Origin of the sequence: Shimia sediminis (assembly GCF_003990645.1) — a bacterium.
GTDB classification, from domain to species: Bacteria; Pseudomonadota; Alphaproteobacteria; order Rhodobacterales; family Rhodobacteraceae; genus Shimia; species Shimia sediminis.
The window spans coordinates 228001-283822 of record NZ_RYZK01000003.1 but is presented as its reverse complement, the minus strand read 5'-3'; the positions used below and the strand labels follow the sequence as shown (position 1 = coordinate 283822).

57 protein-coding genes and 1 pseudogene (1 of these 58 cut by a window edge) are annotated in these 55822 nt (G+C 58.6%); 9 read left to right on the top strand and 49 right to left on the bottom strand.

From position 1 onward, the window contains the following. Positions 1-161: 161 nt before the first annotated feature. Positions 162-917, bottom strand: coding sequence for a tRNA1(Val) (adenine(37)-N6)-methyltransferase (locus EK369_RS09350; protein ID WP_127113813.1), 756 nt, complete (start codon positions 915-917; stop codon positions 162-164). Continuing rightward, complete coding sequence (locus EK369_RS09345; protein ID WP_127113811.1) at positions 914-1129, bottom strand: putative signal transducing protein; 216 nt, start codon at positions 1127-1129, stop codon at positions 914-916. Before EK369_RS09345 ends, EK369_RS09350 begins: the two co-directional genes overlap by 4 nt. A 55-nt stretch (positions 1130-1184) precedes the next feature. Between EK369_RS09345 and EK369_RS09340 the strand changes: the two genes are divergently transcribed. Continuing rightward, a complete protein-coding gene (locus EK369_RS09340) occupies positions 1185-2186 on the top strand; it encodes a polyprenyl synthetase family protein (protein ID WP_127113809.1) in 1002 nt (333 codons plus the stop codon). A gap of 75 nt (positions 2187-2261) precedes the next feature. On the opposite strand, the gene EK369_RS09335 is transcribed toward EK369_RS09340, so the two are convergent. The 20 genes and pseudogenes from EK369_RS09335 to dctP form a co-directional block, all read right to left on the bottom strand. Continuing rightward, positions 2262-3104: a 4-(cytidine 5'-diphospho)-2-C-methyl-D-erythritol kinase gene (locus EK369_RS09335; protein WP_127113807.1), complete on the bottom strand. Its 843-nt coding sequence runs from the start codon at positions 3102-3104 to the stop codon at positions 2262-2264. Continuing rightward, positions 3094-4806 (bottom strand): tetratricopeptide repeat protein, encoded by a 1713-nt coding sequence (locus EK369_RS09330; RefSeq protein WP_127113805.1) that lies wholly within the window; start codon positions 4804-4806, stop codon positions 3094-3096. Before EK369_RS09330 ends, EK369_RS09335 begins: the two co-directional genes overlap by 11 nt. 420 nt (positions 4807-5226) lie before the next feature. After that, positions 5227-5544: pseudogene (locus tag EK369_RS09325) on the bottom strand (3-oxoadipyl-CoA thiolase); the annotation flags it as partial. Between the two features lie 28 nt (positions 5545-5572). Beyond that, on the bottom strand, positions 5573-6424 hold the full coding sequence (locus EK369_RS09320; protein WP_127113801.1) for a TniQ family protein: 852 nt from the start codon (positions 6422-6424) through the stop codon (positions 5573-5575). Continuing rightward, positions 6421-7302: a TniB family NTP-binding protein gene (locus tag EK369_RS09315; RefSeq protein WP_127113799.1), complete on the bottom strand. Its 882-nt coding sequence runs from the start codon at positions 7300-7302 to the stop codon at positions 6421-6423. Before EK369_RS09315 ends, EK369_RS09320 begins: the two co-directional genes overlap by 4 nt. 16 nt (positions 7303-7318) lie before the next feature. Next, positions 7319-8929, bottom strand: coding sequence for a TnsB C-terminal domain-containing protein (locus EK369_RS09310; protein ID WP_127113797.1), 1611 nt, complete (start codon positions 8927-8929; stop codon positions 7319-7321). Between the two features lie 372 nt (positions 8930-9301). Then, on the bottom strand, positions 9302-10987 hold the full coding sequence (gene ilvD / locus EK369_RS09305) for a dihydroxy-acid dehydratase (RefSeq protein ID WP_206198062.1): 1686 nt from the start codon (positions 10985-10987) through the stop codon (positions 9302-9304). Next, positions 10980-12377: an FAD-dependent oxidoreductase gene (locus EK369_RS09300; RefSeq protein WP_206198060.1), complete on the bottom strand. Its 1398-nt coding sequence runs from the start codon at positions 12375-12377 to the stop codon at positions 10980-10982. The genes ilvD and EK369_RS09300 overlap by 8 nt, the downstream gene beginning before the upstream one ends. A 55-nt stretch (positions 12378-12432) precedes the next feature. Next, the gene (locus EK369_RS09295) at positions 12433-13299 is read right to left on the bottom strand and encodes a fumarylacetoacetate hydrolase family protein (RefSeq protein ID WP_127113795.1); all 867 of its coding nucleotides are present in this window, start codon (positions 13297-13299) and stop codon (positions 12433-12435) included. Positions 13300-13310: 11 nt separating this feature from the next. Beyond that, complete coding sequence (locus EK369_RS09290) at positions 13311-14063, bottom strand: SDR family NAD(P)-dependent oxidoreductase (RefSeq protein WP_127113793.1); 753 nt, start codon at positions 14061-14063, stop codon at positions 13311-13313. A gap of 276 nt (positions 14064-14339) precedes the next feature. Then, positions 14340-14957: a 2-dehydro-3-deoxy-6-phosphogalactonate aldolase gene (locus tag EK369_RS09285; RefSeq protein ID WP_235871379.1), complete on the bottom strand. Its 618-nt coding sequence runs from the start codon at positions 14955-14957 to the stop codon at positions 14340-14342. Positions 14958-14961: 4 nt separating this feature from the next. Next, a complete protein-coding gene (locus EK369_RS09280; RefSeq protein WP_127113791.1) occupies positions 14962-15870 on the bottom strand; it encodes a 2-dehydro-3-deoxygalactonokinase in 909 nt (302 codons plus the stop codon). 14 nt (positions 15871-15884) lie between these two features. Then, the gene (locus EK369_RS09275; protein WP_127113789.1) at positions 15885-17093 is read right to left on the bottom strand and encodes a pyridoxal phosphate-dependent aminotransferase; all 1209 of its coding nucleotides are present in this window, start codon (positions 17091-17093) and stop codon (positions 15885-15887) included. A 56-nt stretch (positions 17094-17149) separates the two neighbouring features. After that, positions 17150-17716: a sarcosine oxidase subunit gamma gene (locus EK369_RS09270; protein ID WP_164726950.1), complete on the bottom strand. Its 567-nt coding sequence runs from the start codon at positions 17714-17716 to the stop codon at positions 17150-17152. Next, complete coding sequence (locus EK369_RS09265; protein ID WP_127113785.1) at positions 17709-20669, bottom strand: sarcosine oxidase subunit alpha family protein; 2961 nt, start codon at positions 20667-20669, stop codon at positions 17709-17711. The genes EK369_RS09270 and EK369_RS09265 overlap by 8 nt, the downstream gene beginning before the upstream one ends. Continuing rightward, the gene (locus EK369_RS09260; protein WP_127113784.1) at positions 20666-20953 is read right to left on the bottom strand and encodes a sarcosine oxidase subunit delta; all 288 of its coding nucleotides are present in this window, start codon (positions 20951-20953) and stop codon (positions 20666-20668) included. Before EK369_RS09260 ends, EK369_RS09265 begins: the two co-directional genes overlap by 4 nt. A gap of 12 nt (positions 20954-20965) precedes the next feature. Then, positions 20966-22216, bottom strand: coding sequence for a sarcosine oxidase subunit beta family protein (locus EK369_RS09255; protein WP_127113782.1), 1251 nt, complete (start codon positions 22214-22216; stop codon positions 20966-20968). Positions 22217-22700: 484 nt separating this feature from the next. Beyond that, on the bottom strand, positions 22701-23990 hold the full coding sequence (locus tag EK369_RS09250; protein WP_127113780.1) for a TRAP transporter large permease: 1290 nt from the start codon (positions 23988-23990) through the stop codon (positions 22701-22703). Positions 23991-24033: 43 nt separating this feature from the next. Continuing rightward, positions 24034-24594, bottom strand: coding sequence for a TRAP transporter small permease (locus EK369_RS09245; protein ID WP_127113778.1), 561 nt, complete (start codon positions 24592-24594; stop codon positions 24034-24036). A 66-nt stretch (positions 24595-24660) separates the two neighbouring features. Continuing rightward, positions 24661-25659, bottom strand: coding sequence for a TRAP transporter substrate-binding protein DctP (gene dctP / locus EK369_RS09240; RefSeq protein WP_127113776.1), 999 nt, complete (start codon positions 25657-25659; stop codon positions 24661-24663). Between the two features lie 200 nt (positions 25660-25859). Between dctP and EK369_RS09235 the strand changes: the two genes are divergently transcribed. Continuing rightward, entirely contained in the window at positions 25860-26915 is a 1056-nt protein-coding gene (locus EK369_RS09235) for a LacI family DNA-binding transcriptional regulator (protein ID WP_127113774.1), read from the top strand. A 225-nt stretch (positions 26916-27140) separates the two neighbouring features. Here the strand turns inward: EK369_RS09235 and EK369_RS09230 are convergent, their stop codons facing one another. After that, positions 27141-28787 (bottom strand): electron transfer flavoprotein-ubiquinone oxidoreductase, encoded by a 1647-nt coding sequence (locus EK369_RS09230; protein WP_127113772.1) that lies wholly within the window; start codon positions 28785-28787, stop codon positions 27141-27143. Positions 28788-29044: 257 nt separating this feature from the next. Here EK369_RS09230 and greA point away from each other — a divergent pair, with 257 nt between their 5' ends. Together greA and EK369_RS09220 are read left to right on the top strand one after the other, a co-directional pair. Then, entirely contained in the window at positions 29045-29515 is a 471-nt protein-coding gene (gene greA / locus EK369_RS09225) for a transcription elongation factor GreA (RefSeq protein ID WP_127113770.1), read from the top strand. Between the two features lie 36 nt (positions 29516-29551). Beyond that, positions 29552-30574, top strand: a complete 1023-nt coding sequence (locus tag EK369_RS09220) for a hypothetical protein (RefSeq protein WP_127113768.1) — start codon at positions 29552-29554, stop codon at positions 30572-30574. 147 nt (positions 30575-30721) lie between these two features. On the opposite strand, the gene EK369_RS09215 is transcribed toward EK369_RS09220, so the two are convergent. The 4 genes from EK369_RS09215 to EK369_RS09200 are packed head-to-tail and all read right to left on the bottom strand — an operon-like array spanning position 30722 to position 34026. Beyond that, the gene (locus tag EK369_RS09215; protein ID WP_127113766.1) at positions 30722-31981 is read right to left on the bottom strand and encodes a molybdenum cofactor synthesis domain-containing protein; all 1260 of its coding nucleotides are present in this window, start codon (positions 31979-31981) and stop codon (positions 30722-30724) included. Continuing rightward, positions 31978-32469 carry a molybdopterin-guanine dinucleotide biosynthesis protein B gene (mobB, locus tag EK369_RS09210; RefSeq protein ID WP_127113764.1) on the bottom strand — a complete coding sequence of 164 codons (492 nt, stop codon included), beginning with the start codon at positions 32467-32469 and terminating at the stop codon, positions 31978-31980. The genes EK369_RS09215 and mobB overlap by 4 nt, the downstream gene beginning before the upstream one ends. A gap of 3 nt (positions 32470-32472) precedes the next feature. Next, complete coding sequence (gene mobA, locus EK369_RS09205; RefSeq protein ID WP_127113762.1) at positions 32473-33090, bottom strand: molybdenum cofactor guanylyltransferase MobA; 618 nt, start codon at positions 33088-33090, stop codon at positions 32473-32475. Between the two features lie 48 nt (positions 33091-33138). Next, a complete protein-coding gene (locus EK369_RS09200) occupies positions 33139-34026 on the bottom strand; it encodes a formate dehydrogenase accessory sulfurtransferase FdhD (RefSeq protein ID WP_127113760.1) in 888 nt (295 codons plus the stop codon). Between the two features lie 53 nt (positions 34027-34079). Between EK369_RS09200 and EK369_RS09195 the strand changes: the two genes are divergently transcribed. Together EK369_RS09195 and EK369_RS09190 are read left to right on the top strand one after the other, a co-directional pair. Beyond that, positions 34080-34793: an AzlC family ABC transporter permease gene (locus tag EK369_RS09195; protein WP_127113758.1), complete on the top strand. Its 714-nt coding sequence runs from the start codon at positions 34080-34082 to the stop codon at positions 34791-34793. After that, positions 34790-35116 carry an AzlD domain-containing protein gene (locus tag EK369_RS09190; RefSeq protein ID WP_127113756.1) on the top strand — a complete coding sequence of 109 codons (327 nt, stop codon included), beginning with the start codon at positions 34790-34792 and terminating at the stop codon, positions 35114-35116. The genes EK369_RS09195 and EK369_RS09190 overlap by 4 nt, the downstream gene beginning before the upstream one ends. A gap of 3 nt (positions 35117-35119) precedes the next feature. On the opposite strand, the gene EK369_RS09185 is transcribed toward EK369_RS09190, so the two are convergent. The 5 genes from EK369_RS09185 to EK369_RS09165 form a co-directional block, all read right to left on the bottom strand. Further along, positions 35120-35764 (bottom strand): hypothetical protein, encoded by a 645-nt coding sequence (locus tag EK369_RS09185; protein WP_235871378.1) that lies wholly within the window; start codon positions 35762-35764, stop codon positions 35120-35122. Positions 35765-35795: 31 nt separating this feature from the next. Further along, positions 35796-35930 carry an aa3-type cytochrome c oxidase subunit IV gene (locus EK369_RS09180; RefSeq protein ID WP_127113754.1) on the bottom strand — a complete coding sequence of 45 codons (135 nt, stop codon included), beginning with the start codon at positions 35928-35930 and terminating at the stop codon, positions 35796-35798. An 87-nt stretch (positions 35931-36017) separates the two neighbouring features. Continuing rightward, positions 36018-36476 (bottom strand): DUF6173 family protein, encoded by a 459-nt coding sequence (locus EK369_RS09175; RefSeq protein ID WP_127113752.1) that lies wholly within the window; start codon positions 36474-36476, stop codon positions 36018-36020. A 6-nt stretch (positions 36477-36482) separates the two neighbouring features. After that, the gene (locus EK369_RS09170) at positions 36483-37526 is read right to left on the bottom strand and encodes an MBL fold metallo-hydrolase (RefSeq protein ID WP_127113750.1); all 1044 of its coding nucleotides are present in this window, start codon (positions 37524-37526) and stop codon (positions 36483-36485) included. Further along, a complete protein-coding gene (locus EK369_RS09165; protein ID WP_127113748.1) occupies positions 37523-39241 on the bottom strand; it encodes an acyl-CoA dehydrogenase in 1719 nt (572 codons plus the stop codon). The genes EK369_RS09170 and EK369_RS09165 overlap by 4 nt, the downstream gene beginning before the upstream one ends. A 134-nt stretch (positions 39242-39375) precedes the next feature. Between EK369_RS09165 and EK369_RS09160 the strand changes: the two genes are divergently transcribed. Continuing rightward, positions 39376-40305, top strand: coding sequence for an L-threonylcarbamoyladenylate synthase (locus tag EK369_RS09160; RefSeq protein WP_127114061.1), 930 nt, complete (start codon positions 39376-39378; stop codon positions 40303-40305). Positions 40306-40376: 71 nt separating this feature from the next. On the opposite strand, the gene EK369_RS09155 is transcribed toward EK369_RS09160, so the two are convergent. From EK369_RS09155 to EK369_RS09085, 15 genes are all read right to left on the bottom strand, one after another. Next, the gene (locus EK369_RS09155; protein WP_127113746.1) at positions 40377-41369 is read right to left on the bottom strand and encodes a D-cysteine desulfhydrase family protein; all 993 of its coding nucleotides are present in this window, start codon (positions 41367-41369) and stop codon (positions 40377-40379) included. Positions 41370-41410: 41 nt separating this feature from the next. Beyond that, a complete protein-coding gene (locus EK369_RS09150) occupies positions 41411-43048 on the bottom strand; it encodes an FAD-binding dehydrogenase (RefSeq protein ID WP_127113744.1) in 1638 nt (545 codons plus the stop codon). Between the two features lie 76 nt (positions 43049-43124). Then, complete coding sequence (locus EK369_RS09145; RefSeq protein WP_127113743.1) at positions 43125-43838, bottom strand: ZIP family metal transporter; 714 nt, start codon at positions 43836-43838, stop codon at positions 43125-43127. Between the two features lie 103 nt (positions 43839-43941). After that, positions 43942-44442 carry a sulfotransferase family protein gene (locus tag EK369_RS09140; protein WP_306461210.1) on the bottom strand — a complete coding sequence of 167 codons (501 nt, stop codon included), beginning with the start codon at positions 44440-44442 and terminating at the stop codon, positions 43942-43944. Positions 44443-44684: 242 nt separating this feature from the next. Next, positions 44685-45464, bottom strand: coding sequence for a succinate dehydrogenase iron-sulfur subunit (locus EK369_RS09135; RefSeq protein ID WP_127113739.1), 780 nt, complete (start codon positions 45462-45464; stop codon positions 44685-44687). A 120-nt stretch (positions 45465-45584) separates the two neighbouring features. Next, a complete protein-coding gene (locus EK369_RS09130; RefSeq protein WP_235871377.1) occupies positions 45585-46454 on the bottom strand; it encodes a hypothetical protein in 870 nt (289 codons plus the stop codon). A gap of 37 nt (positions 46455-46491) precedes the next feature. Then, positions 46492-47043, bottom strand: a complete 552-nt coding sequence (locus EK369_RS09125; RefSeq protein WP_127113735.1) for a hypothetical protein — start codon at positions 47041-47043, stop codon at positions 46492-46494. Then, positions 47043-48848, bottom strand: coding sequence for a succinate dehydrogenase flavoprotein subunit (gene sdhA, locus EK369_RS09120; RefSeq protein WP_127113733.1), 1806 nt, complete (start codon positions 48846-48848; stop codon positions 47043-47045). The genes EK369_RS09125 and sdhA overlap by 1 nt, the downstream gene beginning before the upstream one ends. Positions 48849-48864: 16 nt before the next feature. Then, entirely contained in the window at positions 48865-49236 is a 372-nt protein-coding gene (gene sdhD, locus EK369_RS09115) for a succinate dehydrogenase, hydrophobic membrane anchor protein (RefSeq protein WP_127113732.1), read from the bottom strand. Between the two features lie 13 nt (positions 49237-49249). After that, entirely contained in the window at positions 49250-49633 is a 384-nt protein-coding gene (gene sdhC / locus EK369_RS09110; protein WP_127113730.1) for a succinate dehydrogenase, cytochrome b556 subunit, read from the bottom strand. 260 nt (positions 49634-49893) lie between these two features. Then, positions 49894-50640 (bottom strand): DUF4344 domain-containing metallopeptidase, encoded by a 747-nt coding sequence (locus EK369_RS09105; RefSeq protein ID WP_127113728.1) that lies wholly within the window; start codon positions 50638-50640, stop codon positions 49894-49896. Between the two features lie 7 nt (positions 50641-50647). Next, positions 50648-51679, bottom strand: a complete 1032-nt coding sequence (locus tag EK369_RS09100; RefSeq protein WP_127113726.1) for a MaoC family dehydratase — start codon at positions 51677-51679, stop codon at positions 50648-50650. Beyond that, positions 51680-51883 (bottom strand): DUF1737 domain-containing protein, encoded by a 204-nt coding sequence (locus tag EK369_RS09095; protein ID WP_127113724.1) that lies wholly within the window; start codon positions 51881-51883, stop codon positions 51680-51682. A 4-nt stretch (positions 51884-51887) separates the two neighbouring features. After that, positions 51888-52436, bottom strand: a complete 549-nt coding sequence (locus tag EK369_RS09090; protein ID WP_127113722.1) for an NnrU family protein — start codon at positions 52434-52436, stop codon at positions 51888-51890. A 33-nt stretch (positions 52437-52469) separates the two neighbouring features. Continuing rightward, a complete protein-coding gene (locus EK369_RS09085; RefSeq protein ID WP_127113720.1) occupies positions 52470-53324 on the bottom strand; it encodes an HpcH/HpaI aldolase/citrate lyase family protein in 855 nt (284 codons plus the stop codon). Positions 53325-53509: 185 nt separating this feature from the next. On the opposite strand from EK369_RS09085, the gene EK369_RS09080 reads away from it, so the two are divergent. After that, positions 53510-53821, top strand: coding sequence for a hypothetical protein (locus EK369_RS09080; RefSeq protein WP_127113718.1), 312 nt, complete (start codon positions 53510-53512; stop codon positions 53819-53821). Positions 53822-53823: 2 nt separating this feature from the next. Here the strand turns inward: EK369_RS09080 and EK369_RS09075 are convergent, their stop codons facing one another. Together EK369_RS09075 and EK369_RS09070 are read right to left on the bottom strand one after the other, a co-directional pair. Next, positions 53824-54564: a sulfite exporter TauE/SafE family protein gene (locus EK369_RS09075; protein WP_127113716.1), complete on the bottom strand. Its 741-nt coding sequence runs from the start codon at positions 54562-54564 to the stop codon at positions 53824-53826. A gap of 49 nt (positions 54565-54613) precedes the next feature. Then, a complete protein-coding gene (locus EK369_RS09070; protein WP_127113714.1) occupies positions 54614-54820 on the bottom strand; it encodes an SHOCT domain-containing protein in 207 nt (68 codons plus the stop codon). A gap of 208 nt (positions 54821-55028) precedes the next feature. Between EK369_RS09070 and mdh the strand changes: the two genes are divergently transcribed. Further along, a protein-coding gene (gene mdh, locus EK369_RS09065; RefSeq protein WP_127113712.1) for a malate dehydrogenase crosses the window boundary here: on the top strand, positions 55029-55822 show its 5' portion. Its footprint extends 169 nt past the window's final position; only the first 794 of its 963 coding nucleotides appear in the window; its start codon is at positions 55029-55031; its stop codon lies off the right edge, out of view.

Genomic DNA, 55822 nt, shown 5'->3' with positions numbered 1-55822 from the left:
GCACAGACATAATTTTGGTCTGAATTTTCGCTTTTCCAGAGGCAATAGGTCAGGAACTGACCGGCTTCGGCAAAAACCCGCCGTCCAACCGTTTGAATGTTAAGGGTTTTCGCACGTGCAGCATGTCTAGGGTGCCGGGACATGCAGCCGCAGAAGGTCGGCTATTCGCCAAATGCAAGCGCGTCCCCATCCCGCAAAACGGCCCGAATCCGTGGCGTGTAGCTTTCAGCATCGCCCGCGTGACGGTCCCCGCTATGCATGGCCACCGGCGCGTGCAGCCGAAAGTCTGCCCGCCCCTCTTTGCGCGCCCTCACGAGGATCAACCCCGCCGGTTTCGTGGTGCGCGCCTGTAGTGGCAGCACCTCGATCGAACCCAAACGCCCCTGCATCGCGCTCAGAATGTCAGGCAGGCGTTCGGCCCGGTGGATAAAGCTGGCGTAACCACGGGGTTTCAACCGCCGCGCCGCGACATCGACCCAAACGGCAAGCGGCGTATCCTCTCCCATCGCGGTCTCGCGACCGGGGTCCTCGGCCGCCGTACTGGACCTGCGATCAAAATACGGGGGGTTGGCGATGACATGGTCAAATCGCTGTTGCTTTAGCACGTCGGGCAGTTTGGCCAGATCCCCTAGGTGAATCGCCATGTTCTGACCGTTTGCCTCGGCGTTCTCTTGTGCCAGCGCGGCATAGTCTGGCTGAAGCTCTACAGCCTCGAGCCGCAGACCGGTCACCCGATGCCCCAGGCACAGGCTCGCCGTTCCGACACCACAGCCCAGTTCCAACACGCTCTGCCCCGCACGCGCAGGCACCGACGCGGCCAGCAATACCGGGTCCACGCCCGCCCTGTACCCTTTTGCGGGTTGCCGAATGGTCACCCGACCATCCAGATAGGCGTTGCTCGTGGTCTCGCCGATCATCTGCCCAGGGCGATCTCGTTGTCCCGCATCACCCGTTCGGCGCGGATCAAATCGTCGCTCCGCACCATCAGACGACGGGGAAAAATTCCGATTGATCCTTCGAGAATGCTCATATTTACGTCCATTTCAAAGCAGTCTATACCCTCCCCTTGAAGTAGGGCTGAGGCAAAGGCGATGATCGTCGGGTCGTTGCTGCGCAGAAGCTCTTTCATGACCAAGTATTAAGGGCAGGTCCGAAGGGATGTCGAGACCTGCATCGGGGGAGACATGGTTCTGGACCACGCCGCTACCAAACCGCATGAAGCGCTGAGCGATGTTCTGGCTGATGAATTGCAGGCTGTGAACGCCCTGATTCAGGACCGCATGGCCAGCAAACACGCGCCGCGCATTCCCGAGGTGACCGCGCATCTGGTCAATGCCGGTGGCAAACGCCTGCGCCCGATGCTGACCCTCGCCGCAGCCCGCCTGTGCGGCTATGACGGCCCTTACCACGTGCACCTTGCCGCCACGGTCGAGTTCATTCACACCGCGACGCTGTTGCATGACGATGTGGTCGACGAAAGCGCCCAGCGGCGCGGACGCCCCACGGCGAACCTGTTGTGGGACAACAAATCCTCGGTGCTGGTGGGCGATTACCTGTTTTCGCGCTCGTTCCAATTGATGACCGAAACCGGCTCGATCGACGTGTTGCGCATCCTGTCGAATGCCTCGGCCACGATTGCCGAAGGTGAAGTGTTGCAGCTGACCGCCGCGCAGGACCTGCGCACGGATGAAGGCGTCTATCTGCAGGTGGTACGCGGCAAGACGGCAGCGCTGTTTTCCGCAGCGACCGAAGTAGGCGGTGTGATCGCAGATGCCGATCCGGCCCATGTGCAGGCGCTGTTTGACTATGGCGACGCGCTGGGGATTGCCTTTCAGATTGTTGATGACCTCTTGGATTATCAGGGGGACACCAACGCCACGGGCAAGAACGTCGGCGACGATTTCCGCGAGCGCAAGCTGACGCTGCCGGTGATCAAGGCGGTGGCCAAGGCGGATGAGGCCGAGCGCGCCTTTTGGGTCAAGACCATCGAAAAGGGCAAGCAGGACGAGGGTGATCTGGAGCACGCGCTGGAGCTGTTGAACAAACACGACACGCTGGAAGCCACCCGTCAGGATGCCTTGGCATGGGCGGACAAGGCCAAGACAGCGATTGCCAAGCTGCCCGAACATGAGATCAGGGACCTGTTGAGCGATATCGCCGATTACGTGGTGGCGCGGGTCAACTGAGGCACAGGGGGCCAGCCCCCTCTTGGCCTTTGGCCAATTCACCCCCGGGATATTTTCGGCCAAAAGAAGCAGGTTTCAGCGCGTTTCTGCGCCCGCTGTGGTCACTGGAACGACCCACCATTCAGGATGGCGCTGGCCCAGGCGGTGCACTGCCTGATCCCGCGCGGTGCCATCTGGGAAGACCCCGAAACAGGTGGCGCCTGACCCCGACATCCGTGCCAATTCGCAGCCTTCGCTGGCCTGTATCGCCTGCAGCACGTCGCCAATCACCGGTTGGGTCGCAACGGCCGGGGCTTCGAGATCGTTGCGTTGCCGGGACAACCAATCGACAAATGCACTGGCGTCGGGCCACGGCCCGCAATCAGCCATCGCGGCATTGTCACGCTGCCGGAGCGCGCGAAACACTTGCGGTGTGGGCACGTGGCACCCCGGATTCACCAGCATTAAATGCAAGCGCGGCACCGACCAAATGCGCGTCACCTGTTCACCAATGCCCTGCATCCGCTGCGGCCCCGTATAGAGGCATACCGGCACGTCGGCCCCCAGAGACAGGGTTTTCTGCAGACCGATGCCCCGCGCTGCACTATCCCCACTGAGCGCCCGCAGCACCGCGGCCGCATCCGACGATCCACCACCGATTCCGGCGCCATGCGGCAGGTTCTTTTGCAGGTGGATGGTTCCTGTCCAGCCCGCGGCCTGCGCAGCCCGCCAGACGAGGTTTGTTTGATCTTCGGGAACACCTTCTGCAAAGGGGCCAGAAACCTGCAGCCGCATCTCTGGCCCTGCAGACAGGCCAAGGTCATCACCGGCATCGCCGAACACCACCAGCGAATCCAGCAGATGGTAGCCATCGGCACGCTGGCCGGTGACATGCAGGGTCAGGTTGATCTTGGCCGGCGCAAAGGCCTTAACCTTCATTGGCGACCTTCAGGGGTTCTGCGCCTTCTTCCTCGAGCACCACGTCCAGCCCCACTTCGAGCTTGCGGCGAATGCGGTCTGGTTTGGCCTCTTCGGCTGTGTCCTCATCCACAAAGGACAGCGCACGTTTCCATTGGAACTCGGCCTCGATGTAGCGGCCCACGGCCCAGAACACATCGCCCAGATGGTCGTTCACCACCGGGTCAATCGGCATCAGTTCGGCGGCGCGTTCCATATGTTCGACGGCTTCGTCATAGCGGCCCAGCCGGTACAGAACCCAGCCTAGCGAGTCGACGATATAGCCACTGTCAGGTCGCGCGGCCACGGCGCGCTCGATCATGTTCAGCGCCTCGTCCAGCTTGATCTGTTTCTCGACCAGCGAATAGCCGAGATAGTTCAGCACCTGCGGCTGCTCGGGGTTCAGTGCCAGAGCAGCGCGGAAATCGGCCTCGGCGCGTTCCCAGTCTTCGAGACGTTCGTGGCAGATACCGCGTGCATAGAGCAGGAACCAGCGGCTGCGATCCTGTTCCGAGCCCAGGTCCAGCGCCCTGTCATAGGCTTTGACGCCCCCGGCAAAGTCCCGTTGCTGGCGCAGAAGATCCCCCAGCGAGGAATGCACGATCGACAGGTCACCGTGGCTGCGCGCCAGCTGTTCCAGCACTTCGATCGCGGCCTCGGGTTTGTCGGCCTTGCGCAGCGCCTCGGCACGGCCCAACTCTGCGGCATGGTATGACGGGTGATCGGCAGGCACCTGCTTGTAGGCCTTGGTGGACAGATCGAACTGCCCCAATTGCTCCAGCAACCCGGCAGACAGCAAAAGCGCCTCAAAGTGGTCGGGGCGCAGGTATTCCGCGATCCGCGTATAGAGCAGCACATAGTCCGGCGCGGCCTCGTTCTCGAGCGCGCGCGCCAGGGTATAGAACACCTCGGCCACCCCATCCGAAGCCCCCCGCACATGGGTAAAGGGCAGGCGTTCACCTGCCTCCAGGCTTTCGCGCGTGGCCAGAAGGTCCGGGTCCAGATCGCCCCGGAACATCTCGTCCATCACGGCGATTGCTTCGGGATTGCGGTCGAGCTGCGATAGAATTTCGATCAGCGCCAGGACACCGCGGCGCGTGTTGCCGATGGTGCCGTTGCCCTCACCGGAATAGATCGCGTCCGCGCCTTCGTAATCGCCGACCGAGGCCAGGGCCAGCGCCTTGTGATAGGCGCCAAACCCGGTAAAGCCCGGTTCCTTCGACACCTCGTCAAAGGCCTCAAGCGCGCGGGTGACATCGCCGCTGCCCATATAGGCCCATGCCGTAACCAGCCCGTCAACCAGATGACCAATACCCTTTTCTTCGCCGTCCAGCATCTCGAGCAGCGCGGCAAAGTCACCTTGTTTCACCTGACCAGCCGCCACCACCATATTGGCCAACTGGCTGTCGATGCCATCCGCCACAATCTTGCGCGCGACCGGCAGGGCGGTGTCGAGTTGCCCCATCGAGAGATAGGCCAGAACAGCGCTTTCCAAGAGGATCGGGTTCGACGGATCGCGGGTCAGCGCCTGCGTGTAATACAACGCCGCAGATTCATAGTCGCTGTTATAGGTCGCCTGCCGTGCGGCAAGGTAACTGCCCGACAGCCCGTCCGACAGCGCCGGCAATGCCGTGCCGCTCAAAAGCAATGAAAGGGTCAGTTTACGGATAAAAGACGTGGCCACGCGAGGCTCCCTGAAAAAGCGCTGTCAAAGAAAGGTAATGCGGGCGCAGGGAAACAGCAATGGCAGAAGGGAAACGGGGTGCGGGGACGCCTCACATTAAGGTGACTGGTGCAAAGCAGTGCAGGTCAGTGTGCCGGTACGTTGCACGCTTGCGACTGTGACAGGCACTGGCACCATGGATTCCTTTGCGAGGTTCCAGATTGCTGCCACTTGGCCCGCGTCCGCTATGCGGACGAAGCCGCCCTTCGTTTTTAGGGGTTGGCCGATGCAGCATTCGTTGGCAAGTGCGGCGCGAGTTTTGCGGCGACGTAGCGAAAATCACCGAACCGGTCGTTCGATGGCGACCTAGTGGATGGCGCCCACCGCCACTTCGCCTTCACCATTTGCACGGGAAACTGTGTTCAATACACCTTCACACCTTTACACCTTCCTTAATAGCAGAGCAGCACCCTGTCCCACACCAACGCACATTGTTGCAATCGCGTAGTCGCGATCTGAGTTTTGCAGATCGAGAGCGGCTGACCCTGCGATCCGAGCGCCCGACATGCCGAGCGGATGCCCAAGGGCAATTGCGCCGCCGTTTGGGTTCACGCGCGGATCGTCGGTTTTGATTTCCAGGCCCCGCAACACGGCCAAAGCCTGGCTTGCAAAGGCCTCGTTGAGTTCAATCACTCCAAGGTCGTCTTGTGACGTAGCAGTTAACTGTAAGACTGCGGCCGTTTTGCAGAATTGTGGCACTCAATGACGAGACTCATTTTCTCATTTTTCAAATCAACTGCATCTGTCGCGGTGGCCCCCATTCGACTGCCGGAGAGACCAAATGATCTGTCGTTTGGATGAACTTGTCCCTGTTTACTCCGAATGTATGCCCTTCGAGCATCTTCAGCATTTCCGGTCCAGTGCGTTCCAGAATGGCTACGCCCGCAAGGAGCGCTGGACGGATGTGGAGCGGCAGGATCGGATGTTTCGGCGAGTGGTGGAATGACGTCAGCCTGGCGAGAATGGCGTCGAACTCGGGAACAAGGACACCTAGAACACGAAAGCGCCAGAGATCGTTTTCACCTAGGAGCGGCCAGGGAATCCAACGCATCAGCAGTACCCGCGCAAGTGCCAACGGCGAGCCCCAAGTCTGTCTGCCGCGCTCGGCTTCGTCGTGCAGCAGTTTTTCGCCTTGAAGGGCGGTATCGCGATATGGCGCAAGGGCTTCGATGTGGTCAGTAACAATTTCGCTTTGGAGCCAGCCTCCGCAGATCGGGCAGGTGATCCGCCACCCTTGCAACTGGCTTCGCCGGATCGAAACCGGTCCGTGCGTGGATGCGGTGCATCTTGCGCAGCTCTGGATCGGGGCCTTGGCGATGAACCGTTGCATGGGTTTCGTGGCCTTTTCGAAGGTCATGGCCCGGACGGTCCTTGATTCCGTCGAGAACGTGTCCGCGATCCGGCGCGACTGGTCGATGGTCAAACACAGGTCGACGGAGCGGAGCGAGGCAGCTTCAGGCAGGCAATGGGTAAACATGGTCTGAGGTGTGACCCCGTAGAACGCCGCGTGCCGACTGATCCAGGATGACAGAAGTTCATCCGGGGCAGAGGGCAACGTGACGGGCAGCTTACTATTCATGCGATGGCAGCCTCGGTATCGAAGGTCGGCACCCAGGTTGCGACGGCATTGTCGGTGATCTTTTCGCTCCCGCTCTCGATGGCCTCGATCGCGAGACTGCCCAACATGTGGAAGATGTTGGCGGTGATGCCATCGGTGATCTGCAGAATGCGGCGCAGTGACTTCGGTGTCAGAACCGACGGTTGACGCAGCGGGGTATTGCGCAAGATCGATGCGACCAGTGTCTCGAACTGCTCATTGGCGGCCCACCGACTCAAGGTCAGCTGCTCGAACCGGCGTGCAAGTTGCACATCCCCGCCGATGGCCTCCCTGGCTTCGTTCACGCCAAAGCAAACAAGCGACATCTGAAGACGATTGCTCAGGAAGCGCAGGGTGTTCAGGACAATGCGTTGCTCGCGATAGGTTCCCGCTAGAATGTTGTGGACTTCGTCGATCACCAGGACCTGCAGACCGATGGCCCCCATGATCCGCAAGGCCGCCTGTTCCATCTGGGCAATATCGGCGCGTGGGGCCTGCGGTGCGCCAAGTTGGGTGAGCAGTTCGCCGTAGAACCGACGTTCACCCGGACGGCTGACCATCTCCATGGCCAGGACCGGTGTCTTCAGGACCCCCGACCGACGATCAAAGACTGGCGGGTGCTGGTCCCGGAACCGTTTCATGATCATGGTCTTGCCCATGCCGCTGTCACCGTAGATCGCGACCGATGGCATGCGCGTTCCCTTGGGATGCTCCAGGAGCGTCTCGAGACGGTCGAGAGCTTGCTTGGCGCGAGGGTAGAGAACCCATCGTCGCGACCGGATGGCGCGTATGCGCCCTTTATTTATTTCAGAAAGCAGTGCCGCCGCATCGGCGGTCAGGTGGGGAATCGTGTCGTTCATAGTCGCTCCAGCTCATTTATTCTTCCTCAACAAAGGGCACCGGTTTGCTGGAGTCGATGCCGCGGAGCGTGCCCAGTTCCCTGTCGTCCGTGGCTGGTCTCGCCGCCTTTTTTCCCCGACGCGCAGCGTTCGTCTTGGCGACTGCGTCTGCGATCAGCTTGCGTTGCTCAAGAGCGGTTCGAACAATGGCGCGGGAGTTGATTTCGCGCCGCCCTTGCTCCTTGAGCGTGCGCCGCGCGGTCAGGGCTTCATGCAGCGAGATAGGAGCTAGCGTCAGGTCCGCGTAGCGCGCCTCGACGAAGTTGCCGGACGGCCGTCGCACGAACACACGCGACATGTCGCGGGGATCGTATTTGACCAGCAGCCGCCGATTGGTCCGACCGACATCGGCACTGAGCGCCGCAGACCAGTAGCGCAGGTCAAAGAGATGAATGCCGGTTGGTCTCAAAGTCCGCTCCTGATCTGGCAGGAAGTTGACCCAAAACTGGAGCCGATCCTCAGGCAGCCTAAGGGGAATGTCCCCTTCATGCTCTTGCCAAACCGCCAGGGGTGGGCGGCTCAGCGAAGAGTGGATGGACTGGTGGTAGGTCCCGACAATGTCGAGGGCAATATACCTCTCCAGTTCGCGCAAACTCAGGGCTGCGTGCCGCTGGGGATCATACTCGCCGCGGTCCTGTTCGTTGCTGAATGTGGTGCCGGGCAGCAGGTGCAGCCGACCCATCTGCGTGCCGATCAGCCGTTCGATATGTCCGCCGAAACGCGGTGTGCTTGGCGGACGCCAGTCTATGGAAATGCCCGCGTTCTCGCATCCGCGCTTGAAGGCACGGCTTCGGAAGTCCGCGCCATTATCGACATGTATGCGTTCAGGCAGACCAGCGACAGGCCAGGGTTCCTCGATCTCGCGTTCCTTCAACCAGGCCGTTTTGTCATAGACCGAATGCAACAGGCACAGGCTGGTCGAAAGGCGCGACGGAGGGTCCATGGAGAGGTAGAACCCCGTCACCATCCGGGTGAAGACGTCCATGGCGAGCGTCAGGCAAGGGCGGCCAATCGTTTTGCGCGTCTCCTCATCGACGACAAAGATATCGGCCTTCGTATGATCAATCTGCACGATCTCAAGAGGACGCGACGCCGTCAGAGCGCCAGGCACCGCAGTCGCTGCCTTTTCAACCTTGAGTTCGCCACGCCGCTTGGCACGTTTGCGCAGATCCACGTCTTTAAGGCGTGCCTCGACTGTCCGCCGGTGCGGCGGCTTCAACCCAGCAACACGGCAGTCGGTTTCGATGTCACGCACAAGCTGCGCAACCGAGGGCCGGGTGGGCTTCAGATAATACGTCTTGATCGCAGTAATGATGATCCTCTCGCGCTCTGCATCCAGACCACGATGGCCGGTTCGCCGGCCGGGCTTGCGGTCCACCAGGGACATGACCGTCCCGCTTTCCCGAAACAGTCTGATCAGGCGGAAGACTGAGGCCCGGCTGAGGCCGAGTTCCTTCGAAAGGTCGGCAATCTCAGCCGCCGATGTCGGCTCACCGCCACCCTTCACGACCTTGCGGATTGCATCCGCCCGTCGGCGTGCCTCCTTCCAGAGCGCATCATCGATTTCTTCGGGTAAGGGATCGGACATGGCAATTCAGACTCGGACGAGAACAGGAGCCACAGTCTCAAATTAACTGCCAGATTTCAAGCCTAGTCTTATGATTAAGTGCTAAGTCTCATGATTAAGTGCACAGCCATCACACTGAAATCATTAAGGTCAGAGTCTTGGCGTTAAGTGCTACGTGACAGGAGGTGAGCGGCAAGACTTTCCAGAAGCGCTAAATCGCGTCTGGAAGACCAGAACCAAAGGCCGATCCGTTCTTCTTTTTGACCGCAGGCGGGGTCACCCGCCGTCTCTCGCAGCCGACTTTTTACCGCCGCTAGCTGGTTTCAGTTCCGCCGTTGCCACTTCGCGACATGTCAGGTTTGCCGCGTCTTACTGATTGCAGATTCAACGATGCTACGATTGTCGTTTGTCTCCCACAACCGCGCCTCGGGAAAGAGGGCCAACTGTATCGCGGTAGACCGAAAGCCATCCTCGCGGGGCAGGTGGCAGGATGACCGGTTCCCGGTTACGCCGTTCTTCCAATTCTCTAAATGGTACATCCAGATCCACGAGGCGCTCGGCGATGTTGATAAAAATGACATCTCCATTCCGAACGTATGCAAGCGGTCCGCCTTCGGCAGCCTCTGGCATAACCTGGCCGACTGTAATCCCGCTGTTGAGACCAGACAATTCTCCGTCGGTAACAACCGCCACTTCCGATCCCAGTCCAGCCCCAACCAACGCGGCCATGAAACTTGCGGCAAAGACGGTTCCGGGGCCACCTTTGGGTCCGAGCATGCGAAGTACAATGACATCGCCAGCACGGATCGAACCATCACCAAGCCCGGCAATCGCCTTTGCTTCATCTTCGAACACCCGTGCTCGACCGGAGAATTCCCGGATCTCCGGAGGAACCGCCGAAACCTTGACGATTGCGCCGCCGGGCGCGAGGCTGCCTCGCAGAACGGCAAGGCCAGGCTCGTCACGGAACGGGTCGTCTAAGGACCGGATCACTGTTTCGTCAGGCGGAGGGGTATCATTAATCACTTCGTTCAGCGGCTTGCCAATGGCTGTCATCGCCCTGGTGTTCAAGCGCTCACGCAATTGAAACATGGCCCCGGCGCAACCGCCCGCCCGGTCAAGCTCCTCAATGCGGTCGGGGCCGTTGGGCCGGATCTGGGTGATCTGCGGTAACTCCCGGCCCAGCCTGTCGAAGGCATCCAGAACATTGAAATCCACCCCGGCCTCGACGGTTGCAGCGATTAGATGGCGAACCACGTTGACCGAGCAGCCAAGTGCAATTGCAACAGTCACGGCGTTGTGAAAGGCGGCAGGTGTGAGGATCTGGCGTGCAGTCAGCTCTTCGTTTACCATCGAAACGATGCGGGCACCGGCTGAACGGGCATAGTCGTAAAGCCGTTCGCTACCAGCGCGAATGGGTGCGTTGCCCGGCATTGTCATTCCCAACGCCTCAGCCATTACATGCATCGAATTGGCGGTGGCCATTCCGGCACAAACACCGGGCCCTGTGATCGCCTGGCATGACATGGCTTTCAGATCCGACAGGTCGATTTTGCCGGCTTTTAGCGCACCTACTGAGTTATACAGTGTTTCGATATCCACGTGCCGGCCTGCGCAATCTCCACCCAATTGGTATCCGCAGGTCAGGATGATAGACGGAAGGTCAAGCCGCCCGGCAGCCATCAAGTGCGCCGGAGTGGTCTTGTCGCAGGAAGAAAGCAAAACCATGCCGTCAAGTACTGCGCCCTCCACCTGAACCTCTACGTCGTTCACCAGCAGATCACGGGTCGGCATCAGGTAACGGCCCTGCCTTCCCGCAGAAGTGATGAAATCCGAGGGCGCAACTGTTCGAATTTCGAAGGGGACGCCACCCGCAGCCCGGATTGCGCCCTGCACAGCCTCCGAAACGTCATCCAGATGCTGAAAGCAGACCGATAGCTTCGAAGAGGAATTGACCACCGCGATCTTGGGTTTCAGGAGATCCTCTTCGCTGAGCCCCATCGCCAGCCACTGAGCGCGCCGTACCGCCCAGCGAGTCGTGCCGGGCTCAAAGTTGCTCCTCAGTATCATCTCACCCATCCAGACGGGCTCCTTCTTCGTTAAGTATTTTTCTGATCCGCCGCCCATCAACCTGACGCGGCTCGATATCCTCGGTCACGCAAATTGCCGCCGCGTGGCCAATTGCGTGGCCATAGGAAAAACACTGCGCCGTTACGCGGGCCGAAGCGACAGCCTCGTGCTCAGCCGACAGACAACGGCCCGCGAAAAGAAGCCCCTCGCTGCGCTCTGGCACGAAACAACCGTAAGGGACTTCGTAGACGTCATTGAGCAACCAGTGCACTTTGGGCCGGGTTCCCGCATGAAGCTCAATCGGCCAAGGGGAGCGCGCGATCCCGTCTGCGAATTTGGTGCCGGAAGTTACGTCGTCGTTTTTCAGCACAGCCGCACCCCTAGCCTGCCGTGTCTGGCGGACGCCGACCTGCACGCCGGTATCGTTGACAAAGCTTGCCTCGCAACCCACCAGGTTCTCCCGGAAAAAGCGGGCGTATTCCCGCATCTGTCGCCGCCCTTCGATCTCAGCTTCAGTAAAGTCCCGGACGTAGAGGGTATTCAGTTCCCTCCCATCACTTCCCACGATGCGGGTGCAGTTGCAGAGAAGTTCGCCTGGCCTCGTGGTTGGGAAAAGCCAGACTTTTGAGCGCGGCAAAGTATAGTCGCTGCTGGCATCCTTCTCACGGATAAGTTCAGAAACTTCTGGCGGCATGATCGTGTCGGCGCCGTAACGGGCGTTAAAACAACCCACATCGACGCCCATGAGGCGAAATATCATTGTGGGGTTCTGCACCCGACCTTCGTCGCCAATGAAGCTCGGAAGCCCTGCCATCGCCACCACATCCGCATCGCCCGATGCATCAATGGTGACCCGGGCAGTGATCTCCAATGTTCCCTCTTTGGAATAGGCGGTGACACCCGCGACACGTTCACCTTCCATCAACACCGAGGTGACGGTCGTGTGGTAAAAAACCTCAACACCGGCGTTGGTCAGCATCGAATCCGCTGTCTCGCGCCAAATTATCGGGTCGTGGACACGGGTGAATGTTTTGCCGTAGCGCACCGGAGACGCAAGACCGCCTCGCCTTTCCATCTCGTCTATGAATTCGTCGAGAAAACCCCAGACCGCCTTCTTGGGAGGCGCTGAAGCGTCATCGCTGGCCTCGTAGATGCCGCAGATGGTTCCCGAAAGACCAGCAACAGCACCACCACCACAGAAGCCATATCGTTCAACAACCGCGACGCGTAGCCCTTCCCTGGCTGCGGTAATCGCAGCGGCCAATCCTGCGGCGCCACCCCCAACGACGAGTACGTCGAATTCACGGACGATGACACCGCGGGCATCGTGGAGCCTATTTGCTGCATTCATAGATCGCCTCCTGGGCTCTTCAAACTGATCGGGGTGTTCGATCTGCATTTCCCAACCCCACTACAGGTTTAGTGGGGTTGGAATTTGCAGCCACTGCCGTTGGTCAAGCACCGGCCTTGCTGTTATCTTCAAAGGCAACAAACCGCTGATTTTGCTCGCCGAGTTTATCGATCCCAACGCGCACTTTGTCCCCGGGCTTCAACCAGACTGGATCGGGTTTTATTCCGGCGCCGACACCGGCGGGTGTGCCAGTCATAATGACGTCTCCGGGATGCAGCACCATGAAGCGGCTGAGATAGCTTACGACATGGGCAACGCCGAAAATCTGATCCGCCGTGGAACCATCCTGAAACCGTTTCCCGTTAACCTCGAGCCAGATGCGTAGTGCCTGCGGGTCGCCCACTTCATCGGCCGTGACAAGCCAGGGGCCAAGTGGTGCGAAGCCCTCGCAGCTTTTGCCTTTGGTCCATTGCCCGCCGCGCTCGTGCTGGAAAGCACGCTCGGAAACGTCGTTTGCAACCGCATAGCCCGCTACGTATTCCAGCGCGTCAGCTTCGCGGACGTGTTGGGCTCGACGACCAATGATGACGGCCAGTTCGACTTCCCAGTCGGTTTTTGTCGCGCCCAGCGGGATTGTCACGTCGTCGTTCGCGCCTGTGGCGGCACAAGCTTTGACGAAGATCACGGGCTCTTCGGGTTCTGCCATGCCGCTTTCTTTGGCATGATCGGAATAATTGAGTCCGATGCACACAATGCGGCCGATATTGACGACACAGGGTCCGAGCCTCGGGCTCCCCGAAACTTGTGGCAATACCGCAGCATCGAGCGACCTCAGTGCTTCCTGCCCTTCGGGGCTTAGCGTGTGGCCCTCGATATCGGGCACAACGTTTGAAAGGTCGCGAATATTACCGTTCTCATCGATCAGGCCCGGTTTTTCTTCGCCAGGCTCCCCGTAACGTACAAGTTTCATTTTTCCGTCCTCTAGTAAGTGGCCCGTCCGCCTGAAATGTCGAAGACTGCACCGGTGGAATAGGAGCTGTCGCGGCTCGAGAGCCAAGCGACCAACGCAGCGACTTCATCGACTGTGCCCATGCGGCCCATAGGAATTTTCGCCAGCATATAGCTGAGTTGCTCAGGCGTGACTGCTGCGACCATGTCGGTTTCTATCACCGCAGGAGTGATGACGTTGGCGCGAATGCCGGTAGCCGCCAGTTCCTTACCGAGGCTTTTCGTCATCGCGATGACCGCTGCCTTCGAGACTGAATAGGCACTGGCGTTTGGGTTGCCCTCTTTACCGGCCATGGAGGAAACGTTCACGATCCGTCCGTAATCCTTCGCCTTCATCAACGGCACGATTGCCCGGCAAGTGTGAAACGAACCATTCACGTTGATACGCTGTACCCGGTCCCATTCTTCCAGAGGATAGTCGTCCAACGGCAAGTTAGCGCCGGCGATACCCGCCGCGTTCACGAGGATGTCTACACCACCGAATTTCGCCTTGACGGCCTCTGCCGCTGCTTGGACGGCAGCGAAGTCGGACACGTCGACAACCTGAATGTCTACGCAATCGTCAGAACTAAATGCGACAGCGGCTTCCTTCAGCGTGCCTTCCGAGACATCCCAGAGCGAGACTCTTGCTCCGCATTCCAGGAACAACCGGGCAATTCCAAGCCCCATTCCCCGTGCACCACCGGTTATAACGGCGCGCTGGTCCGTAAGATCGTATCGGTTCATTTTACCCTTCCTGTTTGTCTCTTCTTCGAAGCATTTGGCAATCGCAGCGCCTTGCATCCGACTTCATCCGCAATTGGGTCCTTCACAGACACCTCCCCTTGAAAAGAGGCATCCATCTTTTGGCCAGAGCTTGATACCAATTCGACCCCTCCAACATTTCGTGTGGACTCGAATCGGCCTCTCAGCTCACCGCTCCAGATGAAAGTTAATCGATTAACTTGAATTGTCAAACCCGTATGCTGCTATGTCTTTCGATCATTTGGCATATGGTGTGCCTCACATTGCCTTACGCAACTCCTTCGATTTCTGACAAATAGTCTTTAGGTCAAAACTCGTGTGATAAAGACTTGACCCGAACCCTGCTGCATCAGCTCCCGCCATCAGGTAGTCAGACAAGTTTGCTGACGAAACGCCACCCACAGCCAAAAGCAGCACCTCTTTTGGTAGAACGGCCCGCATGGCTTTGACGGCAGCAGGGCGTATCATCTCGCATGGGAACAGTTTCAACATATGTGCCCCCGCGCCAATTGCGGCAAACGCTTCTGTCGGCGTCGCAACACCGGGTACTGAAAACAGACCCTTTTGAACTGTCCGCTCAATAACATCCATCCGCATATTTGGTGAAAGAATGATCTGCCCTCCAGCGGCAACCACGTCGTCCACGGATTCGGGGGCCAACACAGTCCCCGCCCCGACCAGAGCGCGCGAACTAAACCTGTCCGCAAGAAGTGAGATAGACTCAAGCGGAGAAGGTGAGTTCAGCGGCACTTCGACAACCCTGAACCCGGCCTCAATGATGACCTCGGCAACTTCCAGAACATCTTGGGGTTCCACGCCCCGCAAGATTGCTATTCCCGGGCACTCATGCAGCGCAGCATTCAAATCGAGCATCATTTCCTCACACCAGGGTTAGTTGTCTGGCCACTGCCCAAAGCCCGGCCACAGTGACATTCTCGGACGACAGGGCCTCACACTCGACCCCAAAATAGGAACAGGCCGCGCGATAGTTGTCAGCCGTGCTGCCGGAAGCGATCAACCCAACGCGATCGACACCCTGTACCGTCGCGTGCTGGACCTCAGTACCGATCAATAGCCCGGAGAGAAAGCCCGGCAGACATTCGGGCGGAAAGGTTTCAAACAGCCAGGCGGTACGGACGCCAAAGACCTCATGCAGCAACGACCCGCCCTGCGCCGCCCGTTCCAACCCGGCCAGAAATGCAGCAGAGTCTATCGCGGCCGCTTCGGGCAAACCCTGGGAAATAACCGAATGCTTGCGTAGAATCTCGAACATCTCACCAGTCAGATAGGTGCTGAACGCCTCAATCCGCTCTCCAGATACATGACACCATTTGGAATGGGTTCCGGGGACGCAGATCAGCCCTTTGGAAATTGCATCCCCGGCGCTGGCGCCAAGGATTTGCGTTTCCTCGCCGCGGATGACATCAATCATACCCGATGACGCCTGATAGGACAGGCCTGGCACGATCGAAATCCGCGCCACTTCCGTGCGGACCCGAAGCACCCCATCAGCCAAAACATCCAGAGAGGTTGGGCAAGTAACATAGGGGGCTTCCTGCCAGCCCTGACGCGACCCGACCATCCCGCACATCAGCACGGGTGTATCCGGCGCCTCAGCGATGAGCGGCAGGCATTGCTCGGAAAACACCGTCTCATACCCGCCGGCAACCACACTGCGGATGCCCATGGGCGCACTGTGCCTTTTCAGCACAGCGCCGGTTTCATCCAAAAGATATGCGCGCAAACTGGAGGTGCCCCAGTCGACTGCCAAAAGAGAAGGATCGCGCATACAGTGCCCCTTTGTCAGCCGCTTTGCCTGATGGCCCCAAAACAGTCTTTCATCCGCACAATGGCCTCAACGAGGTCATCCCGCTGGACTGCAAAGCACAGCCGAAGTGCAGGAGATGCGCCGAAAGCTTCGCCCGGTGTTGCCGCCACGCCCGCCTCTTCGATCAACAAATCTGCCAACTCAAGATCAGATTTTGCTTGCCGACCACTGGGCTGATGGGTTCCTCCCATCAAACCCGATACGTCTACGTAGATGTAAAACGATCCGTCCGGACACGGAGCAGAAACACCCGGCATATCTGCCACAGCTTCAACGATGATATCGCGTAGCTCTTCATAATATTCCAGTTGTGCAGCCCGGAATTCCTGGGGTCCAGAGATTGCGGCTTCGGCTGCAACCTGGCTCACGCTACAGGGGCAGCTGGCAGCCTGGGACTGGTAAACACCCATGGCATCAATCAGCTCAGCCGGACCGGTTGCATAGCCAATGCGCCAACCCGTCATCCCATAGGCCTTGGAAACCCCGTTTATCGTGACCACGCGGTCGGCCAGATCCGGAGCAACTTGCGCCAGAGTCGCGAAGGTATTCCCGTCAAACCGGATGTATTCGTAGATATCATCGCTGATCACCATCACCTGCGGATGGCGGCGCAACACATCGGCCAATTCAAGCAACTCATCGGCAGTGTAGATTTTTCCAGTTGGGTTGTTTGGGGAGTTCAAAATCAACCATTTGGTGCGCATGGTAATCGCTGTTTCCAGGTCGTCTCCGCTCAACGCCTTTCCGGATGGCCAATTGCTGCTTACGACTTTGGGCACGCCTCGCGCCAGCAGTACCATATCTGGATACGACACCCAGTAAGGTGCTGGAATGATGACTTCGTCACCTTCTTCCAGTGAGACCGCCAACACATTGAAAATCGACTGTTTGGCTCCAGCCGATGTCATAACATTTTCAGCTGTGGCATTAAGCTGGTTATCCCGCTGGAATTTGTCAGCGATAGCTGCGCGTAAGGAATGTATTCCGCTCACAGTTGTGTAGCGGGTCTGACCGGAAGACATTGCCGTTTTTGCCGCCTCAATCACATGGTCGGGCGTACCGAAATACGGTTCACCGACGCCCAGATTGATGATGTTCTTACCTGCGGCTACAAGCGCTCCGACCCTTTTGTTGACACCATCGGTCGCCGAGAATTTGATTTGCTGCTGTCGTTTCGAAATCATGTAAGTTCGCTCCAAGTACAAGTGATGAGGCAGCTGTGTTGCATCCCTTTGGTGGTTCAGTTCACAGAGCCAGCGGCTGTCAGTAGGGCGTAGTGCAATGCTTCCGCCGTCGAGCGCGGACCCATAACCGCATATCGGCGTCCCTGTTCGAGGCAGATCACCAGGCAATTGAGATGATCCAGAAGGGTACGCTCAGCCGAACCAACGGCCATCCTTGCAATGTCAATTCGGCAGAGACGTTCGAAGACCTGGAGGCAGAACGTCCCCTCAAGGTCGAACCGGCACCAACCATCGGTTTGTTCGGTCACCGAAGCTCGGCCCGCAAGCGCATCCCTAAGACGATAGGGCATAAGCTCATGCCCGGTGATGTCAGCGCCGATCAGCCATTGATTGGGGCCGATCCAACTGGCGGAAAAAGAATCCGAGGCGGCATGCCCGCCAGGTGCGGGCAACTCCAACCCGAGAAACCTTTCGGCCGCATTCCGGCCTTCGGCCTCTTTGCCCCAACGTAGCGCCAGTGAGGCAAGTGCCCGATCTGACACTTCGCGGATGATGATTCCGTTAAGCTGGTCCACCCGTGGTACCAAGGCCCCCAACGGAGTGATTGTATGAAGGTCATGCACGAAGACGCCCCCCATCCGGATCAAAGAAATGCGTGGTGGTAACTTCGACTTTCACGTCGGTGTTTTGGGCCGGGCTGACAACGCGTACTACCTCGCCCATCCGGGCATCGCCGTTTTTCAACAGCGCCAGGCCAATGCAATGGCCGAGACTGGGCGAAAAACACGCCGAGGTCACACGGCCCTGATCGTTGTTGATAACAATTTCCGCACCGTCATTGACCAGATTGGTTCCGGCCGTAAACGTTTCACTCGTATTTACCGGTTTCAAGCCAACAAGGCGCAGGCCATCTGTGCGGATCATACCCTCGCGTTGATCAAGCACGCTGCCGATACTGTCTTTCTTGCGCGATACCATCCGCTCCATTCCCATGTTCAGGGCGGTAGTGGTTCCATCGAGTTCCCGTCCCGTGGGGTGACCCTTTTCAATCCGCATCACATCCAGCGCTTCAACCCCATAGGGGATCACATCCAGATCCTTGCCGAGCTCAAGCATGCGGCGCCACATTGCGGCGCCATAGCGGGCTGGTACCGCGATTTCATATGCCAGTTCGCCAGAGAATGAGATCCGGAAGAGACGGGCCCGAAGCCCATCGCAGACAGATAATTCTCCGCACGCCATAAACGGGAAAGTTTCGTTAGTGATGTCGAATTTTTCATCCACAACACGTTGCAATAGTTCGCGAGACTTGGGGCCTGCCACGGCAAACTGGGCCCATGCCTCGGTGGTCGAGATGAGCTGCACATCCATATCGGGCCACAGACATTGCCGCGCGAATTCCATGTTGCGCAAAACAAGCGCAGCGTTTGCGGTCGTGGTCGTAATCACGAAATGATCTTCGCCCAGACGCGCGGCAGTACCGTCATCATAAAGGATACCTTCTTCCCGCAACATCAGACCATAGCGCACCTTTCCAACTGCAAGTTTGGCAAAGCCATTTGCATAAACCTTGTTCAGGAAAGCTGCGGCATCCGCGCCCTGAACATCGATCTTGCCAAGGGTGCTCACATCGCAAATGCCGACTTTGCTACGTACGTGCATGACCTCACGGTCAACCGATTCACGCCAGTGGGTTTCACCTGACTTTGGAAACCAGCGGGCACGAAGCCAATTGCCAGCACGAACAAGGGGGGCACCATTCTCCTCGGCCCATTTGTGGCTCGGCGTCTTGCGGATCGGGCGATAGTGCGCGCCCACGCTCCGGCCACCAAAAGCACCCACTGTCACCGGCGTATACGGAGGGCGGAAGACAGTGGTGCCGGTTTCCGGGATGGATTTTCCGGTCAACTCGGCCATCACAGCCAAAGCACCCACATTCGAGGTCTTGCCTTGGTCCGTCGCCATGCCAAGTGTAGTGTAGCGCTTGAGATGCTCGACCGACCGGAAATTTTCCTGATGTGCGAGCTTCACGTCCTTGACGGTCACATCATTCTGCAAGTCGAGCCAGGCTCGACCTTTGCCATGGGTGACGTGATAGATCGGCTCATGTTCATAGGCCGCGTCATCGGCCTGTGGCAGTTCCGTGGCACCACCGGACGCAAAACCCAGGTCTGATAATATGGCACTGGCTTCCTCAGCCCCGTTGCGCAAGGCATCGGTAGTCGTGAACAACCCCTTAGCCGCGCCAGCAACCGACATTCCGGGCGGCAGATCTGCGCCCGGCACAAAAGCGGCAATGTCCTCATCCCAAACCGGGCGGCCATTCTGGTGGCAAGTCATGTGCACATTCGGGTTCCAGCCACCCGAAACGCCCAAAGCACCGCAAGATATAGTTTCCAGCCGGCCGTCACTGTGCCGCACCCGGATGCTTTTCAATCCCTGTCGACCCTTTGTGCCGATAACTTGAGCGCCAGCAATCAAACGCGCATCAGACAATTTCGCAGCTTTCTGGCGCACATCCACGACCGCCGCTACGTCGACGCCTCTGGCCATCAGGTCCGCTGCTGTGCGGTGCCCATCGTCATTGTTGGTGAACACCGCCACCCTGCTGGCGGGCGCCGTCGCCCAGCGGTTGGCATACGCGCGCAGAGATGCCGCCAGGGAGATGCCGGGGCGGTCGTTATTGGGAAAGGCAATCGGGCGCTCAGTGGCACCAGCGCAAAGGACCGCACGTTTCGAGTAGATCCGCCACAAAATCTGGCGAGGCTTACCGGAGACGGGTGTATGAATGTGATCCTGCACGCGCTCGACTGCGCCATAGGTGCCATGATCGTAAGCCCCGATAATCGAGGTTCTCGGCATGACGCGCACATTATCCATCGAATGCAGTTCAGAAACGACCGATGCAGCCCAATCATGGCCAGCCATGCCACCGACCTCCTGTCGCTCGGCATTAAGCCGACCGCCCATAAGGAAATCTTCATCTGCAACAATGACTCTGGCCCCTGCCCGCCCAGCAATCTGCGCGGCCATCAGGCCCGCCGGGCCGGCACCAATCACCAGCAAATCGCAATGCAGGAACCCTTTGTCATATTCATCCGGATCATCCTGCATCGACAGGCTACCCAGGCCAGCAGCCCGACGGATCGCAGGTTCATAGAGCTTCTCCCAAAAACTTTTCGGCCACATGAAGGTTTTGTAGTAGAAACCAGCGGTCAGAAAATTCGAGAATAGATCGTTGATTGCCAGCGGATCCCAACGAAGCGATGGCCCGCGGTTTTGTGACCTTGCATCCAACCCATCAAAAAGTTCAGCTACCGTCGCGCGTGTATTGGGTTCCTGCCGTGCATCGCTGCGCAATTCGACCAGTGCATTCGGCTCTTCCGAACCAGAAGTGAATACGCCGCGCGGACGGTGGTATTTGAACGACCGACCGATCAGGCGCACGCCATTTGCCATCAAGGCCGAGGCCAGCGTGTCACCCTCATATCCCTGAAAGGCCTGGCCGTCGAAAGTAAAATTCAACGCTTTTGTGCGATCGAGTCTGCCGCCGTCAAGGCGAAGTTTCTGTGTCATTTGCTGCGCCCTCTCGCACGGGCCGCCTCGGAGGCCAATTCAACATGAGTGATTTCATGGGTCACGGTATTTCGGGTCACAACCAGCCAGGAGCGGTCGCCATATTCATGAAACCAAAGCTCTTTGTGCTCACCAGCGGGATTGTCGCGAAGATACGTGTATTCAAAGAACTGTTCTTGAGCATCTGCGGCCTGCCAATCTGGCCGATCAATCAGGCGAGCGTCACCGAGATAGATGAACTCCTGCGCATCGCGCGGACCGAGTAGAGGGTGATTGATGAGCATCGCCAGCCTCTTTCAATGAAGATTTGGGGTTGGACCAACCCCGTTTTCGTCGATCACATAGCCGCGGCGAAACCGGTCAAGTCGGAAACCAGCAGCGTTTTCATGGGGCTGGTCTGTGCTCAGAAGGTGGGCAAAACACATGCCCGAAGCCGGGGTGGCCTTGAAGCCGCCGTAACACCATCCGCCATTGAAATAGAGCCCATCGATGTGGGTTTTGTCGATAATCGGAGAACCATCCATCGACATGTCCATTATTCCACCCCAGCTGCGCAGCAGCCGCGCGCGCGACATAATCGGAAGCAGCGACAGCCCGCCCTCCAGAACCGAATCCAAGACCGCGATGTTGCCGCGCTGCGCGTAGCTGTTGTAAGCATCCAAGTCGCCGCCGAAAACCAACCCGCCCTTGTCTGACTGGCTGATGTAGAAATGACCGGCGCCATAGGTGACAACGCCGGGGAGGAGCGGCTTCAAACCCTCGGTCACAAAAGCCTGCAGAACATGGCTTTCAATCGGCAGACGCAATCCAGCCTTCGCCATTAGCTGACTGGATCGGCCAGCTACGGCCACGCCTGTCTTTTTGCCGCCGATGAAGCCGCGCGTTGTTTCCACACCAATGCACTTGCCGTTTTCAATCCGAAATCCGGTGACTTCACAGTTCTGGATGATATCCACGCCTCGCCTGTCCGCTGCGCGGGCATATCCCCAGGTCACGGCATCGTGACGTGCCGTACCACCCCGACGGTGAATAAATCCGCCGGTTATGGGAAAGAGCGGGTTGTTGAAATCAAGGCCGGGATACAATTTACGGATTTGATCGACATCGAGCATCTCACCATCGCCGCCGGCCATGCGCATGGTATTTGCCAGACGAAGTTGTGCATCCCTGCCCCCATCGTCGTGATGCAGAGCCAGAATACCGCGCTGGCTCACCATCGCGTTATAGTTCAGGTCCTGCTCCAGATTTTCCCAGAGCTTCAGACTCATGCCGTAGAATTTCGTGTTCTCGGCCAACATGTAATTGGAGCGCACAAGTGTTGTGTTACGCCCGACATTGCCCGAGCCGATCCAGCTCTTTTCAAGAACCACAACACTGAGTTCCCTATACACGCTCGACAGGTAATGCGCCGTGGCCAGACCGTGGCCACCACCTCCAACGACAATTATGTCGTACTGGTCTTTCGGCTCAGGATCACGCCATGCCGGACCCCACCCTCTGTGGCCGGTCAAGGCCTCCCTGATGACTCTGAACCCCGAGTACTTCATCACATTCTCTTTCTGCCGGGATAAGACATCCCACTTGACGAACAGTTTTCGGTGCCAGGTCGCATCTTCTGCCTTTCGCGGGGCCCGATTCGGCCTTCAGGCTAGGTGTTTTAGAGGAACGTTAATCGATTAACTTAACAGCAGTCAAACACAAACTGTAAACACGGCACAGGCATGCGTAGTTTGCATGACAACAATGCAAAAGATCTAGTGCTACCGGCGCCTCAAGTTAGTTATTCGATTAAGCGATGACACTTGAGTCGTCTGCTTAACCTCCAAAGGAAGGGAACCCAACATGACTGCTAGTATCAAATCATGTGTCAACTATTTTATCGGCGTAGCTCTCGGACTGAGCGTTGTTGCTACACTGGTTATCAGCTTGAACGTATGACACTCGATGACGCATGCGCGAATAGTACCGCAACGCATGCAATCAACCTCTAGAAAGCCAGCGAGCTAAACCCGCCGGCTTTTTCCTTTCTGGTTAACCCAGCAACAATTTCGGCAGCCACATTGCCGTTTGCGGCAAAAACGTTGTGAGCACCAGCGTCGGCAGCCAGGCCAACACGATGAAGACCATCGTGGGCCCGAGAATCTTGTTGACCGGTACCTGTGTGACCCGCGCACCCAGATACAACAGGGGTGCAGTGGGCGGCGTGATATTTGCCATTCCCAGATTGACGCCCAACACAGCGGCAAAATGAACCGGGTCCATTCCAACGCTTTGTACGATGGGCAGCAACAGAGGCGCCGAGAGCAGAAGACCGGACACGTCATCCATCAGCATTCCGATCAAAATCATAACCAGATTCACCATCAGCAACACAACAATCGGATTGTCGGAAACTGAAAAGATGATGCCTTTGGCGAGCCCGGGAATGTCTTCGAAGATCAGGAACCGGCTCACGATCAGCACCATTGTCGCCATCACCATCACCACACCGATGGTCACGGCCGAGGTGCGAAGCGACTCTTTGAATGACTCCCAGGTCAAACCGCGATACACCCAGAAGCCGATCGGGATTGCGTAAACCACCGCAACACCGGCAGCTTCGGTTGGCGTCATGATCCCGCCATAAATCCCTCCAAGAATGATGACCGGCATCATCAGCGCCGGGATTGCCTTGAAAGAACGGCCCATCAATTCTTTGGGGAAACTTTCGACATCGCCGACCAAAAGGAGGTCGTTATTCTTGCGCAGCATGAAGAAATTCACAATGCACAGCAGCAGCACCAAGATCAGTCCGGGAATAACTGTCGAGAGAAAACAGCGCAGAACCGATTGCTGCGTGACCCAGGCATACAGGATCATCGTAGCGCTCGGTGGGATCAACAACCCCAGCGGACATGCAGCAACCAGCAACGCCGCAGACATGCCTTCAGGGTACTTCGCGGTGCGGAGATGCGGCATCATGATGCCACCGATACAGGTTAAAGTGGCCGCCGCACTGCCCGAAATCGAACCGAAGATGGCACTGGCAAACACCGACGCCGCCGTCAAGCCGCCCTTGATGTTCCCAACCAGAAGTTCAGCGAGCGCGACGAGGGGTTGGGCGATCCGCCCGCGCTCCATTAGAATCCCAGCTAGAATAAAAAGCGGGATCGCCAATAGTACAATGGTGTTTACCTTCCAATGCCCAGTGGGCATGAACGCCAATGTATCATGACCCCCGAACACCCCGATCAGGATAAGGACGCCCCCGAACGCAAGTGGAACACTAACACCGATAATCAGGAGGGTGCAGAGCACCACTAGGCTAAGTAGGATGAGCATTTGTTTGCCTCAAGCTGTTTTCCGACGCAATACATCTTGTTGATCAGGGAATTTCCGGAGGTTTTTCCGAAATAGGGGGATCCACGATGTGGCGCGTTTTGATTTCCACGTAGATGTGTAAAAGCGTGTAAAACGCCATGAACGCAAACCCGACGGGCATCGCCAAACGCGGCAGAATGAACGGAATACGTAGCGCGTTTGTCGCCTGCAGGTTGGGATAAAAGCTCAGCTCATCAAGGATCATCATGACTGACCAATACAAGAGCACCAGGGTCACGCCGAGTTCAATGATGTGAACCAACAGGGTTCGATAAAACGCGATCTTCGGGTTTTCGATTATGTGCGTCAGGAGATCGGCATTGATATGAACCTTCTCGTAAGTTCCGACAGCGCTCCCTAAAAAGTAGAGCCAGAAACATATGATCAGCAGCCACTCTTCGTAGGCGAACAAATCGGCTCTGAAGCCATAGCGAAACACCACGACAAAGAAAAATGTGACGCCCATAATCAGTGTGAAAATCGAGATCAGAAAGACCTGGATCTTCAGCGCGAATTTGACAAAGCCGGCCAAGCCTTTGGGTAAGTTTTCCAGAACCTCGTCCAATACATTTCCTCCCTCCTGGCGCAAAAGGCTGGATTCCGTTTTCGGAACCCAGCCCTTCACCATTCGTTAATTGGTCAGGCGATCCAGAACGTCCGCGCCAACAATATCGGCCGCCTGCGGCCAAACCGTTTCGCGAACTGTTGCGGCCAAGGCACCGCGCTCTTCGTCGGTAATGTCGAGAATTTCATAACCACTCTCCTGCAGTTTTTCGAGGAATTCGTCTTCCACCGAAAGAGCGTGGTCAGCGAAGTCATTAGCCGCCTTGGTGAACGCGGATTGAACCACGATCCTCTGCTCGTCACTCAGCTTGTTCCAGGTTTCACCACTGGCATAATATGCTGTCATTTCGACGGTCGCGTTGTAAGGAATGAAGTAGTCGCCTACATCACTTTGCGCAAATGCGGTATAAGCCTGCTCTGCTGTGCAGCAGATGGCGCCGTCAACCGCGCCGGACTGCAGCGCGGCGAACACTTCGCCCCAGTTCATAGTTGTCGCATTATAGCCGATGGTCTCAACCAGCGATTTTGCAATTTGCGAGCCCCAAACACGAATGTTGATGTTCTTGGCATCAGCCGTTGCGTGGTTGTCAGGCTTCTTCGTTGTGACGATGCCAATGAACCCTTCGGGGACTACGGCCATCAGGTTCAGCCCCAAACCATCAAAAGTTTCGTCGAGAATTTGGTTGAATTCGGAGTCGGAATCCCGATACACCGCATCGATTTCGGCCCGTGTCGACGCAAGGAACGGCAGGGACAGGATTTCCAAAGCCTTGGCACGGTTCGGATAAATGAAACCGTGTACCAGGTCGATGTTTCCGCGCATGGCATCGTCAAGAAGCTCTTCACCCGACCCGAGTTGGCCAGCGGGGAATACTTTGACTGTCAGGCCTACATCAGCAGCTTCGATGTCGGTTTTGATTTGCTCCAACATTGTGTTTGCGTAGTGGTTCACAGGATGAACCCCCGCGAATTTTAGCGTGATGTCCTCCGCCATGGCGCTCCCAGCGATGAGCGCAGCAGCAGTACCGGCGGCGACGGTTTGGGCAAGCGAGGAAATGAGTTTCATGATGTCTCCCTGTTAGCAGTTGTGTGTCCGCCCCTGATTGCGTCCACACGCATAGCTTCAGGAGCAGCCTCACGTTAATCGATTAACCACTCAACATCAATTTAAATCGTTTAACTTGTGCGGTTTTAGCGATAGCATTCAGGGAGCATTCACTATGATTGCGAGCCAACCTGCATTTAAACAACTGAAAAAACAAGAAAATGCCAAAACCGACTTTAAGCCAGATTGCCAAAGAACTGGGCGTATCGACGGCGACTGTCTCTCTCGCCATGAAGGAAAACAGCCGCATCTCGGACGCGACTCGGAGCAAAGTTCTCAAAGCAATGCGCGAATCCGGCTATGTTTACCAGCGCTCAGCGGCAGGTCTTCGAAAGGCAAAGACGGATACCGTTGGTATCATCCTTAACAACGTCTCCGATCCATTCTACAGCACATTGCTGGCAGAAATTGAACGCGCGCTGGCCGAAGAAGGGCGAACCGCGTTCTTGTGCAATACAAACGAAAGCCTCGATCGTCAGGCCGAGTTCATCCGCAAAATGTCCGAGTACAACGCTGACGGAATAATACTTGTTCCCGCAATTGGCACTGAACCAGTTCATCTCGAACAATTCAAAGAGATCGCGCCGCCGATTGTTTGCGCGACGCGGACGGTGGCTGGTTACCCGATCGATGCAGTAGTGCTTGATGATGCAGAAGGCGGCCGCATGGCGACACGTCATTTGGTGAACCTCGGGCACAGGCGCATCGCAATCGTCGGCGGAGTGGAAAGCATTTCATCCTTTCGAGATAGGTTGACCGGTCATCGAATGGCTCTCGACGAGTTGGGTTTGCCGTTCGAGGAGTCACTGGTTTTCGAAATGCGCCCTGTCAGAAAAAGCGGATTTGACATCGCGCCTGAGCTTGTCGAAAGCCCGGTCGCTGCCACGGCGGCAATTGGGTACAATGCGATAGTAACACTGGGTCTCAAGGCGGGGTTGCAGAAAGCAGGCGTCCTGCCAGGCCGGGACTTTGCGTTAATCGCCTCCGAAAACGTTGAAGAGCTTCAGTTGACGAGCCCCGCACTAAGCACCATTAGCCTGGACGACCGAAATATGGGTCGGTCTATCGTAAACCTTTTGATGGAGCGCATCCAGAACCCGGAAACTGAGCCTCAAACTTTGCTTTTGCCTCCTGAATTGCTGGTCCGCGAAAGCTGCAATCCCTGTCAGGAAAATAACACTCTCCCGAAGTCCGGAACCACGGTGCGCTTGGTCTGAATGGCCGCATTGTAATTTGCCGAGCGGCATGAGCTGTTTCGCCGATGCAGCGAAAGTGGCTCTGCGAGCGCACGCAGCGAGAATAACCAAGGTACAGGTTGGGCTCAACGCAGACATTCGCTGCGATGGCGAGGTAACGGCACCTCGTCTAACCTTTGAGATGTGAAACTCTCACCAAAAAGGGGCCGCCCGAAGGCAGCCCTGTGTCTTGTACCGTGAACCGGATCACATGTTGGGATAGTTTGGTCCGTCGCCGCCCTGCGGGGTGACCCAGGTGATGTTCTGGCTGGGGTCCTTGATGTCGCAGGTTTTGCAGTGCACGCAGTTCTGGAAGTTGACCACGAACTCGGGTTGACCGTCTTTTTCCACGATCTCGTACACGCCGGCCGGGCAATAGCGTTGCGCGGGCTCGGCGTATTTGGGCAGGTTGACGCCCACCGGAATGCTGTCGTCCTTGAGGCGCAGGTGGCAGGGCTGGCTTTCCTCGTGGTTGGTCATCGCAAAGCTGACGTTAGTCAGGCGGTCGAACGACAGCTTGCCGTCCGGTTTCGGATAGTCGATCGGCTTGTGCTTTGACGCCTCTTCGGTCGCATCCGCATCGTTCTTGCCATGGCCCAGCGTGCCGAACAGCGAGAAACCCAGCGTGTTGGTCCACATGTCCAGACCACCAAATGCCAGCGACGCCGTCAGGCCCCATTTGGACCAGATCGGCTTGACGTTGCGCACCTTTTTCAGGTCCTTGCCGATGGCGCCGGTGCGCACTTCGGTCTCGTAATCGGTCAGCTCGTCACCCGAACGGCCATCCTTGATCGCGGCAACCGCCGCCTCGGCCGCCGCCATGCCCGAGAGCATCGCGTTGTGGTTGCCCTTGATGCGCGGCACGTTGACCATGCCGACCGAGCACCCCAGGAGCGCAGCACCCGGCGCCACCATCTTGCACATCGACTGATAGCCGCCCTCGGAAATCGCCCGCGCGCCATAGGCCACGCGTTTACCGCCTTCGAGCAGCTCGGCAATCTTGGGGTGATGCTTCAGACGCTGGAATTCCATGTAGGGGAACAGGTGCGGGTTCTTGTAGTTCAGGTGCACCACGAAGCCGACGTAAACCTGGTTGTTTTCCAGGTGATAGATGAACGATCCACCCCCCGCATTCGAGCCCAGCGGCCAACCCATGGTGTGGGTGACTTCGCCTTCGTTGTGCTTGGCGGGATCGATCTCCCAGATCTCTTTCATGCCAATGCCGAATTTCTGCGGCTCTTTGCCTTTTTGCAGGTCGTATTTGCCGATGATCTCTTTCGCCAGCGAGCCGCGCACGCCCTCGGAGATAAAGACATACTTGCCGTGCAGTTCCATGCCCGGCTCGGTGTTCTCACCATAAGAGCCGTCTTGTTCCAGACCAAAGACACCGGCCACCACGCCTTTGACTTCGCCGTTGTCACCATAGACCAGCTCGGAACAGGCCATGCCGGGGAAAATCTCGACGCCCAGTTCCTCGGCCTGCTCGGCCATCCAACGGCAGACGTTGGCCATCGACACGATATAATTGCCGTGGTTGTTCATCAGCGGCGGCATGGGAAAGTTCGGAATACGCACCTCGCCCGCTTCACCCAGCATGTAAAAGTTGTCTTCCTTGACCGGCGTGTTCAGCGGTGCTCCCTTGGCCTTCCAGTCCGGGATCAGCTTGTCCAGACCACAAGGGTCCAGCACCGCACCCGACAGGATATGGGCCCCGACTTCGGACCCTTTTTCCAGCACAACGACGTCCAGATCGGCGTCCAGTTGCTTCAGACGGATCGCCGCTGACAGGCCCGCAGGACCTGCTCCAACGATGACCACGTCATATTCCATTGCTTCGCGTTCAATCTCGGACATTGGAGCTTCCTTCCTTCCGGTGGCTGGCGGAAATATTCTTTCGCGTGTGCTACCGCGTCTTGCAACAAAACGTCAATTGGAACCCGACGACAAAATGCTGCAAAACGCCATATTTTGCGGCGATATCGCATATTTGCGCTTGCATTAGGATTGGTCCCTTGCTTTTGAAAGCACGCTCAGGGCAGTCTCAGAGCAACCAAAGGAAAAAACTTGGGCCACGCCGGATGGTGTAACCCACACAACACGGGACCAAACCCATGGATAAACTCCCTATGACCCGCGCGGGTTACACCGCGCTGGAGGCAGAATTGAAGCAGCTCAAATCCGTTGAGCGCCCCGCCATCATCGAGGCCATCGCCTCGGCCCGTGAGTTGGGCGATCTGAAGGAAAACGCCGAATACCACTCGGCCCGCGAAAAGCAGGGCTTTATCGAGGGCCGCATCAAGGAGCTCGAAGGCGCGATTTCGCTGGCGGATGTCATCGACCCCACCACCATGTCCGGCACCATCAAGTTCGGCGCCACCGTGACGCTGGTCGACGAAGACACCGACGAGGAAAAGACCTGGCAGATCGTTGGAGAACACGAGGCCAACGTTGAAAAGGGTCTCTTGAACATCAAATCTCCCCTCGCCCGCGCCCTGATCGGCAAGGACGAAGGCGACAGCGTCGAGGTGCGCACACCCGGCGGTGAGAAAAGCTATGAAGTGTTGAGCATCGCGTTTGTCTGACCACAGGCACCCCTCGGGATTGGTACAGGACCAGCCATGAGTGACAACAAGGAAAGCCGCCCGACGCCGCTCGGGATTTACGAGAAGCCCTCGCGCCCCACGGTAACCGGGGTCGAGCTGATTGCTATTGCCCTGTCAGTTCTCTGGCTCGGGGGAACGGCGGTGTTTTTCCTCGTGCTCGGTGGCTCGACAGGCGAGATCGATTCCCTGCGGTTCATCATGACCATGCTGGCCATCTTTATGCCGGTGGCGATGATCTGGGTTGCCGCCACCGCAGCGCGGTCCAGTCGCATCATGCGCGAGGAAAGCGCCCGTCTGCAGGCCGCCATCGACGCCATGCGCCGCACCTATGTCGCTCAGGCGCAGGGGGTTGTGTCCGCCAATACCGGATCGGAACCGTCCGTGGCCCGCAAGCTGGACGAGATCGCCGCCGCCCAGCGCAAGACCGAGTCCGCGCTTGCCACCTTTACCACCTCGCGGGACCGCAGCTCAGGCATCCGCAAGCAGCCGGAACCGGTTGTGGCACAGGTCGACGAAGAGGATCAGGGGCTTTTGGCGCTTGGCACTCCCGCCGAAGACCTGTCACCTCCGCTGGACCGCGAGGTCTTTATCAGCGCCCTGAACTTCCCGGAAAATGCCGAGGACAAGGCCGGCTTTGCCGCCCTGCGCAAGGCGCTCAAGGATCGGCAAGCCTCGCAGTTGATCCAGGCCGCACAGGACGTGCTGACCCTGCTCAGTCAGGATGGCATCTACATGGATGACCTGCGCCCCGATCTGGCCCGCCCGGAAATCTGGCGCCACTTTGCAGCCGGAGAGCGAGGCCGTCAGGTTGCACAGCTGGGGGGTATTCGCGACCGCACCTCGCTGGCGCTGGCTGCCGGTCGGATGAAACAGGATACGATCTTCCGGGACGCCGCGCATCACTTCCTGCGCCGCTTTGACAAGACCTTTATTGAATTCGAAGAGACCGCCTCGGACGCCGAGATCGCCGCGCTGTCCGACACCCGCACCGCCCGCGCCTTTATGCTGCTTGGCCGTGTTGCCGGAATCTTTGATTGAGTGGCCGTAGGTCGGACAAATTTGTCCGACCTACCCGAAACCCTTAACACGCTGATTTCAAACATATACCGACGTGATACCGACGTCATACCGACGCGATACAGACAGGCATTTCCGGAGATTGCGGGGCGCGTTAACGATTGCCCATCAAAGGCCGAACGCGCTGTAGGGGTAGTAGGTCACCAGCGTTCCTTCGGTCACGTCCATCGCCCCATCCGGCAACTCTACAAGCCCCTCAGCCCAGCTCAACCCGCTGATCCGCCCAGAGCCTTCGGACTGGAAAACTTCGGCTTTTCCATGCCTTAGGCGCGCCCTGAGATATTCGCGCCGCCCCGGTTTCTTGGACTTGGCAAAGGCGGCGGGCACGGTCAGCGCCTGCGGCTCTTTCCACCCTTCTCCGGCCATGGCCCCCATGGCGGGGCAGGCAAAGATCAGCGTGCACACCATCGCCGCCACCGGATTGCCCGGCAATCCAAACACCGGCGTCCCGTCCCAAACCCCCAACGCCAAAGGCCGCCCCGGCTTCAGCGCCATCCGCCACAATGTCATGGATCCGGTTTCGGTCAGGATCGCGGCCATGTGGTCCTCATCGCCCGCCGACGCACCGCCCGACGTCAGGATCAGATCCGCGCGCTCCGCCGCCGCATCCAGAAACTCTTTGAGCTCCAGCCGGTTGTCCGGGGCACGCCCCATGTCCACAGGCACAAATCCCAGCCGTTTTATCAGCCCCAAAAGCATCGGGCGGTTGGCGTCATATATCTGATCTGCCCGCGCATCTTGTCCGGGTTCGGCCAATTCATCCCCGGTCGAAATCACCGCCACGCGCAGGGGTTCGCGCACCTCGACCTGGGCCACGCCGGTGGCAGCCAACAGCGCCAGATCAGCCGGTGTCAGACGGCGACCGGCTGGCAGCACAACCTGCCCCGCCTTTACATCTTCGCCCGCTTTCCGCGTGTTCGCGCCATGTTTCAACGGCCCATGAAAGGCGATCTCGGCACCATCCGTGGTGACATCCTCTTGCAGGATCACCGTGTCCACGTCCCGGGGCAGGGTTGCGCCCGTCAGAATGCGCACGGCGTACCCGGGGGGCAGAAGCCCTTCAAACGGCTGACCTGCTGCCGAGCGGCCCTCAACCAGCGGCAGGGTTTGCGGTCCGTTCACGACATCCGCATGCCGCATCCCATAGCCATCCACGGCCGAATTCGGCAATGGGGGATTGGACCGCGCCGCTTTGACGTCCCTCGCCAGAACACGATCCAAAGCGTCGCCCAGAGCAACGGTATCAACCCCAGTGACCGGACGCAGCCGCTCTCGCAGAACTGCCAGTGCCTCGTCCACTGGCGTCCAGTCAGTGCCTGCAGGCAGGGCGAAACAATCGTCTTTCAGGGGGGGAGGCTTTAACGTCACGAAGCTGTCTCTTTCAGAATAAAGTCCGCGATCCCGGCAACGTCGTTCAGGTCAAACGTCGGGCGATCCGCGTCCAGCGGACTGTCCGTGGCAATCGCGCGAATGGTTGCATTGCCCGGTGCGATGAGGTCTTGCCCAGCAGCCTGTCGGTAGGTCTCTACCTTGGGGTGCCCTGCCCGTTTGAAGCCCTCGACCAAAACGATGTCCACCGGATCGAGGCGCGACAGCAGCTCGTCCAGATCAGGTTCCGGCGCGCCGCGCAGCTCATGCATCAGGGCCCAGCGATTGGCCGAGGCCAACAGCACCTGTGACGCCCCGGCATCGCGATGACGAAAACTGTCGGTGCCGGGCTGGTCCACATCAACCGCATGATGGGCATGCTTCACGGTTGATACTGTGAACCCTCGGCGCGTGAATTCTTTCACCAGCCGCTCGGTCAGGGTGGTTTTGCCGGTGTTTTTCCAGCCGGTGATGCCAAAGACTCGCATGGGCTATTGATTGGCCATCGCGCGGGCCTGCGCAAGGTCCCCAGGGGTATTTACGTTGAAAAACGGATCGATCCCGGTGACAGGAAATTCGGCCAGCCGACCATCATGGCGATCGGTCCACATCACCACCTTGCGCAGACCGTCCTGTAGCGCGGCCCGAAGGTCATCGCGCAAGCTGACGGGCCACAGGCCAAATGTGGGTTGGCGCCACAGCTTGCCGCTGTCCGGATCCCGACTGGCCGCCAGCACCAGCGGATGCGCCATGCCATCGGCCTTGGACGTGAGGCGCGAGACCAAGTCGCTTGGGAAGAATGGCGTGTCGGCGGCGGCAGTGACGATTGTCTCCGCGCCCTGCTCCGCGGCCCAGTCAAGCCCGGCAAGAACGCCTGCCAAAGGTCCGGGAAACTCGGCAATGCTGTCAGACAGAACCGGCAACCCGGTTTCGGCAAACCGCGTAGTATCCCCGTTGGCATTGAGCGCCAACCCCGCCACCTGTGGTGCAAGCCGGTCCATCACATGTGACAGAATTGATTTGCCATCGAGGTCCAGCAGCCCCTTGTCACCACCACCCATGCGGGTCGCGCGGCCACCTGCGAGAATCACGCCAAGGGGTTGCTTCATGATTTTGTGCCTCCGGCGGGAGTATTTTGGGCAAGATGAAGCATGGGATCAGCCCCCTGATTTCCGGCGGTGTTTCTTGTCTTCCTCGGGCACAGTGGCCGGGTCGACGTCGCGCAGCAGCCGCTCTTCTCCGGCAAGGCAGACAAAGCGCTGCCCGCGCATGCGGCCGATCAGGGTGAGGCCGACCTGTTTGGCGATCTCGACCCCCCAGGCGGTAAACCCCGAGCGCGAGGCCAGAACCGGGATACCCATCAGCGCGGTCTTGATGACCATTTCAGAGGTCAGGCGGCCCGTGGTGTACAAGATCTTGTCGGCGGCCGAGACCTGTTCGTCGAACATCCAGCCCGCAATCTTGTCGACCGCATTGTGACGGCCCACGTCCTCCATGTAGACCAGCGGGCGATTGCCCTGACATAGCACTGTGCCGTGGATGGCGCCTGCTTCGAGGTAGAGTGACGGGGTGCGGTTGATCTGATGCGCCAGCGCGTAGAGGTCTGACGTCAGCACGCGCCCCTCTGGCAGGGTCACATCCTCTAACCCCTCCATCATGTCTCCAAAAACGGTGCCCACGGCACAACCGGACGTACGGGTCTTTTTCTTGAGCTTTTCCTCGTGGCTGGTTTCCACAGCGGTGCGCACCACAACCGTTTCCAGTTCCTCGTCGAACGCCACGCCCGTGACCTGATCGCCATCCACCAACATGCCCTGATTGCGCAGGAATCCCAGCGCCAGATATTCCGGGTAATCTCCAATCGTCATAGCCGTGACGATTTCTTGACTGTTCAGGAAAATCGTCAGCGGGCGCTCTTCGACCACCGAAATCGTCATGGGCTGGCCCAGATGGTCCGTTCCGGTAACCGCACGGGTCAGCCCCCCCCGCCCTGGGTCCGGTGCGATCAGGTAGTCGCCGTTTTCGGGTCTCGTCTCCAATTGCATCTCCGATCATGGACAGGTAGGGCGGATGTATGCACCCAATCTAGGATCTGCCCATGGCTTCCTCCAGCATCAAATCCGCCTATTGGAGAGGATTTCGCGACGCGACACCCTTTGTCTTTGTTGTCGCCCCTTTTTCGCTGTTGTTCGGAGTGATCGCAACCGAGGCTGGTTTGTCGGTGTTCGAGACCATGTCCATGTCCGTCGTGGTGATCGCCGGGGCCGCGCAATTCACGGCGTTGCAGCTGATGAACGAAAACGCGCCGACCATCGTGGTTCTGGCCTCGTCCCTTGCGGTGAACCTGCGCATGGCGATGTATTCGGCCTCGCTCACGCCGTTCCTTGGGGCGGCGCCGACGTGGCAGCGCGCCATCATGGCGTATTTCACGGTGGACCAGTCCTATGCTCTGAGCGTGTTGAAGTTCGAAACCGAACCCAAGATGACTCTGCCGGAGAGGGTTGCCTATTTCATGGGGACGGTGTCACCCGTCTGTCCGAACTGGTACCTGTTTACCTTGGTCGGGGCATTGGTGGGGCAGGCCATTCCACCCTGGCTGGCGCTGGATTTTGCCGTGCCGATCACCTTTCTGGCAATGATTGGTCCGATGTTACGCACGGGCGCGCACGTTGTCGCCGCGGGCGTGTCTGTGACGCTGGCGCTGTGTTTTGCGTGGGTGCCCTATAATCTCGGGCTGATGATTGCCGGATTGGGGGGCATGATGGCCGGTGCCCAAACTGAGACAGTGCTGGCCAAGAGGGCTGCGCCATGACCGACCTCTCGAACCTCTGGATCATCATTTTCGGCCTCGGAATCGGCAGCTTTTTCATGCGCTTCCTGTTCCTTGGGCTGGTGGGGGACCGTCCCCTGCCCGACTGGCTCTTGCGACATCTGCGCTATACGGCGGTGGCCATTCTGCCCGGGTTGGTGGCACCGCTGGTGGCATGGCCTGCCGCCACAGGTGGTCAGCCTGATCCCGCACGTATTGCGGCGGCTTTGGCCACGTTTGGGGTGGGATATGTCACCAAGAACGTTCTGTTGGCGATCCTGTCGGGGGCCGCAGTCCTGTTTGGTGGCCTGTTTCTGTTGAGCTAGGCGCTAGTTGGCTGCTGCACGCGCAGCGCGCTGTTGCGCCACCAGTTGTTCGTTGTACTCGGCCAGAACTTTTGTTTTGTCGTCGGCATCGTACTCGAACAATTCCCGCTCGGTCGGACCGTACGCCCTGAAGGCCTCGTAAAGCTTGTTGGGATAGTAGGTCGAGGGGATACCCTCGAACCCCGGCAGGCTGCGCAGGATGGCCGAGGTGCTGAGCGCACAGGTCGCCTGGGGGACAGCCCCATTGGACATCGCCTTGCGCAGGGCCATTTCGGCAATCTCGGCGCTGACAGGCAGTTCCTGAATGATGACGTGATACGTCTCGCGCGCATGGAAGCGGGTGTAGAGATCAACCATCTGAGGCGTCATGCCATAGACCACATCACCGCTTGCGACGATGCTTTCAGCACGGAAGCTGCCCGCAGGATCCCAAACCACGCGTTGGGATGCGTTGATCAGAAGCGAGGTATGGGCACCCGCGCCGGTGTCGTTGCTGACCATGGTGTAGAGAGTCAGCGAGGGTTGGCCGCCATGCACATAGGCGGCGGCCTGAATCTCTTCGGCTGTTCTGGTTTCTTTACTGACTTCGCAGCCCGCCAGCACAAAGGCTGCCAGCAGGACCGCGGCAATACGGAAAAAGGAGCCCATGGAACGCACCAGCACGAATTCGAGACCGGGATCAGCTGTTGAAGATCGCCAGGAAGATCAGGATGCCAATTGAGACCCCTGCAACCCAGGTCGAGGCCTTTACAAAGCCAGCAAAGGTTTTTTCCTGAACGTCGGTATTCATCGAACCGTGTTTGTGATCAGCCATGTCGCGTGTTCCTTAAAGTCGTGTTTGTTGCTGATTACCGGATTCGGGCAGGCCTGTCACCACGTCAATCGCGCGCAGGCCCAGCCGCTATTCACCAGTCTTTGCCAGATCGGCCGCCAGCCGAAAGCCGATGCGCGTTGGCGGAGCCTCTTCGGTGGGTTTCGGAAGGGCCCGCAGCATCACCGAAAGCTGGCTCACATGCTGCACCAACTGGGTTTTTACCCCCATAGAGTCCGATCCGTAAAAGGTGATCATGTCCGGATCGAAAAAACCCATGCCTTCGATCCGCATCACGCCTGTGTCGCCACCGGCATATCCCATGGCAATCTCGTGTTCGTTGTCGAGTTGCTGTTCAAAGTTCTGGATGTAGAGGATCAGCCGTTCATAGGCCCATTCCGCCGGGCTTTTCTGCGCGACCGGTTTCTGCCCGACGGTGTCCGGGATGTCCTTACAGGGCTCGACATCCGGATCGGCGTGCACTTCGTGGCGACGTGGCAGGGCAGCGGCCTCGGCGGCCTCTGCGCTGGTTTCGATCTTTTCACCCATGATGACTTACCCTTTACGTTGCCAGAGCCACGCACCGTCCTCGCGTTTGGTGCGGGTTACCTTACCAACATGGTACAGATGATTGAGATGGGCAATCGCTTCGACCAGGGCCAGCCCATAGGCCGAACCGCCGATATGGCGTTTGAAGATCGGCAGGAAGCATTCCCCTCCGGTCCTGGGTTCGTCCAGATGCTCAAGCAAACGGTCCAGCGCGCCATGGTGATTTTCAACCAACTGGCGCATACGCATCTTGAGCCCTGTAAACGGCAGTTTATGCCCGCCCAGAACCAAATGCTCGGGGCGCCCGAACTGGGCCAGCCGCTCGCAGCTTTCCAGCCAGTCACCCACCGGATCGGCGTCTGGTTCGGTGGCATAGACCCCGATGTTTGAGCTGATAGAAGGCAGAATCTGGTCGCCAGACATCACAAGATTGTCATCCCGACTCCAGAAAGTCGCGTGTTCCGGCGCATGACCATTGCCGATGCGGACGTCCCAGTCGCGCCCGCCGATTCGGATCACATCACCTTCCTTGATGCGTTTGTAACCGACCGGCATCGAGTCAACGACGTCGGAAAAGTTGAAGGGCCGTTCGCTGGCACGTTGGTTAAAGACCTCTTCGTCCATGCCGCAGGCCTTGTAAAAGGCCATCGTTTCCTGGGTCGGAACGGCCTGTTCATCCAGCTGCAACATCCGCGCCATCAGCCAGGACGTGCGCGTGGTCCACAGTTCGGCTCCGAACTCGGTCTGGAACCACCCGGCGAGCCCCACGTGGTCGGGGTGGTGGTGCGTGACGATCACGCGGGTGACGGGCTTGCCCTTCATGGGGCCGTCCATCAGCGACTGCCAGATCTTCTTGCCCCGCTTTGACGAGAACCCTGTGTCGATGATGGTCCAGCCATCACCATCGTCCAGAGCATAGACGTTGACATGGTCCAATTGCATTGGCAGCGGCAGTCGCATCCAGAGGACACCCTTGGCCACTTCAATCGCTTCTCCCTGAGCCGGGGGCTCATCCCAAGGGTATCGAATCCCCGTCAGGTCATCACTCATGCGCCAAGATCTTCCACGCTGATTGCATACAGGTCCTCGGCCCCGCGCACGGCTTGCGACAAGAGGCCCGAGTGTTCGGGAAGCATACGGGTGATGTAGAACCGCGCAAGCTTGGTCCGGGGGCCTTTGTCTTCTTCGCCCATGGCGGCCCTGAGGTGGTAGTGCGCGCCCAGGATTCGGGCAAAACCCTTGAGGAACGGCACCGATCCGGCGAAGCGGTTGTTCATGTCCGTTTGCGCGACAAGCCACTCAGTTGTCTCGCGCAGGGTTTCGGTGGCCTCCCAGACAGGTTCGGCCAGCTCGGGCAAAGTGGCGCGCGCCTCTTCGGCGTGAGCCTCGATCTCGTCCAGCAAACGATAGGCGGCTTCACCCCCATCCATCAGCTTGCGGCCTACCAGGTCCATGGACTGAATGCCGTTGGTCCCCTCGTAGATCGAGGTGATCCGCACATCCCGGGCATATTGTGCCGCGCCGGTTTCTTCGATGAAGCCCATGCCGCCATGCACCTGAACGCCCATTTCCGCCACGGCGATACCTGTGTCGGTGCCAAAAGCCTTGGCAATCGGCGTCAAAAAGGCGGCGCGGGCTTTCCATTCGGCGTCGCCGGTTGCCGTGCTCATATCGATTGCGACCGCACAGGCCATGGCAATCGCGCGCGCGGCAAACAAGTCTGCCCTCATCGTCGCCAGCATCCGGCGAACGTCGGCATGGTCCACGATGGTGCCGGTGCCGCCCTCGACCGGGGTGCGGCCCTGTTTGCGTTCCAGCGCATAGGCCAGCGCATGCTGATAGGCGCCCTCGCCAACGCCAATACCCTGACACCCAACGCCCAGGCGCGCGTTGTTCATCATGGTGAACATGGCGCGCATCCCGTCATGCGGCTCTCCTATCAACCAGCCGGTGGCCCCATCATATTGCATGACCGCCGTTGGCGAACCGTGGATGCCCAGTTTGTGTTCAAGGCTCACAACCTTGAGGCTGTTGGCCACACCAGGTTCGCCACTTGCATCGGGGATGTTGCGGGGCACGATAAACAGGCTGATGCCCTTGGTGCCCGGCGCGCCATCGGGCAAACGTGCCAACACCAGATGGCAGACGTTGCCGGTAAAGTCGTTGTCACCCCAGGTGATAAAGATTTTCTGCCCGGTGATCGCATAAGACCCGTCGCCATTCGGTTCGGCCTTGGAATTCAGAGCACCCACGTCTGATCCGGCCTGCGGCTCGGTCAGGTTCATGGTTCCGGCCCACTCACCCGTGACGAGTTTGGGCAGGTAGGTCGCCTTGATTTCATCGCTGGCGTGATGTTCCAAGGCTTCGATCTGGCCCTGGGTCATCAGCGGGTTCAACTGTAGCGACAGGCAGGCACCGCTCATCATCTCGTTCACAGCGGTGGTGATCGAATGCGGCAGGCCCATGCCGCCGAATTCAGGATCAGCACTGGTCGAGATCCAGCCGCCTTCGGCAATCTGGCCATAAGCTTCGGCAAACCCCTTAGGCGTGCGCACAACGCCGTTTTCCAGCACGGAGCCTGTCAGGTCACCAACCCGCTGCAGCGGGTACATCACCTCTTCGCACATACGGCCAGCTTCGGTCAGGATTGCGTCTGTCACGTCCTTGTCAGCATCGGAAAATCGCTCGGTTGCGGTCACGGTGGCGAGGTCGACAACATGGTCGAACAGGAATTGATAGTCGGTGACGGGGGCGCGATAGGGCATGGCACTCTCTTCCGGTTACGGCTTGGCAATGGTTGCAGGCGCTTGTATTGAGCTTTGCGCCCTAAGGTAAGGGGCGGGTTGCCGCGGACATAGTGGAACGCAGCGTCACAGGAGAATGCGACGTGAAGACACAAATGCTGACGCCGGATGCGACGGGCTATACGCGTGCCGCCGCCCTCTTGGGCGAGGGTCAGCTGGTCGCCTTCCCGACCGAAACCGTCTATGGGCTGGGCGGGGACGCGCGCAATGACATGGCCGTGGCCCGCATTTTCGAAGCCAAGGGCCGCCCGCGGTTCAATCCGCTGATTGTGCATGTACCGTCGGCCAAGGTTGCCCGGACTTACGTAGACTGGACGGATGAGGCGGATCGGTTGGCCAGCGCCTTTTGGCCTGGCCCAATGACCCTGGTCCTGCCATTGAAACCCGACAGCGACCTGTCACCGCTGGTCACCGCTGACCTGCCGACACTGGCTATCCGGGTGCCGGAACATCCGGTCGCGAAATCATTGTTAGAAGCCTTTGGCGGTCCGGTCGCCGCACCTTCGGCCAATCCTTCGGGAAAAATCAGCCCAACCAGCGCAGCGCATGTCAGCGCTGGCCTGTCTGGGCGCATTGCCGGCATTCTGGATGGCGGCACCTGTGGTGTCGGCCTTGAATCCACGATCCTCGGGCTCGTGGACGGGCCCACGCTGCTGCGCCCCGGCGGCTTGCCACAAGAGGCCGTCGAAGCAGCCCTTGGTGCGCCAATTGCCCACCACCAAAGCGGCGATCCTCTGACCGCGCCTGGTCAGATGACCTCGCACTATGCCCCCGGCGCGCCCATGCGGCTGAATGTTACCAAAATACGCGCAGGTGAAAGTCTGCTCGGTTTCGGCCCGGTCGAGGCCCGTTTGAACCTCTCACGCGCCGGAGACCTGACGGAGGCCGCTGCAAATCTCTTTGGCCACCTGCACGCCATGGATGCACTGAAACCCGAGGTCATTGCCGTCTCTCCGATTCCGGATCATGGGCTGGGTCGCGCAATAAATGACCGACTGCGCCGCGCAGCCGCGCCGCGCACCTAATCTTTCTTTTGCCAAAAACAAACTAGGGTGAATTGGCCTTTCGGAGCCGAAAGGGGCAAAGCCCCAAGTCATCAAAGCTGATCGCCATAACCAAACAACGCAGGCTGACCGCCCGTGTGCCAGAACAGAACGCGTTTACCCCGCAGACGTTCGGTCTCGGCCATCAAGGCCGCCATGACCTTGCCAGTGTAGACCGGGTCAAGAAACACTCCCTCGGTCTGCGCCGCGACACGAATCGCATCGCGCACTTGGGGATTGAGACGCCCATAGCCCGGCAAAAGGGCCTGATCATCGATGCGGGTGTCTGCAAAGCTCACTGGATTTTCCATCCCCAACAGGCCTGCCAGATCATCCAGCCGTTGCTGTACGCGGGCTGTCTGCGCGCCAGCCCCTCTGCGCACGCATACGCCTGTCACCGGCGTATCACAGCCCAGGGCCCGCAGGCCGAACAGTAGGCCGCAGAGGGACAAGGCTGACCCTGTTGCAATGAATATCTCGTCAAACACCCCCTGTTGGACCATCAACTCACCTGCCGCATCCACGTATCCCAGCGCCCCGGTTGGAGGCTGATCCGCAGCCAGAGGAACAATAAAAGGCACCTCTCCTCGCGCATGCAAGTCTTCGGCAATCCCTGCCAGCGCAGCATCCGCTCCCGCTTCGTCCTCGCCTTCGGGGTAGGCGTGAAGAGTTGCGCCCAGAAGGTGATCCAACAAGACGTTTCCGTTGGTTCTGTAGAGCGCAGAGACATCCGGCACGCGTTCTTCCAACTGTATGTGGCAGCCGATACCCAACCGCGCCGCCATCGCGGCAGCAACGCGCACAAAGTTTGATTGCACCGCTCCGGTGATCAGCACTTGCGTCGCGCCCAGCGCCTGTGCCCTGCCCAGATAAAACTCCAACTGGCGCACTTTGTTGCCACCAAAGCCGACTCCGGTGCAATCGTCACGCTTGACCCACAGGTCGCACCCCAGACGTCGGCCGAGGTTATTCATGGGTTCCAGGGGTGTGGGCAGGTGTCCCATGCGCACCCGAGGAAACCCCGCCAGTAAGTCCAAAACGCTCATGAGCCGATTGCGCCCGTGATTGCTGACAAAGTCAATCCGGCTTAGACGCTACGCCCGGTTGCGCGGCCCGAGAAGATGCAACCGCCAAGGAAGGTACCCTCGAGTGCGTTGTAGCCGTGATAGCCGCCGCCTCCGAAACCTGCGACCTCGCCAGCGGCAAACAACCCATCAAACGCCGTGCCATCGGGGCGCAAAACCTGGCCGTTGATATCCGTGTGCAACCCGCCAAGCGATTTACGCGTCAGGATCGACAGTTTCACACCAATCAGCGGACCACAGGACGGGTCCAGAATGCGGTGCGGCTTGGCCGTGCGGATCAGCCGGTCACCGCGATAGGCACGCGCGCCGCGAATGGCTGTGATTTGTGCGTCCTTGGCAAAGGGATTGGTGATCTGGGCATCGCGTGCTTCGATCTGTTCGCGGATTTTGACCACATCCAGCGGCACGTCTGTCAGTTCATTCATTCCCGCGACCAGCGACGTCAGATCGTCCGCGACAACAAAGTCTGCGCCATGTTCCTTGAACGCTTCGACCGGTGCGGGCGCGCCCTTGCCCATGATCCTTGCCTTGAGCACGGATGACCACTTGCCCGAGGTCAGATCCGGGTTCTGCTCGGAACCAGACAACGCAAATTCTTTCTCGATGATCTTTTGGGTCAGGATGAACCAGCTGTGTTCGTGTCCCGTCGACAGAATGCGTTTAAGCGTGCCCAGCGAGTCAAAGCCCGGCAGGAATGGCGCCTCCATCCGTTCTCCCAAAGCGTCGAACCACATAGAAGACGGCCCGGGCAGAATGCGGATGCCATGATTGGGCCAGATCGGATCCCAGTTGTGCAGCCCCTCGGTGTAATGCCACATGCGGTCGCCATTGATGATGCCCGCGCCAGCGCCTTCGGCAACGCGCTGCATCTGGCCGTCAACATAGTCGGGCACGCCTGCCACCATGTGTTTGGGTGCAGGGCCAAGGCGATCTTCTGGCCAGTAACTGCGCACCATGTCATGGTCGCCACCGATCCCGCCGGTGGTGATGATCACGGCAGGCGCGCGGTGTTCAAAGTCGCCCACCACCTCACGGTTGGTCGAGCGTCCCCGATCTGCACTGTCATTGGCCAGAACTTCGCCCGCGACCCCCACAACGGCCCCGTTTTCCACAATCAGGTTGGTCACGCGATGGCGAAAGCCCAGTTCGATCCTGCCCCGATCCACCGCCTGACGCACCAGCCGCTCGAACGGGGCGACGACGCCGGGGCCGGTGCCCCATGTGATATGAAACCGCGGCGCCGAATTGCCATGCCCATGGGCCTGTTCCCCCCCGCGTTCGGCCCAGCCGACCACCGGAAACCAGCGAAACCCGCGTTCCGCCAACCAAGGGCGCATCTCGCCCGCCGCAAAATCCACATAGGCTTCTGCCACCTTGCGTGGGTTTTCGTCTTCGAGCCGGTCGAACTGGGCAGAGCCCATCCAGTCCTTGAGCGCCAGATCGCGGCTGTCGCGAATGCCCATACGCCGCTGTTCGGGCGTATCGACCATGAACAACCCACCCAGCGACCAGAACGCCTGTCCGCCCATGGTCTGCTCGCCTTCCTGATCCAGCAACAAGACCCGGCGCCCGCGTTCGGCAGCCTCGGCCGCCGCCACCAGCCCGGCCAATCCTGACCCAACAACAATCACATCCGCCATACCGAGCCCTCCGTTTCACGAAAAGGCTAGCCAGCCGAATGTGATTTACCAAGTCCAACCTTGCGTCATGCAGGCGCTATCCGGTCGCCAGATGCCCGGCAAGGCCAAGCATGAAACCAGCAACAGCCCCCAGGGGCGGGCTCCAATGGTGTTTCACAGCCACCTGCGGGGCGACATCCTGAAACAGCAGGTAGAGAATTCCGCCCGACGCAAACATCATGATCGCCCCGAGCACACCCGGCAAATGGCCGAGAACCAAAAGCCCTACTGCTGCGGCAGCGGGCCCCAATAAAGCCATGCACAGGAAGAGCAAAATCAAGCTGCGCCCCGAGGCACCGTTCTCGCGCATTTCACGAAACGCGTTGAAGCCTTCGGGCAGGTTCTGCAAAGCGATCAGTGCCGCCACCAGCACCGCCACGGCCCTGTCTACCGCAAGCAGTGCGCCCAGGGCCATCGCTTCGGGTAGATAGTCCAGCAACATGGCCATGAATTGTGAGGCATGACTGCCACGTAGGGCCAGCATCCGGTCAACGAGCATAAAGACCACGCCGCCAAGGCCAAAGGCCAGAACCGCCCAAACTGGAGGCAACCGTTCGGCCCCTTCGGGCACGAGGACCAAAGCAATTGCCGAGATCAATGCACCGCCACCGAATGCGGTAACAAAGTGGTTGAGGCTCTGGTCCCGCTCCGCGGACAACCCGCGTTCGAACCAGGTGCAGGCCGCGCCAAGAGGGATCGACAGCCCCGCCAGAGTAGCCAGGATCATCGCATCAACTAGAGTGTCAATCATGAGGCCCTCGCAAGCTACAGTTGGCCCAATTTCCCCACTAGAGTGCTATTTGGTCAAGGACTCTTTTGACCATTCTATCGGGCTTCAAGTTGACACGCAGCACCTAGGCTGAAGTTGCCGCCCAATAGTTGCGGGTTGCCCCTGTATCAAAGTCAAATCCGAAAGTGTCGATGTCACTGGCATACCAATCGGCCACGATCTGGATGGTCGACGGCGTGTAGTAGCTTTGCCAATTGGACTTGGCGCCTGTTGTGACATTGCGGCGAGCAATCGGTTGGTCCAATCCAAAGTAAGCCGGAACATCGTGATCCATTTCTTCTTGGCGAAGAACATCTGCCGCAATTGCACCCGATTCATCAGTTACATAGTCAACTTGAGGGTACCAGCCGCGGATTGCCCTATGCCAAAAATATGGCCGACCTCCGTCGACATGGCGGTTTTCGAGGAAGGCTTCGAAGCTGTCGGGTGGCGTACCCGCCCATGGGCTGCCCTTTTCGGCCGCCATTTTTGCAAACCGGAAACGAGACACTGTGCGCGCCCAGGGATTGCGGACGATCGCGACGGGTTGAAGACGCGCGCGGACATCGGTTTTGATGTCGCGCAAACGCGCATGTTGCAACCCATGGTGCTGACCATGCTCTTCCATGACCTGGCGCACTGTTTGGACATACTCTCGCGATACCTGAAACGCTGGGTCTGCACCAACAAGCCGCCAGCGAAGACTGGGAGCCTTGCGTATCGCCGTCCCCGCGTTCTTTGGAATGTGGATAAACATCCAGCGTGCGAGACCCAGCCTATATGCGATCTGTGCTTGAAGCTGGCGGGAGTTGATCCCCCCCTTACCTCTCATATGCTGCGCTCGACCATCATCTTCTTGATCTCTGCGATGGCTTTCGCAGGGTTCAGACCCTTGGGGCAGGTCTTGGCGCAGTTCATGATGGTGTGACAGCGATACAGCTTGAAGGGGTCTTCGATATTGTCGAGACGCTCGCCCGTGGCTTCATCGCGGCTGTCGATGATCCAACGATAAGCGTGCAGCAGAGCTGCCGGGCCGAGGTAGCGGTCGCCGTTCCACCAGTAACTCGGGCAGGATGTCGAACAGCTGGCGCACATGACGCATTCATAAAGACCATCCAGCTTCTTGCGGTCCTCAATCGACTGCTTCCACTCTTTCGCGGGGCGGTTGGTCTTGGTTTCCAGCCACGGCATGATGCTGGCGTGCTGGGCGTAGAAGTGAGTGAGGTCGGGGATCAGGTCCTTGACCACCGGCATGTGCGGCAGCGGATAGATCTTCACGTCACCTTTGACCTCGTCCAGACCATAGATACAGGCCAGCGTGTTGATCCCGTCGATGTTCATGGCGCAGGAGCCACAGATGCCCTCGCGGCAGGACCGACGGAAGGTCAGGGTCGGATCAATCTCGTTCTTGATCTTGATCAGCGCGTCCAGAACCATCGGGCCGCACTTGTCCATGTCGAGAAAATAGGTGTCGACCGAAGGGTTTTTACCGTCATCCGGGTTCCAGCGATAGATCTGGAACTTGCGCACGTTTGTGGCGCCTTCGGGCTTCGGCCAAGTCTTACCGGTGGTAATCTTGGAATTCTTCGGAAGGGCAAATTCAACCATTGATCAGTCTCCTTGCAATCCCGCCTGCCGTATCAAGCAAGGCGGTAGCCCGCGTTTCGCGGATATGTTCCAGGTGCCCGCAAAGCTGCGTGGCGGTGTTTGTCATTTTCCCGGAAAAGGTCATGTCAGGACCTCACGCGGGAACATAGAATTGGCTGCGATGCGGCCAAGAATCTCTCGGTCTTTTGGAAACATGCGTTCCAATACATTGGTCAGGGCGCGATCCTGTGCCGAAAGCGTCAGCAGGGCCTGGTACTCGCGATCCTCGGCCATTTGCTTCCAGCGTTGGTCGGTTTCCAGCTCAGAGGCATCGTTGGCCGTCTTTTGAAAGGAGGACCCACCGCCATAGGCCTGCACAACCCCGAGGCTGGTGTCGCGTTGCGGCAATCCCAACTGCACCAGCAATTCGGCACGGTGCTGCTCCTCGGCAGTCCAGCGGTCGTAACAGATTGCAACGTCCTTGGGGCCACGGTTGCCTTCGATGAATTCAAGGAGCCGGCGATAGGTGTCAACCGCGCGCATCAAGACCCCGGCACGTCGCGCCACGGTATATGTTTGGTTCAGCTGCAACTTGCGCGTCAGCGAGGCGATCCAATTCAGGAAACTGCGATAGATCAGGACATTGCGGTCAATCAGAGCAATGTTGAACGGCCCCGACACCGGCTTTTCCTCGTCCGCCTCATCCGGAAGGTGATCTTCGTATGAAAACAAGAACAAAGCGCCGTCACCAGCTTTTGCACCGGTCGTGGCCATGTCGGCCCTCGCGGCATTTGTTGACACGCGTGTGGTATTCACCTCAACCGAAGCAAAGCTTGTCAACGGATCGCGTTTGCGGGTGCAGTTGTTTAAGAACACTGCATTTCCGTTGATCGCATTCCGTTGCAGCCACGAAGAAATCGCGTGATTTCCCGACCGCCGCATACCGAACAGTCGAAGCGTCGCGCCCGGCACAATGCCCAGTCGCTGCCATTCCGGTTGGGATGAGGACATCACGTTCATGCACGTGCCCCATAAGCATTATGCAATCTCAGTTCCGGCAATAGCCATCTCCGCTGTGCATGACACCACCACCGCCATTACAGCTCAGGTAGATCTCACCAGTGCGCTTGGGACCACCCGCAGAAGCCATGCAGGCCTTGTACTGGTTGTTCGCAGCCGCAAAGCCGATCCCCCCACCCAAAAGCGCCCCTGCAACGGCGTATTCACCAGCAGTGGCCGCGGCAGCCCCGGCACCCAGGACTACACCGACGGCAATCTTTGTATTGCGCGTACGGCGGCATTTCTTGGCGGCTGTCTTGTCCTGAACAACCGCGTCGGTCCATGGAACCCCGTCAGCACCATACTGGACCTGATAAAGATCGTTCAGGCAGTCATTCACGCTGCTTGCACCTTGGTCAGTGCCGCCGCTGCCCACAACAACAGAAGGCACGGCGCTAAACGTGGACATTGCATAGCTACCCGGCGCACGGGTCTTGGAAATGCATGTCTGAACGTTCCGCATTCTTGCGTCTTCAGTTGCGAAAGCTTCGCCGGAAATCCCGGCAAAGCATGTGATAATAGCGACGAGCAGCCAGCGCATTAGAAGGTCCTTGCTTTAGGGGCGATCCTCTTCAGGCTAATTCCACCTTCGGCTTCTGTCGAGAGCGGGTCTACAATCACTGGACGATAGCTGAGATCGACCTTGTTACCGTCGACATGAGCCACGGTATGCACGCGCCATTTCTTGTCGTCACGCTCCGAGTAATCCTCGTGTGCGTGCGCACCGCGCGATTCTTTCCGCGCTTCGGCGCCGACGATGGTAGCCATCGCGTTCGGCATCAGGTTGGTCAGCTCCAGCGTCTCCATCAGGTCCGAGTTCCAGACCAGCGAGGTGTCGGTGACATGCAGATCGTCCAGTTTGGCGGCGATGGCAGTCATCTTGTCGACACCCTCTTTCAGAGTCTTGTCGGTGCGGAACACGGCGGCGTCAGCCTGCATGGTACGTTGCATTTCCAGACGCAGTTCTGCGGTAGGGGTGCCGCCCTTGGCGTTGCGCAGACCATCAAAGCGATCAAACGCTTTGTCCACAGAGGCTGTGTTCAGAACCGGGTTCGCGGCATCTGCGTCTACAACCTTACCTGCGCGGATCGCGGCGGCGCGGCCAAAGACCACAAGGTCGATCAGCGAGTTCGAACCCAGACGGTTCGCGCCGTGTACCGAAGCACAGCCCGCTTCACCCACGGCCATCAAACCGGGCACGATGGCGGTCGGATCATCCTTGGTCGGGTTCAGAACCTCACCCCAATAGTTTGTCGGGATACCGCCCATGTTGTAGTGCACGGTCGGCAGAACCGGGATCGGCTCTTTGGTGACGTCGACGCCTGCAAAGATCTTGGCGCTTTCCGAGATGCCCGGCAGGCGTTCGGCCAGCGCTTCGGCGGGCAGGTGGTTCAGGTTCAGGTGGATGTGGTCGCCATTTTCGCCCACACCGCGGCCTTCGCGGATTTCCATGGTCATCGAGCGCGAGACATAGTCACGTGGTGCCAGGTCTTTGTACTGGGGCGCGTAACGCTCCATGAAACGTTCGCCTTCGGAGTTGGTGAGGTACCCACCTTCGCCCCGTGCACCTTCGGTGATCAGACAGCCCGACCCGTAGATGCCGGTCGGGTGGAACTGAACAAATTCCATGTCCTGCAACGCGAGGCCCGCACGGGCCACCATACCGCCACCGTCGCCGGTGCAGGTGTGGGCCGAAGTGGCCGAGAAGTAGGCACGGCCATAACCGCCGGTTGCCAATACAACCATCTTGGCATTGAAGACGTGCATCGTGCCGTCGTCCAGCTTCCAGCAGACAACACCAGTGCAGACACCGTCGTCGCTCATGATCAGGTCGATGGCAAAGTATTCGACGTAGAACTCGGCGTTGTTTTTCAGCGATTGACCATAAAGCGTATGCAGGATCGCGTGACCGGTCCGGTCAGCAGCAGCACAGGTCCGCTGCACGGCGGGACCTTCGCCAAATTCGGTGGTGTGACCACCAAACGGGCGCTGATAGATCTTGCCTTCTTCGGTGCGCGAGAAGGGCACACCGTAGTGCTCCAGTTCATAAACCGCCTTGGGCGCTTCGCGGGCGAGATACTCCATCGCATCCGTGTCACCCAGCCAGTCCGAGCCCTTGACGGTGTCGTACATGTGCCACTGCCAGTGGTCAGGACCCATGTTCGACAGCGACGCGGCGATGCCGCCCTGTGCGGCAACCGTGTGGCTCCGGGTCGGAAAAACCTTGGTCACACAGGCGGTGCGCAGGCCTTGCTCTGCCATACCCAGCGTTGCGCGCAGGCCAGCGCCACCGGCGCCAACCACGACCACGTCATATTCGTGTGTTTCGTATTCGTAAGCAGCCATTGATCAAGCTCCGGTCTTATAGGGCGATACGCGCCAGGGCGAACAGCCCGGTGGCGGCAACGGCATAGGCGATGCAGGTAAAGATGATGATGTAGAACTTTTTCTGAAGCCCTCGGGTATAGTCCTCGATCACCACCTGGATGCCATGACGGAAATGGATCATCGCCACGGTGATGGTCATGCCCGCAATGATCGCAGGGAACGGACGCTGATAATAGGCGATCACCTCTTCATAGGTGCCACCCAGCGCGGACCCAAAGGTCAGGATGAACAGCGGCACCAGGATCGCGAGACCCACGGCGCTGATGGTCTGGCCCCAGAAATGCTCGGTGCCGGTGCGCGAAGAGCCACGGAATTCGGCGCGTTTACGGTCGGTCAGGAATGCCATGTTGCGTACCCCCTCAGAGAACCAGTGCGACGAGAACGGCCAGGACCACGGAACCGATCACAACGGCCCACCCCAGTTTCTCGGCAAATTCGATTTCAAAGCCACGCCCCGTGTCCCAATACAGGTGACGCAGTCCTGACAAGAAGTGATAGCAGACCGCCCAGAGCGCGGCGAACATCACCAGATCGCCAAACCAGGACGTGATCACGCCGTTGACAAAAGCGTAGTACTCCGGCCCGGCAGAGGCTGCGAGGAACCACCAAACAACCAGCATCGCCGCACCCAAAAGCGCGACTCCGGTGATACGTGCAAAAATGGACGACACCGAGGTCATCTGTGGACGGTAGACTTGCAAATGTGGTGAAAGCGGACGGTTGCCTCGGTTCACATCGGCCATGTTGAATCCTTTCGGTTACCCTTGGGTCCTTTACTACCCATTTTTACGCCTGTGTCACTGTTATGGCAGCGCTAAAGGCGCGGTTTTTTGGCGCAATTTTCCAATTTCTGAACAATATGTGATCACAGCTATTTTTTCGTGATCACATATTCAAAGGCTAGTGTTTTTATCAGAATTCAGATTCCTTTTGCGTCGCTTGAGTCGAACTTAGCGACATTGTTCGGCGAGGCAAACGCCATCTTGTAGCTTTCACGGCGATGTCACGGCATTATCTCGACCAGGTAATCCGCAAATTCGGTGCACATGACAATTTCTCGCCGGGCGGGGTCATAGAATGCGTTTGCCTGGCCACAAGGCACAACTGAGACTGTGAGCTTTTCGGGCAGCCGGAATTCTTCGTTTATGGCGTCAACTTCGGCTGCGACCACTTCCATGGTAAACGCCCCACCTTCTGTCTCCGTTTCGACCTGACCAAATCCAAGGCTACGCCCCCCGGCGGGGCTATGAATTTCGTCCAGCACCGCGCCCCAGCTGGCATTGGCCTGATCGTATTCATCAGGACAATACTCGGCACGCTCTTGGGGCAGTCCCAAATCCTCGGCAACATCGTCCCGCTCTTGCGGGTTGGCGCCGTAGAACACGCAGATCAGGTTGTAGTAACGCTGCAGGTCCGGCCCGTGCACATCCCAATAGGCGATCTCATACCCTTGCTGTGCCTCACCCAGAAACCCAAACGCCGTGTCATAGGCCAGCCCGACTGCAGCCTCCTCTTCCCAAAACGCATCCAACAGGAACACCGACAAAACGTCCGCCGCATCCTCTTCCTGACCAAAGATCGGCAGGCCCAGAATGTCGATCAGCGCGTGGCCAAGCTCGTGATAGAAAATACCCAGAAGATTGCTTTCGACATATCGATGCACGTCATCCGATGCGCTAAACCGAAAATCGGCCCGCACGGGGCCGATCAACGATAGCATCAAGGCAATGCTGAGTATCAGGCGCGTCATGCCCCCATTAGAGCGGCATCAACGCCCAGTAATCAAGGTCGAGCAGCACATCAGGCAGGTATTTCCCGTCCTCGCCGCGCAATGCAAACGGCTCACCACCGCGCGTTGCCACCAACCGCAGACGGATCGCACCGACGCCGGGCACGTTCGTCTCGGCCTTGTCCAGCACCTCGGACCACGCCTTGACCGTCAGACCCGAGAAAGCCGGGTTGGCATGCGCCCCGCCGTTCAGACCCACGATCATCTGCGCGTTGGCCAGACCGTTGAACGACAGCGTCCGCGCGAGTGATATGATGTGCCCGCCATAGATCAATCGCTGACCATCCGGACGGAAGGTGGCGTCAAAGTGCACCTTGGCCGTGTTCTGCCAAAGCCTCGTGGCCATCATGTGTTCAGCTTCTTCCAGCGTCACACCGTCGACGTGGTCAATGGTTTCGCCAATCTCGTAATCGCCCCAGCGATGCGGCTCGCCAGCCAGCGTGAAATCGTAGTTCGAGAAGTCCAGGCCTTCGGGGATCACTAGATCCTTGGCTGCGATCACTTTGCTCAGCACGGGCACCACGGTTTCCGGCGCAGGTGCATCCACGTCGCGTTTCCGCACCATCACCCAGCGCACATATTCCATCACGACCTCGTCGTTCTGGTTCATGCCACGGGTGCGCACATAGACCACGCCGGTCTTGCCGTTCGAGTTCTGCTTGAGGCCAATCACCTCCGACGTCGAGCGCAGCGTGTCGCCCTCATAGACCGGCTTCAGCCAGCGCCCCTCGGCATAACCGAGGTTCGCCACCGCGTTCAGCGACACATCCGGAACGGTTTTACCAAAGACCACGTGGAACGCTGCCAGATCGTCGATCGGCGATTTTGGCAGGCCACAGCCTTGCGCAAAGGCGTCCGACGAATAGAGGGCATGGCGCGCCGGATAGAGCGCGTGATACAGCGCCCGCTCGCCACCCGAAACGGTGCGCGGCACCGCGTGCTCGATCACTTGCCCCAGCGTGTAGTCTTCGAAAAACCGACCCGGATTGGTCTTGGCCATCTAGTGCTCTCCTAGTTTTGTGTCGGGGGTATAGGTGCCCTCGACCTCCTTGATGACTGCCTGGCCACAGCGCATGACGCCCGTGGCCTGACAGAATGTCTGGGTTGGGGAACCATACAGCTCCCACCCCTTGTTCAGCGCATCGGTCACCTTGTGACAAAAGGCAGAAGTGTCTTCTTCGCTAAGAAATCTGTACAGTTTCATGCGCTTACACCGGGTATGGCCACGGGCCGACCCAATAGTGGATGTAGCCGATGATCGCCATCAGGACGAGCGAGGCCACCAGGAACATGCCGTCCTTGGCATAGGCACCCGGTGCTGGTCGTTCCAATTCAGGTTCCGCCTTGTTGATCATGGAAATCTGGATTGGCACCCATGCAAGCAACCCACCAAACAGGATGAGTGACGCGACATCGCCATTCACCAGAATGTGCCCTAACGTCCAGATCGCGAAACCGGTCATCATCGGATGGCGCATACCGTTCAGGATACGGCCCTTTTGCGGTGCCGGGCTCATCATGAAGATGGCGATCAACACCAAAAGATTGTTGATGTGGATCATCCACGACGGCGCGACCCACAGGTCGATCACCTCGGCCTGACGATAACCGATCACCATCAGGACAATGCTGATGACCAGTGCAATCGCCACAATCCCTTTGCCGCGATCCCCCATCTTGGCGCGCGCGTCCGGCATCAGACGTTTGAAGAAATGGGCAAAAGCCCAGAGCAGTACCCCAAGAACCAATAGCAACATGTGTCTCTCCCCTTGTTGGTCTTGGGTTTACACTTAGCCTTCCAACGCAGCGATTGCATCCGCTTTTGCAAGGATCTCTTTGGCGGTGACTACGTGCAGGTTCTCGACGATCTTGCCGTCCACAACTGCAACACCTTGCCCTGTGGCCTCGGTCTCTTCGAAAGCCACGATCTGGCGGCGGGCCAGGTCGATCTCCTCTTCGGTCGGGGCAAAAGCGGCATTGGCCACATCTACCTGCGCCGGGTGGATCAGGGTTTTGCCGTCCATCCCCAGATCGCGACCCTGTTCGCATTCTGCCTGCAAACCCTCGGCATCCTTGAAGGCATTGTATACGCCGTCCACGATCACCAGACCTTCGGCCTTGGCCGCCAAAAGGCAGAGACTGAGCGAAGTCATCATCGGCAAACGATCTGCACGGAACCGGCATTGCAGTTCCTTGGCAAGGTCATTGGTGCCCATCACGAATCCGCTCATAAGCGGATGCGAGGCTATCTCGGCCGCATTCATAATGCCGCGCGGCGTTTCCATCATCGCCCAGATCGGCAGATCGCCAGTGATCTCAGCCAACAGATCCACCTGTGCATAGCTTTCGACCTTGGGCAAAAGCACCGCGTCGCAATCCATGTCCTTCACCGCTTTGGCGTCATCACGGCCCCATTCGGTGATCAGCCCGTTGATCCGCACGATCTTCATCCGGTTGCCATAACCGCCCTCAGCCAACGCCTTGGCAAGTGTCTTGCGCGCCTCTTCCTTGGCATCCGGGGCAACCGCATCTTCGAGGTCAAAGATGATCGCATCCACCGGCAAAGACCGCGCCTTGTCCAGTGCGCGTTCTTTCGAGCCGGGAATATAAAGTACCGAACGATAGGGACGTGCGCGCTGATCCATGAGTCTCTCCGAAATAAAGTTGCGCGGAAAAGGCCATTTTTTAGCGATAAGTTCAAGACAGAAAATGCCGCAGCGCAGAAGAACTGCTCGCGAACGCTGCGTTAACCTCGTTTTCGCTGCTTTCCGGGCAGGCTTTTGGTCATCCGGGCAAAGGCAGGGTGCCCCCATTGAGAAAGGGCAAGACAATGAAACAGAAACTCATCAAAGCGACCATGGGACTGGGCCTTATGGTCTTGGCCGCCGATCAGCTGACCGCACAACAGGGCAACTGCGCACCGCGCGACGTGGTTTTGCAACGTCTGGCCGAGGGCTATGGCGAAACACGTCAGGCGATTGGCCTTGGCGCAAACAACGCGGTGGTCGAAGTGTTTGCCAGCACAGAGGGCAGTTGGACGATCACGGTGACATTGCCCAACGGCGTGACGTGCCTTGTGGCATCGGGGCAGGCGTATGAAACACTGGCCGAGGCTTTGCCTGCCAAGGGTGAAGATGCCTGATACTAGACTAACGCATCCCAGATCAGCTTGGCCCCGGTGAGGGTCAGCATCACATAGGTGACCCCAAAGAACAGGCGCTCCGGAATGATACGGTGCGCCCATACGCCCAAAAACGTGCCCCCGACGGCAAAAGGCGCAAGCCAAAGACCGGCCAAAAGTGTCTCGGCTGTAAAGACCCCCAAGAAACCATAAGGCACGGCCTTGGCCACATTCAGCGCCCAAAAAACCAATACTGTCGTTGATTGATACGTGGTCTTGTCCAACCCTCGGGCCAACAAATAGACCGCTGCTGACGGCCCTCCCGCATGGCTGACAAAACTGGTGAACCCGCTGACCAGGCCCGCAACTCCTCCCAACCAACCGGGTTCAATGTGTCGTGATGGGGTATAGGGCGCCAATCGCCATAAGACGAATGTCAGCGCAACCGCTCCGATCAACAGACGCAACACGTCATCATTGGCGACTGTGAATAGGACCGCGCCCAGCACCACGCCGGGCAATCCGCCAAGGATCAAGAGTCGCGCGTCCGGCCAACTCCATCGCCGCCAAAAACTTGGCAGCGCCGTAACGTCGATCAACATCAAGAGCGGCAGCATGATGCCCAAGGCCGCAGCCGGAGGCATCACCAACGCCAGCAGTGCCGAGCTGGCAAATGCCGCTCCCGACCCGAATCCACCTTTTGAGACGCCGGCAAACAATGTGGCAAGTGCTGCAAGTGCGAAAAGCCAGATCGAATCAATCATGGCGGCAAACACCAATTCTCGAACTCAGCACAAACTGAAAAGGGGACCGTTACTGGCCCTTCAGGATCTTCTTACGCTGATCGTTGTATTCTTTTTCGGTCAGAAGCCCCTTGGCATAGGCGACTTCAAGCGCTTCCAATTGCTCGCCGACAGACACGGCTTGGACGTTGTTGGTGGTGTTGCCGCCATTGCCGCATGCCGAAAGCGTCATGCCCGCCAAAAGCACCACCACCAGAATTTTTGCCGAAGACTTCATCGTGGACCATCCCTGAAAATCGTTGTTCGTCCTGATGTTAATCAGGCCTCGGCGTGGCGACAAGAGGCTTTCAGATGTGGCATTTGCGGCAAATACTGTGCAGTAATCGCCCTCCTGCAACTCTTCGCCGCGCCTGCAAACACTTGCGTCAGCGGCGATTCCGCCCTAAGCCGACGTCGAAAATTCAACCGGACCGGAGATTAATCCCATGGCCAGACCCAAGATTGCCCTTATCGGCGCAGGCAACATCGGCGGCACCCTTGCCCACCTCGCAGCTATCAAAGAACTGGGCGACGTTGTTCTGTTCGACATCGCTGATGGCCTGCCCCAGGGCAAAGCGCTCGACATCGCAGAATCCGGCCCCGTCGAAAAAATCGATGCCGCCATGTCCGGCTCTTCCGACTACTCGGCTATCGCGGGCGCGGACGTCTGCATCGTGACCGCCGGTGTGGCACGCAAACCCGGCATGAGCCGTGATGACCTGCTGGGCATCAACCTCAAGGTCATGAAATCGGTTGGCGAAGGCATCCGTGACAACGCACCGGACGCATTCGTAATCTGCATCACCAACCCGCTCGACGCGATGGTCTGGGCGCTGCAGAAGTTCTCGGGCCTGCCCACCAACAAGGTCTGCGGCATGGCTGGTGTTCTGGACTCCGCACGCTTCCGCCACTTCCTCGCCGAAGAATTCAACGTGTCCATGCGCGACGTCACCGCATTCGTTCTGGGCGGCCACGGCGACACCATGGTGCCTTCGGTTCGCTATTCGACCGTTGCCGGTATCCCGCTGCCCGACCTGATCGAGATGGGCTGGACCACGCAAGAGAAACTGGACGCCATGGTTCAGCGCACCCGTGATGGTGGCGCCGAGATCGTTGGTCTGCTGAAAACCGGTTCGGCCTTCTACGCGCCTGCCGCCTCGGCGATTGAAATGGCTGAAGCCTACCTGAAAGACCAAAAGCGCGTTCTGCCCTGCGCCGCTTACTGTGACGGCGACCTGGG

What these genes read in the sequence shown, in the direction of transcription:
- EK369_RS09350 (WP_127113813.1), bottom strand. Translation starts at nt 917, where the DNA reads ATGATCGGCGAGACCACGAGCAACGCCTATCTGGATGGTCGGGTGACC.
- EK369_RS09345 (WP_127113811.1), bottom strand. Translation starts at nt 1,129, where the DNA reads ATGAAAGAGCTTCTGCGCAGCAACGACCCGACGATCATCGCCTTTGCC.
- EK369_RS09340 (WP_127113809.1), top strand. Translation starts at nt 1,185, where the DNA reads ATGGTTCTGGACCACGCCGCTACCAAACCGCATGAAGCGCTGAGCGAT.
- EK369_RS09335 (WP_127113807.1), bottom strand. Translation starts at nt 3,104, where the DNA reads ATGAAGGTTAAGGCCTTTGCGCCGGCCAAGATCAACCTGACCCTGCAT.
- EK369_RS09320 (WP_127113801.1), bottom strand. Translation starts at nt 6,424, where the DNA reads ATGAATAGTAAGCTGCCCGTCACGTTGCCCTCTGCCCCGGATGAACTT.
- EK369_RS09315 (WP_127113799.1), bottom strand. Translation starts at nt 7,302, where the DNA reads ATGAACGACACGATTCCCCACCTGACCGCCGATGCGGCGGCACTGCTT.
- EK369_RS09310 (WP_127113797.1), bottom strand. Translation starts at nt 8,929, where the DNA reads ATGTCCGATCCCTTACCCGAAGAAATCGATGATGCGCTCTGGAAGGAG.
- ilvD (WP_206198062.1), bottom strand. Translation starts at nt 10,987, where the DNA reads ATGGGTGAGATGATACTGAGGAGCAACTTTGAGCCCGGCACGACTCGC.
- EK369_RS09300 (WP_206198060.1), bottom strand. Translation starts at nt 12,377, where the DNA reads ATGCAGATCGAACACCCCGATCAGTTTGAAGAGCCCAGGAGGCGATCT.
- EK369_RS09295 (WP_127113795.1), bottom strand. Translation starts at nt 13,299, where the DNA reads ATGAAACTTGTACGTTACGGGGAGCCTGGCGAAGAAAAACCGGGCCTG.
- EK369_RS09290 (WP_127113793.1), bottom strand. Translation starts at nt 14,063, where the DNA reads ATGAACCGATACGATCTTACGGACCAGCGCGCCGTTATAACCGGTGGT.
- EK369_RS09285 (WP_235871379.1), bottom strand. Translation starts at nt 14,957, where the DNA reads ATGATGCTCGATTTGAATGCTGCGCTGCATGAGTGCCCGGGAATAGCA.
- EK369_RS09280 (WP_127113791.1), bottom strand. Translation starts at nt 15,870, where the DNA reads ATGCGCGATCCTTCTCTTTTGGCAGTCGACTGGGGCACCTCCAGTTTG.
- EK369_RS09275 (WP_127113789.1), bottom strand. Translation starts at nt 17,093, where the DNA reads ATGATTTCGAAACGACAGCAGCAAATCAAATTCTCGGCGACCGATGGT.
- EK369_RS09265 (WP_127113785.1), bottom strand. Translation starts at nt 20,669, where the DNA reads ATGACACAGAAACTTCGCCTTGACGGCGGCAGACTCGATCGCACAAAA.
- EK369_RS09260 (WP_127113784.1), bottom strand. Translation starts at nt 20,953, where the DNA reads ATGCTCATCAATCACCCTCTACTCGGTCCGCGCGATGCGCAGGAGTTC.
- EK369_RS09255 (WP_127113782.1), bottom strand. Translation starts at nt 22,216, where the DNA reads ATGAAGTACTCGGGGTTCAGAGTCATCAGGGAGGCCTTGACCGGCCAC.
- EK369_RS09250 (WP_127113780.1), bottom strand. Translation starts at nt 23,990, where the DNA reads ATGCTCATCCTACTTAGCCTAGTGGTGCTCTGCACCCTCCTGATTATC.
- dctP (WP_127113776.1), bottom strand. Translation starts at nt 25,659, where the DNA reads ATGAAACTCATTTCCTCGCTTGCCCAAACCGTCGCCGCCGGTACTGCT.
- EK369_RS09235 (WP_127113774.1), top strand. Translation starts at nt 25,860, where the DNA reads ATGCCAAAACCGACTTTAAGCCAGATTGCCAAAGAACTGGGCGTATCG.
- EK369_RS09230 (WP_127113772.1), bottom strand. Translation starts at nt 28,787, where the DNA reads ATGTCCGAGATTGAACGCGAAGCAATGGAATATGACGTGGTCATCGTT.
- greA (WP_127113770.1), top strand. Translation starts at nt 29,045, where the DNA reads ATGGATAAACTCCCTATGACCCGCGCGGGTTACACCGCGCTGGAGGCA.
- EK369_RS09220 (WP_127113768.1), top strand. Translation starts at nt 29,552, where the DNA reads ATGAGTGACAACAAGGAAAGCCGCCCGACGCCGCTCGGGATTTACGAG.
- mobB (WP_127113764.1), bottom strand. Translation starts at nt 32,469, where the DNA reads ATGCGAGTCTTTGGCATCACCGGCTGGAAAAACACCGGCAAAACCACC.
- mobA (WP_127113762.1), bottom strand. Translation starts at nt 33,090, where the DNA reads ATGAAGCAACCCCTTGGCGTGATTCTCGCAGGTGGCCGCGCGACCCGC.
- EK369_RS09200 (WP_127113760.1), bottom strand. Translation starts at nt 34,026, where the DNA reads ATGCAATTGGAGACGAGACCCGAAAACGGCGACTACCTGATCGCACCG.
- EK369_RS09195 (WP_127113758.1), top strand. Translation starts at nt 34,080, where the DNA reads ATGGCTTCCTCCAGCATCAAATCCGCCTATTGGAGAGGATTTCGCGAC.
- EK369_RS09190 (WP_127113756.1), top strand. Translation starts at nt 34,790, where the DNA reads ATGACCGACCTCTCGAACCTCTGGATCATCATTTTCGGCCTCGGAATC.
- EK369_RS09185 (WP_235871378.1), bottom strand. Translation starts at nt 35,764, where the DNA reads ATGGGCTCCTTTTTCCGTATTGCCGCGGTCCTGCTGGCAGCCTTTGTG.
- EK369_RS09180 (WP_127113754.1), bottom strand. Translation starts at nt 35,930, where the DNA reads ATGGCTGATCACAAACACGGTTCGATGAATACCGACGTTCAGGAAAAA.
- EK369_RS09175 (WP_127113752.1), bottom strand. Translation starts at nt 36,476, where the DNA reads ATGGGTGAAAAGATCGAAACCAGCGCAGAGGCCGCCGAGGCCGCTGCC.
- EK369_RS09170 (WP_127113750.1), bottom strand. Translation starts at nt 37,526, where the DNA reads ATGAGTGATGACCTGACGGGGATTCGATACCCTTGGGATGAGCCCCCG.
- EK369_RS09165 (WP_127113748.1), bottom strand. Translation starts at nt 39,241, where the DNA reads ATGCCCTATCGCGCCCCCGTCACCGACTATCAATTCCTGTTCGACCAT.
- EK369_RS09160 (WP_127114061.1), top strand. Translation starts at nt 39,376, where the DNA reads ATGCTGACGCCGGATGCGACGGGCTATACGCGTGCCGCCGCCCTCTTG.
- EK369_RS09155 (WP_127113746.1), bottom strand. Translation starts at nt 41,369, where the DNA reads ATGAGCGTTTTGGACTTACTGGCGGGGTTTCCTCGGGTGCGCATGGGA.
- EK369_RS09150 (WP_127113744.1), bottom strand. Translation starts at nt 43,048, where the DNA reads ATGGCGGATGTGATTGTTGTTGGGTCAGGATTGGCCGGGCTGGTGGCG.
- EK369_RS09145 (WP_127113743.1), bottom strand. Translation starts at nt 43,838, where the DNA reads ATGATTGACACTCTAGTTGATGCGATGATCCTGGCTACTCTGGCGGGG.
- EK369_RS09135 (WP_127113739.1), bottom strand. Translation starts at nt 45,464, where the DNA reads ATGGTTGAATTTGCCCTTCCGAAGAATTCCAAGATTACCACCGGTAAG.
- EK369_RS09130 (WP_235871377.1), bottom strand. Translation starts at nt 46,454, where the DNA reads ATGTCCTCATCCCAACCGGAATGGCAGCGACTGGGCATTGTGCCGGGC.
- EK369_RS09125 (WP_127113735.1), bottom strand. Translation starts at nt 47,043, where the DNA reads ATGCGCTGGCTGCTCGTCGCTATTATCACATGCTTTGCCGGGATTTCC.
- sdhA (WP_127113733.1), bottom strand. Translation starts at nt 48,848, where the DNA reads ATGGCTGCTTACGAATACGAAACACACGAATATGACGTGGTCGTGGTT.
- sdhD (WP_127113732.1), bottom strand. Translation starts at nt 49,236, where the DNA reads ATGGCATTCCTGACCGACCGTAAACGCGCCGAATTCCGTGGCTCTTCG.
- sdhC (WP_127113730.1), bottom strand. Translation starts at nt 49,633, where the DNA reads ATGGCCGATGTGAACCGAGGCAACCGTCCGCTTTCACCACATTTGCAA.
- EK369_RS09105 (WP_127113728.1), bottom strand. Translation starts at nt 50,640, where the DNA reads ATGACGCGCCTGATACTCAGCATTGCCTTGATGCTATCGTTGATCGGC.
- EK369_RS09100 (WP_127113726.1), bottom strand. Translation starts at nt 51,679, where the DNA reads ATGGCCAAGACCAATCCGGGTCGGTTTTTCGAAGACTACACGCTGGGG.
- EK369_RS09095 (WP_127113724.1), bottom strand. Translation starts at nt 51,883, where the DNA reads ATGAAACTGTACAGATTTCTTAGCGAAGAAGACACTTCTGCCTTTTGT.
- EK369_RS09090 (WP_127113722.1), bottom strand. Translation starts at nt 52,436, where the DNA reads ATGTTGCTATTGGTTCTTGGGGTACTGCTCTGGGCTTTTGCCCATTTC.
- EK369_RS09085 (WP_127113720.1), bottom strand. Translation starts at nt 53,324, where the DNA reads ATGGATCAGCGCGCACGTCCCTATCGTTCGGTACTTTATATTCCCGGC.
- EK369_RS09080 (WP_127113718.1), top strand. Translation starts at nt 53,510, where the DNA reads ATGAAACAGAAACTCATCAAAGCGACCATGGGACTGGGCCTTATGGTC.
- EK369_RS09075 (WP_127113716.1), bottom strand. Translation starts at nt 54,564, where the DNA reads ATGATTGATTCGATCTGGCTTTTCGCACTTGCAGCACTTGCCACATTG.
- EK369_RS09070 (WP_127113714.1), bottom strand. Translation starts at nt 54,820, where the DNA reads ATGAAGTCTTCGGCAAAAATTCTGGTGGTGGTGCTTTTGGCGGGCATG.